Genomic DNA, 57092 nt, shown 5'->3' with positions numbered 1-57092 from the left:
CCCCGGCGCGGGTCGGGGTGGTGCAGCGGCCGTACGGCGCCGTCGTGTTCGACGGCGCGGTCGCCGACGGCACGGACCCAGTGCGGCAGGCCCTGGCGGTAGGCGGCCTCCATGATCGGGTCCTGGGCGATGTCCCGGCGGACGGCCTGCAGGCCGGGGTCGTGGCCGTAGCGCTCCAGAGCGGCGGCGAAGTGCGCCAGCATGGGCAGGCACCAGCTCGACTCGTGCTCGCCGAGGACCGTGGCGGCATCGGGGTGGAAGAGGACGAACCGGAGGAAGTTGTCGTCCGGCATGGCCGTCGGATGCGGTCCCGCGCCCTGGAAGAGTGTCCGGAAGGCGCCGTTGGCCAGCACCACGTCCCAGCGGTGGTCGACGACGAGGGAGGGGAAGGGGACGGCTTCCAGGAGCGCGGTGTAGTCCTGGAGATAGGCCTGGGCCTCGGGGGTCGCGGGGGTGGGCCGCGGCGCCGACCGCTGCCCTCCTGCCTGAAATGCCATCGGGAGGTCACCCCTCTTGCCTATGCGGCCTTCTCGCGGCGTCCCGCATCCTGGCGCCCCGACGCGAGGCGTGTCAACTATCGTGGCATTTCGTGCCTGTTGACGGCTGAAATAGGCCACAGTTGTGGCGATGCCTGGATGTGGGTTCGAGCGGCGGGCTACTCTCCGGGAAGTTCACGGCAACTGCTTGTGAGAAGCCTGTGAGGCCTGTGAGAGACGTAGGAGAGCAGTCGGTGACGGGTGGCTTCGAAGGTCCGGGCACCATGCCGACCACCACGCTGACCGCCGTCGTCGCCCGGGTCGGCGCACTCGCGGACCGGCTGGGCGTGCCGCACGCCGAGGTCTTCGGCGTCGCCCGGCTGTCCGCCGCCTCCGGTGTTCCCGAGTCCGTCGTCGGGGCCCTGCTCGGCGGCCGGCCGGCGGGCGAGCCCGACGTCCGGATCAGGTTCGTGCAGCGCCTGGACCTGCTGCGCCGCACCCGGCTGAAGCCGAACGGCCGCAAGTACACCCAGCAGGAGATAGCCGACGGCGCCGGGATGTCGCGGCAGCAGGCCGGCGCCCTCATCAACGGCGACCGGCGCCCCACCATGGAGCACTGCGACGCCATTCAGCGCTTCTTCCGGGTGCACGCCGGATTCCTCACCGCCGAGGACCCCGAGGCGCTCGCGGGCGCCCTCCAGCGCACCGAGCAGGAACTGCTCCAGCAGCTCGCCGACCGGGAGCGGGAGGCGGCGACCGCCGCGGACGACCCGCTGGAGCGGCTGCTCCAGGACCACGGAGTGCGCGGCATCGCCTGGCGGGCCGCGCAACTGCCCACCGACCAGCACCGCGACAAGGTCGCCGAGTGGCTGGACATGCTCCTGGAGAGCGTCAAGCGGCCCGAGTCCTGAACCCCCGGGCGGGGGACCCCGGTCGGGGCCCGCTCACCCGGCACGACGGGCAACTGCCTGGTCCGATCGGTGCGATGGGGCGGGGCACGGGGCGCGGCCGGACGGGATTGTCAGTGGCGGACGGCAAGCTGGGAGGGTGCCGCCGCCGTGCGGGGGCGCGTGACCGCTGACGTCGTTGTGGGGAGAGCCGACCGATGACCACCGCCGTACTGACCGACCGCGAACGCACCGCCGTCCAGGCGTACCTGCGGCTCCTGCACACCGTGCGCGCCGGCTTCGACACCGGGGCCGGTCCCGGCGACGCTCCCCGGCCGCCCGTCGTCCCGCCCTCCGTGCTGGCCGAGGCGGAGCAGGCCCTGCGGGCCGCGGGACTGACGGGGAACGAGGAGGCGTTCTTCCGGCTGTTGCGGGACTGGTGCCCGCGTCCCTGACGGGGGCGGGCGGCCCGGTCGCCGGTCAGGTGCGGGGGACCGAGATCGCCGTGGCGACCAGGCCGTCCTGGGCGGTCCAGCGGCCGTCGAAGCGGTTCAGGCGCCTGCCCGCCACGGTCGGTCCCGGCACCAGGAGGTCGGCGTGCAGGGTGCCGCGGCGCGGGTCGACCGGGTCCACGACGAGTTCGATGTCCGCCTCCGCGAAGTCCAGCCACTTCCGGGTGAGGGGGAACCACGCCTTGTAGACCGACTCCTTGGCGCTGAACAGCAACCGGTCCCAGTGGACGCCGGGCCGCGCCTCGTCCAGTCGCCGCAGCCGGGCCAGCTCGGTGGGCAGGGCGATGGTGGCGAGGACGCCGTCCGGGAGCGGTCCGTCGGGTTCGGCGTCGATGCCGACGGAGGCCAGGTCGGTCAGGCGGACCAGGGCGGCGGCGCAGTAGCCGTCGCAGTGGGTCATGCTGCCGGCGAGGCCGTCCGGCCAGCGCGGCGCCCCGCGTTCCCCGGACAGCACGGGCTGCGGGGGCACGCCGAGCTTCTCCATGGCCCGGCGGGCGCAGGACCGCACGACGGTGAACTCCCGGCGCCGCTTGGCGACCGCCCGCGCGACCATCGCCTCCTCCTCCGGGTACAGCGGCAGGTGACCGGCGTCGTCGTGGCCGAACGCCTCCACGGTGACGACCGTGTCGGGCAGCAGTTCCTCGATCACCGGGTCACCTCCTGGCGCGACGGCGCCGTGGTCGTCTGCGTCGACGGCAGGATGCGGCGCAGTTGCCCGGGCGGTCCCGGCCGCTTGCGCCACTCGCGGGGATAGCCCACCGACACCTCCTCGAAGCGGACCCCCTCGTGCCAGGTGGTGCGCGGGATGTGCAGGTGCCCGTAGACCATGGTGTCGACCCGGAATCTGCGGTGCCAGTCGGCGGTCAGCGAGGTGCCGCACCACATGGCGAACTCGGGGTACCACAGGACGTCGGTGGGATGCCGGTGCAGCGGATAGTGGTTGACCGGGATCGTCGGCAGGTCCGCGGGGATCTCGGCGAGCCTGCGCTCGGTCTCCTCGACCCGCGCCCGGCACCAGGCCTCACGGCTGGGATAGGGGTCGGGGTGCAGCAGGTACTCGTCGCTGCACACGACGCCGGTGCCCTGCGCGTACTCCAGGCCCTCGGCCTTGGTCGCGCATCCCGCGGGCAGGAACGAGTAGTCGTAGAGCAGGAAGAGCGGGGCGACGACCGCCGGGCCGCCCGCGCCCTCCCACACCGGGTAGGGGTCCTCGGGGGTGGTCACGCCCAGGTCGCGGCACATCTCGACGAGGTGTTCGTAGCGGGCGACGCCGCGCAGGGTGACGGTGTCCTTGGGGTGCGTCCACAGTTCGTGGTTGCCCGGGACCCAGACGACCCGGCGGAAGCGGTCCGCGAGGGTCCCGAGCGCCCAGCGGATGTCGGCGACGGTCTCCGCCACGTCGCCGGCCACCAGGAGCCAGTCCTCGTCGGACTCGGGGTGCGTGCGCTCCACCAGGTCCCGGTTCTCCTGATAACCGATGTGCAGATCGCTGATGGCCCACAACTTCCCCGGAGCACCGGCCCTCGACGTCATCCCCCACCCCTTCCCGACACACGTTCGACGCCACGAGATCACATCCACGCCCCGGTCACAAGGCGGCCCCCGGGCCCGCCGCGCCGGGGCCGGGGGCCGCCCGGACGGCCGCTCCCGCGCATCCGTGTGAGGCTCGTTGCGCCCGGGGCCGCGCGTACCCCTATGATCGCCCCAACACCACCGCCACGACTCTCCTTTCGCGCAGAGCGGCTCGGTGTCCCTCCCAACCCCTGGCCGGGCACGGCCCGCTTCGCCCTGCCCGCGAACCCCGGAAGGCGGCTTGCATGGCTTCTCCCGTACGCGTCTGGCTCAACCGCACGTACGCGGAGAACGTCTTCTTCATGGATCAGCTGCGGAGAAATCCCGCCGACCGGGCCGTCGAGATCCATGCCACGCACGGCGACCCGGACTCCCCCGTGCTGGCCGCCGCGGACACCGCCGACCTGGAACCCGAAGGGCTCTCCCCCGCCGGTTACGTCGAGTACGCCCTGGCGCAGTGCGCGCGGCGCGGCATCGACGTGTTCGTGCCCCGGCTGCACCAGTCGGCGATCGTGGCGCACCGCGCCGAGTTCGAGGCGGCCGGTACGGCGCTGCTCGCGCCGCCGCCGGAGGCGGTGGCCCTGTTCGGTGACAAGGTGATCGCCTACGAGGCGGTCCGGGCGGTCGGCGTGCCGGTGCCGCCGTGGTGGCGGGTGCGCACGGCCGAGGAACTCGTCCTCGCGGTGGAGGAACTGGAGGCGGGCGGCCACCGGGCGTGCTTCAAGCCGGCCTCCGGTGCGGGCGGTGTGGGCTTCCGCATGGTCACCCGGGACCCCTTCTCGCTCGCGCACCTGAACGGCTTCCCGAGCCCGTCCGTGCCGCTGCCGCTGGTCGTCGAGGCGCTGCGGGCGGCCGAGGAGCCGGTGGACTGGCTGGTGATGCCGCGTCTGGAGCAGCCGGAGGTCTCGGTGGACCTCCTGACGGGGCCCGACAACCGGGTCCGGCTGGCGGTGGGCCGCACCAAGAACGGCCGCCGCCGGGGGTTCACCCTGCACGAGCGGTGGCTGGCACCGGCGCGGCGGATCGCCGAGGCGTTCGGGCTGCACCACCTGTCCAACGTGCAGTTCCGGATGTACGGCGACCATCCCGTCCTGATGGACGTCAACACCCGCCCGGCCGGCGGGCTGCACCAGCTGGCGCTGTGCGGGATCAACGTGCCGTGGGCGGCGGTCCGGCTGGCCCTCGGGGACGACCCCGGTGAGCTGGAGCCGCCGTTCCTGGGCCAGGACTACGCGGTGGTCTCCGGACCCCGCCCGCTGCGCCCGGTGTCCCTGCCGCAGCAGCGCCCGGACCTCGCCGCCGTGGCGACGCCCGTACCGTCGCCGGAACCGCAACCGGAGCCGGACCCGGCACGGACGGCGGCCGCCGCACCGGCACCGGCGACGTCCGCGCCGGTGGGCCTCACCTGAGGTACGCCAGCCCCGGGTGCACCGCCCGGTAGCCGTCGACGAGGCGGTGGGCGACGTCGACCGAGTCGACGAGGGGGTGCAGGGCGAAGGCGCGTACCGCGGCGGCGCGGGAGCCGGTCTCGGCCGCGGTCAGGACGTCGCGCTCGACGGCCTTGACCGCGCAGACCAGGCCGGTGGCGTGGTCCGGCAGCGGGTCGACCGCCAGCGGGTGGGCGCCGTTCGCGTCGACCAGGCAGGGGACCTCGATCACCGCGTCCCGGTCCAGGACGGACAGTGTGCCGCGGTTGCGGACGTTGAGGATCAGGGTGGCGCGCCGGTCCCGGGCGACGGCCCGCATCAGCGCCAGCGCCACCTTCTCGTAGCCGCCGGACAGGTCCTCGGCCTCGCGTTCGCCCGCGCCCGCCGTCTCGCGGTTCTCGGCCATGTAGGTGGCCTCGCGTTCGGCGCGGGTGCGGTCCCAGGTGGCCAGGGCCGGGGCGTCGGGGCGGCGCATCTCGTCGTAGAAGCGGGCCTGCTGGTCGCGCAGGAACGCGCCGCGGGTGCGGTCGGCCTCCCGGTAGGCGCGGACGGTCTCCCGGTTGAAGTAGTAGTAGTGCAGGTACTCGTTGGGGACCGCGCCGAGGGAGCGCAGCCACTCGGGGCCGAAGAGCCGGCCCTCCTCGAAGGAGCCGAGCAGCGCCGGGTCGGCGAGCAGCCGCGGCAGTTCGTCGCGTCCGCCGACGCGCAGGCCGCGCAGCCAGCCGAGGTGGTTGAGGCCGACGTAGTCGACGAAGGCGCGGTCCGGGTCGGCGCCCAGAACCCGGGCGACGCGGCGGCCGAGCCCGACCGGCGAGTCGCAGATGCCGATGACGCGGTCGCCGAGGTGCCGGGACATGGCCTCGGTGACGAGTCCCGCCGGGTTGGTGAAGTTGATGACCCAGGCGTCCGGCGCCAGCCGGGCCACCCGGCGGGCGATGTCGACGGCGACCGGGACGGTCCGCAGCCCGTACGCGATGCCGCCCGCGCCGACCGTCTCCTGGCCGAGGACGCCCTCGGCGAGCGCCACCCGTTCGTCGTCGGCGCGTCCCTGGAGGCCGCCGACGCGGATCGCGGAGAAGACGAAGTCGGCGCCGCGCAGCGCCTCGTCGAGGTCGGTGGTGGCGGTGACCGCCGGCGCGTCGGGCACCCCGGCCGCCTGTTCGGCCAGCACCCGGGTCACCGCCGTCAGCCTGGCCGGGTCCAGGTCGTGCAGGACGACGTCGGTCACGCGCCCCTCACCGCGGTCCCCGAGGAGCGCCCCGTACACGAGCGGCACCCGGAATCCGCCGCCGCCCAGCATCGTCAGCCTCACGTCCGCATCCTTCCGTCGCCCGCGGCCGCACTTCCGTCCGGCGCCGATCATGGCACGGCCGGGTGTCCCCGCGCGTGCACCCGACCTGCCCTCTGTCCAGCGGCCGGGCCGGCACCTACCCTCGGCCCGGTGACCGCCCCCGCCACCACCGCCCCCGACCGGCTGCTGTCCGTGCTCGCCGCGTTCGACCACGCGCACCCGTCCCTGTCCCTGACGGACATCAGCCGCCGGGCCGGGCTGAGCCTGACCACCGCGCACCGTCTGGTGGGCGCGCTGACCCGATGGGGTGCGCTGGAGCGGGACGAGTCGGGCGTCTACCACGTCGGCCTGCGGCTGTGGGAGCTGGCCGCGCTCGCCCCGCGCGGTCTCGCGCTGCGGCAGGTCGCGTGGCCGTACCTGGAGGACCTGTACGAGGCGACCCACGAGAACGTGCAGCTGGCGGTGCGGGACGGCGGCGAGGTCGTGTACATCGAGTGGCTGGCGGCGCGGTCGTCGGTCGGCGTGCACATCCGGGTCGGGGCCCGCTGGCCGCTGCACGCCACCGGGGTCGGGCTGGCCCTGCTCGCGCACGGCGAACCGGAGTTCCAGGAGGCGTACCGCACCGGTCCGCTCGCCTCCTTCACCCCGTACACGATCACCGACCCGGCACGGCTGCGCCGGGTGCTGGCCGAGGTGCGGCGCACCGGGGCGGCGGTGAGCGACCGTCAGGTCACCGACGACGCCCTCTCGGTGGCCGCACCGGTGCACGGCCCGGACGGCACCGTGACGGCGGCCGTGTCGGTCGTCGTGCCGTACGCCGACGCGCGGGTGCCGACGCTGGTCCCGGCGGTCCGGCTGGCGGCCCGCGGCATCTCCCGGGCCCTGGGCTGGCGTCCGAGCGCCCCTCTCACCACCGGTGAGAACGGGCGCCCGTACACCCACTGACACACCGGACCCTTCTCGCACGGGCCAGGGGAGAGCGGCCTTGCCGATCGACACCACTTTCGTGACGTTCACGACGTTCAGGCGCTGAACTCCCCTGCTCCGCAGGGACTTTCTCGGCTTCACCTCTTGACGGCGACGGCGGCCCGGAGCACATTGGCCGCACTCTGAGAGCGCTCTCATTCGTCTCCCCGCGGAGCGCGCTCGGGGCGTACCGCTTCCCACTCCCCCGCACCGAGAGGCGACCCCCACATGAGTCAGACATCCGGCAACCCGCCCAGACGCCGGACCCTGCGCCGGGCGCTGGTGGCCGTCGTCGGCACGCTCGGCCTCGCCGCGGCGGCCACGACCGTCACCAGCCCGTCGGCGGGCGCGGCCGTCCCGCCGCCCCCGTCCGGCTGGACGCAGGTCTTCGCCGACGACTTCGACGGCGCGGCCGGTTCCGGCGTGAACACCGCGAACTGGCAGTACGACACCGGCACCTCGTACCCGGGCGGCCCGGCCAACTGGGGCACCGGCGAGATCGAGACGATGACCTCGTCCCCGGACAACGTCTCGCTGGACGGCGGCGGGAACCTGCGCATCACCCCGCGGCGCGACGGCGCCGGCAACTGGACCTCGGGCCGCATCGAGACCAAGCGCGCCGACTTCCAGCCCCCGGCCGGGGGCAAGCTGCGCGTGGAGGCCCGCATCCAGGTCCCGAACGTCACCGGGGCCGCGGCCAAGGGCTACTGGCCGGCGTTCTGGATGCTCGGCTCGCCCTACCGGGGCAACTACTGGAACTGGCCCGGTGTCGGTGAGATCGACATCATGGAGAACACCCAGGGCCTCAACACGGTGTGGTCCACGCTGCACTGCGGCACCTCGCCCGGCGGCCCCTGCAACGAGACCAGCGGCATCGGCGGCAACACCCCGTGTCCCGGCACCACCTGCCAGGCGGGCTTCCACACCTACCGGGTGGAGTGGGACCGCTCGACGAGCGTCGAGGAGATCCGCTTCTCCGTGGACGGCAGCACCTTCCACACCGTCCGCGCCAACCAGGTCGACGCGACCACGTGGGCGAACGCCACGAACCACGGCTACTTCATCATCCTCAACGTCGCGATGGGCGGCGGCTTCCCGGACGCGTTCGGCGGCGGTCCGGACGGCGGCACCCAGCCCGGCCACTCCATGCTCGTGGACTACGTCCAGGTGCTGTCGGCCGGTGGGAGCGGTACCACGCCCCCGCCGACCGGTGGTGACCGCGACGCGTACGGCACCATCGAGGCCGAGTCGTACGACGCCCAGTCCGGCACGATGACCGAGGGCAGCTCGGACTCGGGCGGCGGGAGCAACCTCGGTGCCCTCGCGAACGGCGACTGGGCGCAGTACAAGGGCGTGAAGTTCGGTTCGAGCGCGGCGACGCAGTTCAAGGCGCGGGTGGCGAGCGGTGCGGCCGCCGGGGTCAGCGGTCTGGTCGAGGTGCGCCTGGACAGCCGTACCGCCACGCCGATCGGCAGTTTCGCCGTGGGCAACACGGGCGGCTGGCAGTCGTGGCGCACGATCCCGGCGAACATCGCCTCGGTGACGGGCACCCACGACGTGTACCTGACCTTCACCAGCGGGCAGAGCGCCGACTTCGTCAACGTGAACTGGTTCAGCTTCGGCCGCTGAGCGGCGACCGGCCCCCCGCGGGAGGGCGAAGGGGCTCCACGCGCCGTGGAGCCCCTTCGCCGTGCCGGGCGGTGTGCCTCAGCGCAGTTCCGCCCGGAAGGCCGCCGGTGTCTGGTCGGTGTGCTGCTGGAAGAACTTGGAGAAGTTCGCCGCGTCCGGGAAGCCGACCGCCGCGCCGACCCGGCCGATCGGCATGTCGGTGTGGGCCAGGAGCCGCTTGGCCTCCAGGACGACGCGTTTGTCGATGAATCCCTTGGGCGTCTCGCCGGTGGCGGCCCGCACCGCGCGGACCAGGGTGCGGCGGGAGTAACCGAGCGCGTCGGCGTAGGCGCTGACGCTGTGGTTGGTGGCGAAGCCCCGCTCGACCGCGTCCCGGAAGAGGGTGAAGGTGCTGTCCCCCGGCGGCTCCGCCCGCCCTTCCCGCGCCGCGTGGCCGGAACTCGCCGCCAGATGCGCCAGGCGCAGCAGGAACGCGGACAGCGTGTGGCGCAGTACGGCGGTGTGCAGGCTCAGTGGGAGTGTGGTCGCGTCCTCGTACTCGCGCCGCAACTGGTCGAGCGAGGCCGTCAGTCCGGCGAGCCGCGCCGCGTCGGGGTGGAGCAGCGGCGGCAGGTCGTAGCGGTAGAGGCCGGTCGCCTCCACGGTGGCGCGGGGCAGGAAGCCGGGCTGCATGGTGAGCACCGTTCCGCGGTACTCGGTCCCGGGCGCGAAGCGGTGGACCTGGCCGGGACGGATCCACAGCAGATCGCCGGCCGACGCCTCGTACTCCGCGAAGTCGATCATGTGACGGACCGGTCCGCCGGTGAAGAGCATGACGACGTGGAAGTCGATGCGGTGCACGCGGTGCAACGGGGCATGCGCGTGCCAGGTGCGGCCGGCGCCCATGGGACCGACCTGCATGCCGACTCCGAGGAGGCTGAGATCGACCGGGAAGGGGAACGTTCTGATCCCGTCGCCGCCGCCTTGATGTCTTTCGTCCGCCATGTCCGCCTCGTGCCGTCCCGCCCGTGCGCCCCGCGGCCGGGGCGTGTCCCAGTTTCACCACAGGCTGGCACACCACGACCTTCACTCCCAAAAGTCAGACTTTTAAGTTTGAACGCGTCAGACCAGGTACTCCGCTCCGATCGAGGACTTCTTGAAGATGAGCACGCAGCCGAGCAAGCAGACAGTGGACAGCGCGGACCGCTTCGCATGGACCGAACTCGACCGGCGTGCCGTCGACACCGCCCGGGTTCTGGCGGCCGACGCCGTGCAGAAGGTGGGCAACGGCCACCCGGGCACGGCGATGGCCCTGGCCCCGGCCGCGTACACGATCTTTCAGAAGATGATGCGGCATGACCCCGCCGACCCCGAGTGGACCGGCCGTGACCGCTTCGTCCTCTCCCCCGGCCACACCTCGCTGACCCTCTACACCCAGCTCTTCCTCGCCGGGTACGAGGTCGAGCTGGACGACCTCAAGGCCTTCCGCACGCACGGCTCCAAGACGCCGGGCCACCCCGAGTACGGGCACACGGCGGGCGTGGAGACCACGACCGGTCCGCTGGGCCAGGGCGTGGCCAACGCGGTGGGCATGGCGATGGCCGCCCGCTACGAGCGCGGCCTGTTCGACCCCGAGGCCCCCGAGGGCGAGTCCCCCTTCGACCACACGATCTGGGCGATCGTCAGCGACGGCGACCTCCAGGAGGGCGTCTCCGCCGAGGCGTCGTCGATGGCCGGCCACCAGCGGCTCGGCAATCTGGTCTTCCTTTACGACGACAACCACATCTCCATCGAGGGCGACACCGCGACCGCGTTCTCCGAGGACGTGCTGAAGCGCTACGAGGCGTACGGCTGGCACACGCAGCGCGTCGCGCCCGCCGAGAACGGCGACGTCGACGTGCACGCCCTGCACGCGGCGCTGACGGCGGCGAAGGCCGAGACCGGGCGCCCGTCCATCATCGCGATGCGCACGATCATCGCCTGGCCCGCACCGAACGCGCGGAACACCGAGGCCAGCCACGGCTCCGCGCTCGGCGCGGAGGAGGTCGCCGCCACCAAGCGCGTCCTCGGCTTCGACCCGGAGAAGTCCTTCGACGTGGACGGCGAGGTGCTCGCCCACACCCGCCGGGCCCTGGACCGGGGCGCCGAGGCGCACGCCGCCTGGGACAAGCGGATCGCCGCCTGGCGCGACGCCGCCCCCGAGCGCGCGGCCCTCTTCGACCGCGTGGTCGCCGGCCGGCTGCCCGAGGGCTGGGAGGACGCCCTGCCGGTGTTCGAGACCGGCACGTCGGTCGCCACCCGGGCCGCCTCCGGCAAGGTCCTCCAGGCGCTCGGCCCGGTGCTGCCCGAGCTGTGGGGCGGCTCGGCCGACCTGGCCGGCTCCAACAACACCACCATCGACAAGGCCAGCTCCTTCCTGCCCGCGGGCAACCCCCTTCCCGGGGCCGACCCGTACGGCCGCACCGTGCACTTCGGCATCCGCGAGTTCTCCATGGCCGCGGAGATGAACGGCATCGCCCTGCACGGCAACACCCGGATCTACGGCGGCACCTTCCTGGTCTTCTCCGACTACATGCGCAACGCGGTGCGCATGTCCGCGCTGATGCAGCTGCCGGTGACGTACGTGTGGACGCACGACTCCGTCGGCCTCGGCGAGGACGGCCCGACCCACCAGCCGGTGGAGCACCTGGCCTCGCTGCGCGCCATCCCCGGCCTCAACGTCGTCCGCCCCGCCGACGCCAACGAGACCGCGACCGTGTGGGCCGAGATCCTCCGGCGGCACTCCACCCACCCGGCACCGCACGGCCTCGCCCTCACCCGGCAGGGCGTGCCGACCTACGCGCCGAACCCGGACGCGGCGCGCGGCGGCTACGTCCTCGCCGACGCCTCCTCCGGTACCCCGGAGGTCGTCCTGATCGCCACCGGCTCCGAGGTCCAGCTCGCGATGGCCGCGCGGGAGGAGCTGGAGGCCGAGGGCACCGCCACGCGGGTGGTGTCGATGCCGTCCGTGGAGTGGTTCGAGGAGCAGCCCCGCGCCTACCGCGAGAGCGTGCTGCCGCCGTCCGTGCGGGCCCGGGTGGCCGTGGAGGCCGGGATCGGCCTGACCTGGCACCGGTACGTCGGGGACGCGGGCCGCATCGTCTCCCTGGAGCACTTCGGCGCCTCCGCCGACGCCGGAACCCTGTTCACCGAGTTCGGTTTCACCGCCGGGCACGTGGCCGCCGCCGCCCGGGAATCCCTGGCCGCCACCCGCGCCTGACCCCACCGGATCCCACCCCGATCCGATCGCAGAAAGAGATGATGATCACTGTGACCGAAGCAACCGCGCCCGCGGGAGCACTGCAACGCCTGGCCGACCAGGGCGTGTCCGTCTGGCTCGACGACCTGTCGCGGCGGCGGATCGAGTCCGGCAACCTCGCCGAGCTGATCCGGACGAAGAACGTCGTCGGCGTCACCACCAACCCGTCGATCTTCCAGGCGGCCATCGGCTCCGGCGAGGGCTACGAGGAGCAGCTCGCCGACCTGGCGACCCGGGGCGTCACGGTCGACGAGGCGGTCCGCATGATGACCACCGCCGACGTCCGCGCCGCCGCCGACGTGCTGCGCGAGGTGTACGACGCCACCGGCGGGCGCGACGGCCGGGTCTCCATCGAGGTCGACCCCCGGCTCGCCCACGACACGCGGGCCACCGTCGCCGAGGCGCGTCAGCTGGCGTGGCTGGTCGACCGGCCCAACGTGATGATCAAGATCCCGGCGACGAAGGCCGGTCTCCCGGCGATCACCGAGGTCATCGGCGCCGGGATCAGCGTCAACGTCACGCTGATCTTCTCCCTGGAGCGCTACCGCGAGGTCATGGACGCCTACCTCGCCGGTCTGGAGAAGGCGCGGGCGGCCGGGACCGACCTGGCCGGCATCCACTCGGTCGCGTCCTTCTTCGTCTCCCGCGTGGACAGCGAGATCGACAAGCGCCTCTCCCTGCTGGGCACCGACGAGGCGCTGGCGCTGCGCGGAAAGGCCGCGCTGGCCAACGCGCGACTGGCCTACGAGGCGTACGAGAACGTCTTCGCGGGCGACCGCTTCACCGCCCTCGCCGGGGCCCGCGCCAACCCCCAGCGCCCCCTGTGGGCGTCCACCGGTGTGAAGGACCCGGCATTCCGGGACACCCTGTACGTGGAGGAGCTGGTCGCTCCCGGCACCGTGAACACGATGCCGGAGGCCACCCTGGAGGCCGCCGCCGATCACGGCGACGTCCGGGGCGACACGGTCACCGGCGGGTACGCCCAGGCCCGGGCCGACCTGGCGGCGGTGGAGCGGCTCGGCGTGTCGTACGACGAGGTGGTGGAGCAGTTGGAGCAGGAGGGCGTGGCGAAGTTCGAGGCGGCCTGGCAGGACCTGCTCGTCGCCGTGACGAAGTCCCTCGACAGCAAGGGAGTTGACGGGGAATGAGCGAGGAGCTTCCCGCTACGACGGCCCGGGAGACCAAGGCCGCGAAGGCGGCCGAGGAGGCCCGGACGTCGCAGGACGCGGCCGGACCGCCGCACGCCCGGGCGGCGCAGGAGGCCGACGCCGCCGGGGCGGCGAAGGCGACCGGACGCTCCGGGTCCGCCCGGGGCGCGAAGAAGACCGGGACGGCCCGCGCCGCGAAGGGGGCGAAGGGCAAGGGCGCGGGCAAGGAGGCCGTCGAGCCGGTGGCACCGCTCGACTGGAGCAACCCGCTGCGCGATCCCCAGGACCGCCGTCTGCCCCGTATCGCGGGCCCGTCGGGGCTGGTCATCTTCGGCGTCACCGGCGACCTGTCCCGCCGCAAGCTGATGCCCGCCGTGTACGACCTGGCCAACCGCGGCCTGCTGCCGCCGGGCTTCTCGCTGGTCGGCTTCGCCCGCCGGGACTGGGAGGACCAGGACTTCGCCCAGGTCGTGCACGACGCGGTCAAGGAGCACGCGCGCACGCCGTTCCGCGAGGAGGTCTGGCAGCAGCTCTCCGAGGGCATGCGCTTCATCCCGGGCGACTTCGACGACGACCAGGCGTTCGAACAGCTGCGCGAGTCGGTCGAGGAGCTGGACGCCTCCCGCGGCACCAGCGGCAACTACGCCTTCTACCTGTCCGTGCCGCCGAAGTTCTTCCCGAAGGTCGTCCAGCAGCTCAAGAAGCACGGGCTGACCGACGGGCCGGACGGCTCCTGGCGGCGTGCGGTGATCGAGAAGCCGTTCGGGCACGACCTGGACAGCGCCCGCGAGCTGAACGCGCTGGTGCACGAGGTCTTCGACCCGGAGCAGGTCTTCCGCATCGACCACTACCTGGGCAAGGAGACCGTCCAGAACATCCTGGCGCTGCGCTTCGCCAACCAGATGTACGAGCCGATCTGGAACCGGTCCTACGTCGACCACGTGCAGATCACCATGGCCGAGGACATCGGCATCGGCGGCCGGGCCGGCTACTACGACGGCATCGGCGCGGCCCGCGACGTCATCCAGAACCACCTGCTCCAGCTGATGGCGCTGACCGCCATGGAGGAGCCGGCCGCCTTCGACGCGCGGTCGCTGCTCACCGAGAAGCTGAAGGTGCTGCGGGCCGTGCGGCTGCCGGACGACCTGGGCGGGCACACGGTGCGCGGGCAGTACGCGGGCGGCTGGCAGGGCGGCGCGCGGGTGCCCGGCTACCTGGAGGAGGAGGGCATCGACCCGGCCTCCACCACCGACACCTACGCGGCGATCAAGCTGGGCATCGACAACCGCCGCTGGGCGGGCGTGCCCTTCTACCTGCGCACCGGCAAGCGCCTGGGCCGCCGGGTCACGGAGATCGCGGTGGTCTTCCAGCGGGCCCCGCACTCCCCCTTCGACTCCACCGCCACGGAGGAGCTGGGCGAGAACGCGATCGTCATCCGCGTCCAGCCGGACGAGGGCATGACGGTGCGCTTCGGCTCGAAGGTGCCGGGCACGTCGATGGAGATCCGGGACGTGTCCATGGACTTCGCCTACGGCGAGTCGTTCACGGAGTCCAGCCCGGAGGCGTACGAACGGCTGATCCTGGACGTCCTTCTGGGCGACGCCAACCTGTTCCCGCGCCACCAGGAGGTGGAAGAGTCCTGGCGGATCCTCGACCCGATCGAGGAGTACTGGGCCTCGCACGACAAGCCCGCGCAGTACGCGTCGGGCGGCTGGGGACCGCGGGAAGCCGACGAGATGCTCGCACGAGACGGACGGAGCTGGCGCAGGCCATGAGGATCGACCTGACCGACACCACGGCAAGCAAGATCAACAAGGCGCTGGTGCAGGGGCGGCGGGCCATCGGCACCCCGGCCGTGGGCATGGTGCTCACCCTGGTCATCGTCACGGACGAGGAGAACGCCTACGACGCGATCAAGGCGGCCGAGGAGGCCTCGCACGAGCACCCCTCGCGCACCCTGGTCGTCATCAAGCGCCACCCGCGCAACCTGCGCGACCGCACCCGCTCGCACCTCGACGCCGAGGTCCGGGTCGGTTCCGAGGCGGGGACCGGCGAGACCGTCGTGCTGCGCATGTACGGGGAGGTGTCCGAGCACGCCGACTCGGTGGTGCTGCCGCTGCTGCTGCCGGACGCGCCGGTCGTCGTCTGGTGGCCGGTCCAGGCGCCGGACAACCCCGCGAAGGACCCGCTGGGCGCGCTCGCCCAGCGCCGGATCACCGACCTCTACACGGTCGAGCGGCCGATGGAGGTCCTGGAGCGCCGGGTGCGCGCCTACGCCCCCGGCGACACCGACCTGGCCTGGACCCGGCTGACGCTGTGGCGCTCGATGCTGGCCGCGGCCCTGGACCAGGCCCGGGTGCCGGTGACCTCTGCGGTCGTGGAGGCCGAGGCGGACAACCCGGCCGCCGAGCTGCTGGCCCGCTGGCTTGAGGCCCGCCTGGGCGTCCGCGTGGAGCGCGTGGTCACCGACGGGCCGGTCGTCACGGCCGTCCGGCTCGGCACCGCGGGCGGCGAGATCGTCGTCGACCGGCCAGAGGGGCCGCTCGCCACCATGACCCTGCCCGGTCAGCCCCCGCGCTCCGTCGCCCTGAAGGTGCGCCCCACCTCCGAACTCATCGCCGAGGAGCTCAGGCGCCTCGACGCCGACGAGATGTACGCCGTCGCCCTGCGCGGCGAGGCCGGCAAGGAGACCCCTGTTCATGTCTGACACCACCAAGCTCGACCAGCGTCCGCAGTGGACCGCGCTCGCCGACCACGCCAAGGGCACGCTGCCCCACCCCGACCTGCGCGAGCTGTTCGCCCAGGACCCCGGGCGGGCGGAGCGGTACGTCGTGCGCGTCGGCGATCTGCGGATCGACTACTCGAAGAACCTCGTCACCGACGAGACGCTGGCCCTGCTCCAGGAACTGGCCGCCGCCACCGACGTGTTCGGGCTGCGCGACGCGATGTTCCGCGGTGAGCGCATCAACATCACCGAGGACCGGGCCGTGCTGCACACCGCGCTGCGCGCCCCGCGGGACGCGGTGATCGAGGTCGACGGCGAGAACGTCGTCCCCCAGGTGCACGCCGTGCTCGACAAGATGGCCGGCTTCGCCGACCGGGTCCGGGGCGGCGAGTGGACCGGTCACACCGGCAAGCGCATCAGGAACGTCGTCAACATCGGCATCGGCGGCTCCGACCTGGGCCCCGCGATGGCGTACGAGGCGCTGCGGGCCTTCACCGACCGCTCGCTCACCTTCCGCTTCGTGTCCAACGTGGACGGCGCCGACCTGCACGAGGCGCTTCGGGACCTGGACCCGGCCGAGACGCTGTTCATCATCGCGTCCAAGACGTTCACCACCATCGAGACGATCACCAACGCCACCTCGGCGCGGTCCTGGCTGCTGGCCGCGTTCGACGGTGACGAGAAGGCGGTCGCCAAGCACTTCGTGGCGCTGTCGACCAACGTCGAGAAGGTCGCCGGGTTCGGCATCGACACGGCCAACATGTTCGAGTTCTGGGACTGGGTCGGCGGCCGGTACTCCTTCGACTCGGCGATCGGCCTCTCCCTGATGATCGCCATCGGCCCGGACCGCTTCCGGGAGATGCTCGACGGCTTCCGCATCGTCGACGAGCACTTCCGCAACGCCGAGGCCCCGGCCAACGCGCCGCTGATCCTCGGTCTGCTGGGCGTCTGGTACGGCGACTTCCTGGGCGCGCAGTCCCACGCGGTCCTGCCGTACAGCCACTATCTGTCGAAGTTCACCGCGTATCTCCAGCAGTTGGACATGGAGTCCAACGGCAAGTCCGTCGACCGGGACGGGAATCCGGTGGAGTGGCAGACCGGGCCGGTGGTGTGGGGCACGCCGGGCACCAATGGGCAGCACGCGTACTACCAGCTGATCCACCAGGGCACCAAGCTGATCCCGGCGGACTTCATCGGCTTCGCGCGGCCGGTGGGCGAGTTGAGCGACGGGCTGAAGGCCCAGCACGACCTGCTGATGGCCAACTTCTTCGCGCAGACCCAGGCGCTCGCCTTCGGCAAGACCCCGGACGAGGTGCGTGCCGAGGGGGTGCCCGAGGAACTGGTCCCGCACAAGACCTTCCGCGGCAACCACCCCACCACGACCGTCCTGGCCGCCGAGCTGACCCCCTCCGTCCTCGGCCAGCTCATCGCGCTGTACGAGCACAAGGTGTTCGTGCAGGGCGCGATCTGGAACATCGACTCCTTCGACCAGTGGGGCGTCGAACTCGGCAAGGTGCTCGCCAAGCGCGTCGAACCCGCCCTCACCAAGGGGGCGGACGTGCCCGGCCTCGATCCGTCCACGGCCGCGCTGGTGGCCGCCTACCGTGAACTGAAGGAAGTGCACTGACATGCAGATCGGTCTTGTTGGTCTCGGCAAGATGGGCGGCAACATGCGCGAGCGGCTGCGCAACGCCGGCCACACCGTCGTCGGATACGACACCAACCCCGAGCGGGCCGACGTCGACAGCCTGGTCGAGCTGGTCGACCAGCTGGAGCGGCCGCGCGCGGTCTGGGTGATGGTGCCGGCCGGCGGCGCCACGCAGCACGTCATCGACCAGCTGGCGACGCTGCTCAAGCCCGGCGACACCGTCATCGACGGCGGCAACTCCCGCTGGACGGACGACGAGAAGCACGCCGAGGAGCTGGGCAAGCGCGGCATCAACTTCGTCGACGCGGGCGTCTCGGGCGGCGTGTGGGGCCTGAAGAACGGCTACGCCCTGATGGTCGGCGGCGACAAGGAGACCGTCGAGGACCTCAAGCCGGTCTTCGACGCGCTCAAGCCGGACGGCCCCTACGGCTACGTGCACGCGGGCCGGGTCGGTGCCGGGCACTTCGCCAAGATGGTCCACAACGGCATCGAGTACGCCATGATGCAGGCCTACGCCGAGGGCTGGGAGCTGCTGGAGAAGGTCGACTCCGTGGACAACGTCCGCGAGGTCTTCCGCTCCTGGCAGGAGGGCACCGTCATCCGCTCCTGGCTCCTGGACCTGGCCGTCAACGCCCTCGACGAGGACCACCACCTGGAGAAGCTGCGCGGGTACGCGGAGGACTCCGGCGAGGGCCGCTGGACCGTGGAGGCGGCCATCGACAACGCCGTGCCGCTGCCCGCGATCACGGCCTCCCTCTTCACGCGGTTCGCGTCCCGGCAGGACGACTCGCCGCAGATGAAGATGATCGCCGCGCTGCGCAACCAGTTCGGCGGGCACGCGGTGGAGTCCGCCAAGAAGTAGGCGGCGCACGAAGCACGTTGACGTGACCGGCCGGTTCGGGTCAGAGTCCCTCCCTGATGGAGATCAACGACCTGACACCGGCCGAGTCGCGTCTGTGGCGCGCGTTCGCCTCGGGCACCGACGTGGACTTTCGCACCGCTGACTCCTCCGCCGCGGACCTCGACGACCCCGCCGGGGGCGGTACCTGGGGGCCGGAACGGTCCGTGCGCGCGAGCGTGCTGCGTTCCCTGCTCCTGGACGGCCCCCGGGAGGAGGGCCGGGTCGCGGCGCTCAGCCTGGCCGGCGCCCGGGTCACCGGACGGCTGGATCTTCAGTACGCGACGGTCGACCATCCCGTGCGGCTGCGGCACTGCCACTTCGACGAGGCACCGAGGTTCTACGGGGCCCGGCTGCGCGAGCTGAACCTGAGCGAGTCCGTGCTGCCCGGGCTGATCTCGCACGCGGTCCGGGTGGAGGGCGTGCTGCGGCTGACCCGGGCCCGGTTCGGCGGAATGGTGCGGCTCGCGGGTGCGGAGGTTACCGGCAGCCTGTACCTGGAGAGCACCCGCATCGAGGCGCCGGACACCGAGGGGCCGGTGCTCCAGCTGAACCAGGCGGTACTCGGCGCCGACCTGTGGGCGCCGGGGCTGCGCGCGGGCGGCGAGGTCCGGCTCACCGGCGCCCGGGTGACCGGCACGGTCAATCTCAACGACGCGGTGCTGACCCGGCCGGGCGGCACCGCCGTCCACGCCGAGACGCTCGCGGCCGAGGCCGACGTGCTGATGCGGCGCGCGGACGTCCGGGGCCGCCTGGAGCTGCGCGGCGCCCGGATACCCGGCCGGCTGGACCTGTCGCACGCCCGGCTGGACAACGCCGGGGACACCGCGCTGCGCGCGAGCAGTTGCGTGATCGGCGAACTCTGGCTGCGGGAGGGCCCGGTGGTGCGGGGCGCGCTGAATCTGCGCCGCGCCCAGGTGGACGTGCTGTTCCTGCAACCGGAGGTGGTGCCGGACTGGGTCCAGCTCAACGACCTCACCTACACCTCGCTCATCCCGCACGAGCCCGCCGAGCGGCGGCTGCCGATGCTGGAGAAGGGCGACAGCTATCTCCCCTTCACCTATGAGCAGTTGACCGCCGCCTACCGGCGGATCGGCGACGACGACGCGGCCCGCCTCGTGCAGCTCGCCAAGCAGCGGCGGCGCCGGCGCACCCTGCCCTGGTACGGGCGCCTGTGGGGGCACCTCCAGGACATCGCGGTCGGGTACGGCTTCCGTCCGCTGCGCGCGGGCGGCTGGCTGCTGTCGCTGCTGGCGGTCGGCTCGGTCGCGTACGGGCTGCATCATCCGCCGCCGCTCAAGCCGGCGGAGGCGCCCGGCTTCAACCCGGTCTTCTACACCCTCGACCTGCTGCTGCCGGTGATCTCCTTCGGTCAGGAGAACGCGTTCGCGCCGAAGGGCGGGTACCAGACGCTCTCCTACGTCCTGATCATCACCGGCTGGATCCTGGCCACGACGGTGATCACCGGCCTGACCCGCACGGTCAGCCGCCAGTGAGGATCTTCGTGCCGGGGCCGGGCGTTCCGGGGAGGCGTGAACGGGGTATGCCGGACGCGTCCCGGACGAACGATCAAGGAGAACGATGGCGATGCCAACCCTGCGGCAGGAGGTCGACGCGGGTGCGGCCGGGCTGGACCCCGCGGCACTGGACCGGCTCGACCTGCACTTCGCCCGGCAGGTCGACGAGGGCCGGCTGCCCGGGTTCCTGGTGGCCGTCGCGCGCGGCGGCCGCGTCGCCCATCTGACGGTGCACGGACTGCGGGACGTGGCGGCGGGGCTCCCGGTGACGGCCGACACGCTGTGGCGGATCTACTCCATGACCAAGCCGGTCACGTCCGTGGCCGTGCTGACCCTGGTGGAGGAGGGCCGGCTGGCGCTGGAGGACCCCGTGGACCGGTATCTGCCGGCCTTCGCCGAACCGCGGGTGTACGTCGAGGGGAGCGGGGACGAGGTCGTCACCCGGCCGGCCGCCGGTCCGGTGCGCGTCCGGCACCTGATGACCCACACCGCGGGGCTGACGTTCGGCTTCTACCGCACCCATCCCGTCGACGCGCTGTACCGGGCGGCCGGGGTGGAGTCCTCGGTGCTGCCGGGCTCGGACCTGGCCGAGACGGTCGACCTGTACGCGAGCCTGCCCCTCCAGTTCGAACCGGGCACCGAGTGGAACTACTCGGTGGCCAGCAACGTACTGGGGCGGCTGGTCGAGGTGGTGTCCGGGCAGCCCCTCGACGTGTTCTGCGCCGAGCGGATCTTCGGACCGCTGGGCATGACGGACACCGGCTTCCACGTCACCGACGCGCAGGCGGGCCGCCTGGCCGAGCTGTACGGCGAGACGGAGGACGGCGGCATCACCCCGGTCCCCGGGCTGCCGCTGCGGGGCCGGCCGCGGTTCCTGTCGGGCAGCGGCGGCCTGGTTTCGTCCGCGTACGACGTGCACCGCTTCGCGGAACTGCTGCGCCGCCGCGGGGAACTCGACGGTGTCCGGCTGCTCGCCCCGGCGACGGTGGACCTGATGACCCGCAACCACCTCCCGGGCGGCGCCGACCTGCGTTCCTTCGGCAGCCGCCCGGCGCACGACGAGCCCGGCAACGACGGTGTCGGCTTCGGCCTCGGCGTCTCGGTGGTGACCGACCCGAGCCGCACCCGGTCGCCCTCCGGGCTCGGCACGTACGGCTGGAGCGGGGTGGCCACGACCACCTTCTGGGTCGACCCGGGCCGCGAACTGACGGTGCAGTTCATGACCCAGGTGCGGCCGAGGGCCTCGCACACGGTCTACCCGGACCTGAAGCGGCTGGTGCACGACGCCGTCGCGGACTGATCCCGGACCTGCCCGGCCCGGCGCCTCGCGCTCAGGAGGACACGTGCGCCATGGCGTCCAGGTGGGGCAGGTGGTGGTCGAGCCGTTCCCGCTTGGTGCGCAGATAGCTGATGTTCGACTCGCACGGCGGTATCAGCAGCGGCACCTGCTCGGCGACCTCGATGCCGTGCCGCACCAACGCCTCCCGCTTGCGAGGGTTGTTGGACATCAGCCGCACCGACCGCACGCCGAGGTCGTCGAGGATGCGGGCGGCGACGCCGTAGTCCCGGGCGTCCACCGGCAGGCCGAGGGCGAGGTTCGCCTCGACCGTGTCCAGGCCCTCCGCCTGCAACGCCATCGCGCGCAGCTTGGCGAGCAGACCGATGCCGCGCCCCTCGTGGCCGCGCAGATAGACCACGACCCCGCTGCCCGCGTCGGCCACCTGCCGCAGCGCGGAGGCGAGTTGGGCGCCGCACTCGCAGTGCCGGGAGCCGAAGGCGTCGCCGGTCAGGCACTCCGAGTGGAGCCGGGTGAGCACGCCCTCGGCGCCCGGGTCGCCGTGGACGAGGGCCACTTGCTCGTCGCCGCGTTCGTGGTCGAGATAGCCGTAGGCCCGGAATTTCCCGTAGACGGTGGGCAGCGGTGTCACCACGATCCGCTCCACGTCCGTACGCTGGGATGCTTTCTTGCCGAGTACACCGATTTTTTCTGTCATGATTTTCGCGTTCCTCAACAGATTGCTCAACCGAGATGAAAGGCCGTGCGGAAATGGATGTTTCACTGGTGCCGGCGGACACGAGCGAAGACGTGCGCGCACGCGGCGCCAAGGTCGCGGTGCTGCCGGTCGGGAGTTACGAGCAGCACGGCCCGTACCTTCCGCTGGCGACCGACACCCTCGTCGCGTGCGCCGTCGCCCGCGAGTTGGCCGGCGCGTATCCGGTGCGGCTGCTGCCGCCGGTGACGATCGGCTGCTCGCACGAGCACGCGGACTGGCCCGGGACCGTCAGCGTCTCCGCCGTGACCCTGCACGCGATGGTGCGGGACATAGCGGACTCGCTGCGCCGTTCCGGTGTCGAGGCCCTGGTCGTGGTCAACGGACACGGCGGCAACTACGTCCTGGGCAATCTCGTCCAGGAGTCCTCCGCGCGCGGTGAGCGGACGGCGCTGTTCCCGGCCGCGGAGGACTGGGAGGCGGCGCGGCAGCGGGCGGGGGTGGCCACCTCGCTGCTCACCGACATGCACGCGGGGGAAATCGAGACCTCCATTCTTCTGCACGCGCACCCCGAATTGGTCCGGCCCGGTTACGAGGCCGCCGATTTCGTCGCGGACGACCGGCGCCATCTGCTCTCCCTCGGTATGTCCGCCTATACCGCTTCCGGTGTCATCGGGCGTCCTTCACTGGGCTCGGCGGAAAAGGGGAAGGAACTGCTGGCGGGCCTCGCGGATTCCTTCGCGGAATGCTTCGCGCTGCTGACGGCGGTGAAGGCCACCGTGTCCGAGGGCTCGGGCAGCTCTGGCGGCGCGGGCGGCTCGGGCGGCTCCGCAGTCGAGCGCGGGTAGCGCACGGCGCGTCGGCGGGCGACGAGGACGACGGCACCGGGCAGGCTCGCCACCAGACTGAGCACGCCGTACACCACCGCCGTGCCCATCCCGGTGCCCGCGCCCAGCCCCGCCGCGCCGAACGCCCAGGCGGTGACGCCCTCCCTGGGGCCCCAGCCGCCGACGTTCAGCGGCAGTCCCATGGCGAGCAGCGCCAGCACGGCCAGCGGGGTGAGCGCGGCGACGGAGGCGGCGCTGCCGGCGACCCGGGCGGCGAGCACGAACATCGTGAGGTGCCCGGCGAGCACGACGCCGGAGGAGAGCGCGACCCCCGGCAGGTTCCGCCGGGACAGCAGCCCGGCCCGTGCCGCAGCCAGCGTCGCCCGCAGGGCCCGTCCCCGGCGTGCGGGCGTCGGGCGTGCGGGCGTCCGGTTCATGCGCAGGGCGAGGACGACGGCGAGTGCTCCGGCCAGGGCGAGGGCCGCGGGCGGGGCGACCCGCCGGGCCCCGTCGAGCACCGGGGACGGCATGGTGAGCAGTACGGCGGCCCCGACCCCAATCAACGCCAGCTGCCCCGCGACCCGTTCGAGGACCACGGCCCGCACGCCGCGCCCGAGGTCCCCGGCGCTCCGCCCGTGCCGCACCGCGCGGTGCACGTCACCGAGGACACCGCCAGGCAGGGCGGCGTTGAGGAACAGAGCGCGGTAGTAGTCGGCGACGGCCGCCGCGAACGGCAACCGGATGCGCAGGCCCCGGGCCACCAGGGCCCAGCGCCAGGCGCTGAATACGGTGGTGACCAGCCCGATCCCGAGGGCCGCCAGCACCGTGGACCCGTCGATCCGGCTGAGCCCGTCCAGGAGGGCGCCGGTCCCCAGCCGCCACAGGAGCACGGCGAGGACGGCGGTGCCGGCGAGCGTGCCGAGGTGGGTGCGCAGGGCGCGGCGGCGGGGAGTCCGGGCGCCGACGGGAGGGTCCGGGCGCGGCGGCGTCGGCAGGGCCCGCGCCGGTACGGCCGGTGCCGTCGGCAGTGTCGGTGCGCTCACGGGGCCCCGCCCGTCGGCCGGCACAGCGCCAGCAGGTCGGTGTGGTGGACGACCACGCGCAACTCCCCTGCCGCGCAGGCCGCGAGGCGCTCGTCCAGGTACCGGTCGGCCCGCTCCCGCAGTTCCGGGCGCTGTTCCACGGCCGCACCGACCCAGCCCCGCAGCCACTGGGCGGTGAGCCCGGCCTCGCCGGGACCGAGCCGCCAAGGGCTGGGCTGCGTCCGTACGGTGGCGCCGTGCCCGGCGAAGACCTCGGCCGCCGCCTCGACCGCGTCCGGCCCGAGCATGCCGGTGCGCCGCTGGTGGTCGTTGAACGCCTCGGTGATCTCGGCGTCCAGCGGGTGTGCCGGGGCGAGGTCGACACGTCCGGCGACGGAGAGGGTCAGCAACGCCGGGCAACCGGCGGCGGCACAGGCGGCGGCGAGGGTGCCGACCTCCTCGGCGGTGAGGACGTCGAGCAGCGCGGACGCCGTCACCAGCGCGGCGCCGGCCAGGGCGTCCGGGGTGAGGCGGGCGAGGTCCCCGCGCCGCGTCTCGACGGTGACTGGGCTGCCGTCGGCGGCGGTGCGCGGGGCGGCGGCGGCCGCGAAGTGCAGCAGGTAGGGGTCCCGGTCGTGCAGCACCCAGTGCTGGGCGCCGTCCAGCAGCGGGGCGAGCCAGCGCCCCATCGACCCGGTACCGCAGCCCACGTCGTGCACCACCAGCCCGTCCACCCGCCCCGGCAGTTCGGCGAGCCGGTCCCGCAACGGGCCGAGCAGGCCGTGCGCGCGGGCGGCGGCATCGACGGGCTCCCGCAGCCGCAGCCACTCGGGGGCGTAGCGCGGGGGGTCGTCGGGGTACTCGCGGTCCGGGACTCCGCGCAGGCGGACGGTGGCCCCCTCGGTGCCGGGCCGCCCGTGACCGTCGCGCCGCGCCGCCGTACGACCGTCCGCAAGCGGTCGAACAGTAGACGGCTCGGCCAGGGCCTCCGTCCACAGGGCGGGATCGTCCGCCGGCCGCGCGGCGCGGTGACCGGCGCCGCCCACGGGCCGTTCGGTGCGCCGATCCGCCCGATCCTCACCCGACCCATCGCCGACGCCGGGAGCGGGCCACTCGACAGGGTCTGGGGCGGCACGGCGGGCCGGGCTCGCAGCGGGGACAGCGGTGTCGGGGGCGTCCTGGGGGCCCGGCTGGGCCGGGATGGCGCCCGGTGCGGGGGGCTTCCTCTGGCTCATGCCGTCCTCCCCGGTTCGCCCGGCAGTCGGCGCAGTACGTCGGCCAGGCTCCGGGCCGTGCTCGCCCAGCCGTTCAGGGCGGCACGGCGACCGCGGGCGGCGGCCTTCAGCTGGCGGCGCACCTCCGTCTCGCCGAACCAGCCGCGGAGTTCGGCGGCGAGCGCGAGGGGGTCCTCCGGCGGGACGAGGATGCCGGGTACTCCGCCGTCGGGTGCGCGGCCGACCGCCTCCGGGAGGCCGCCGACGTCCGTCGCCAGCACGGGGATGCCGCGCGCGAGGGCCTCGGTCACCGCCATGCCGTACGTCTCGGCGTAGGAGTTGAGGACCATCAGGTCGGCGGAGGCGTAGGTGGCGTCCAGGTCGGCTCCGGCCCGCGGGCCGGCGAGCACCAGCCGTTCCTCCAGGCCGTGCCGTGCGATCAGCGTCCGCAGGCGGTCGACGTACTCCGGGTCCTGTCCGAGCCCGCCGACGCACACACAGCTCCACGGCAGGTCGGCCACGGCCGCCAGGGCCTCCACCAGCCGGTGCTGGCCCTTGCGGGGCGTGACCGCGGCGACGCACACCAGCCGGGAGACGCCGTCGGTACCGGGTGCGAGGGGCGCGATGTCGGCGCCGGGGGCGGCGACGTGGACCCGGGCCGGATCGAGGCCGTGGTGGGAGACGAGGCGTCGCACCGCCCAGTCGCTGGTGGCGACGACGGCCGGCACGGCACGCAGCACCGTGCGCTCGCGGGCGTCCAGTTCGGCGGCCACCGCGGGGTCGAGGCCGGTCTCGTCGCCGAGCGGGAGGTGGACGAGGACGGCCATGCGCAGCCGTTCGGCCTCCGGGACGACGATCTCCGGCACCCCGCAGGCGACCAGACCGTCGAGGAGGACGACCGCGCCGTCCGGCAACCCCCGCAGTACACAGGCGAGTTCGGCGCGGGCCGCGTCGTCCGGCCGGGGCCAGTCGCCGGGCACGGGCAGCCCCCGTACCCGCCAGCCGAAGCCGGGCAGGTCGAGCCGCACCCGCCGGTCGTAGGCGTTGCCGCCACTCGGCGCGGCCGGGTCGTCGACCCCGCCCGGCATGACGAAGTGCACGGAGCGCAGGGACATGGGGACGATCCCCCCGTTCCTCGGCGGAGCCGGAGCCGGGACCGGGGCCGAAACAGACCCGGTCAGCTGGGCGGGGACGTAGGCCAGCCGCGTCCGACCCGCGGGCGATCCGGTCGCCGCTTCCACGGACGTGCCGGTCACAGCGCACGCTCGTAACTGGCCCAGGCGACATGCGACTCGTGCAGCGTGACGGTGAGCCCGGTCAGGCCTCTGGCCCCCTCGCCGAGCGCCCCCTTGTGCACGCGCTCGGCGAGCCGGTCGGCGATGACCTTGGCCAGGAACTCCGTGGAGGTGTTGAGACCGGCGAAGTCGGGTTCGTTGTCGAGGTTGCGGTAGTTCAGTGCGCCCACGACGGCACCCAGCTCCTGGGTGGCCAGGCCGATGTCGACGACGATGTTGTCCTCGTCCAGCTGCTCGCGCCGGAAGGTGGCGTCCACCAGGAACGTCGCCCCGTGCAGGCGTTGCGCGGGCCCGAAGACGTCGCCGCGGAAGCTGTGGGCGATCATGATGTGATCGCGGACGGTGATGCTGAACAACGGACGACCCTCCAGGTGTGGCGCGTCTGATCCCCCGCCGGTCGCTGCGCGGGGTGCCGTCTATTACGGCTGGATGCCTTCCCCTGTTCAGTGGGCCGTACGTCTTTCCGCAAGGTCAGGCGCCCGGGTCGGTGCCGGTCCCGCTCTCCTCCCGGTCGTAACGGATCCGGTGGCACAGTGCGGGGATCTCACCGGAGGCCAACCGCGGCATCACGTCCGGCAGTTCGGCGAACGCGGACTCGCCGGTGACGAGCGCGTCCAGCGCCGGGTCGGCGAGCAGTTCGAGGGCGAGGGCGAGCCGGTCGGCGTAGCCGCGGGTGGCCGCGCGGGCCGGGGAGACGGTGCCGACCTGGCTGCCGCGCAGGGTCAGCCGCCGGGAGTGGAAGGCCTCGCCGAGCGGCAGGGCGACGCGCCGGTCGCCGTACCAGCTCAGTTCGACGACGGTGCCCTCGGGGCGCAGCAGCTCCAGTGAGCGGGCGAGTCCGGCTTCCGTCGCACTGGCGTGCACGACGAGATCGCGGTCGCCGACGGCGTCGCCCGGGGTGGCGAAGCCGACGCCAAGCGCCTCGGCGACCTTCGCCCGGGCCGGGTCGGCGTCGACCAACTCCACGCGGACGCCCGGGAAACGGGCCAGCAGGGCGGCGACCGAGCAGCCGACCATGCCACCGCCGACCACGGTGACCCGGTCGCCGACCAGCGGCGCCGCGTCCCACAGGGCGTTGACGGCGGTCTCGACGGTGCCGGCGAGCACGGCCCGCCCGGCGGGGACCTCCGCGGGCACGGGGGTGACGGCGGCGGCCGGGACGACGTACCGCGTCTGGTGCGGGTGGAGACAGAACACGGTGCGCCCGACGAGACGCCCGGGCCCCTCCTCCACCACACCGACGCTGAGGTAGCCGTACTTCACCGGCCCGGGGAAGTCGCCCTCCTGGAACGGCGCGCGCATGACCGTGTACTGGTTCCCGGGCACCCGGCCGTCGAAGACGAGGGTCTCGGTGCCGCGGCTGACGCCGCTGAAGAGCGTGCGCACCAGCACCTCGTCGGCGCCCGGTGCCGGCAGCTCCACCTCGCGGATCGCGCCCCGGCCCGGCGCTTCGAGCCAGAACGCACGTGCCCTGCGTGTCATCTCACGTCCTCCTGAACGATCGGGAAGCCACTCACGTACCGAGGGATGCACGAGCCGCGCACAAGGTAGCGGCGTTGATCGACTCTGTCACACGGCCGGAGGACGTTCGGTGGCCCTGAACAACACGTACGACGGGTGCGAGGCGTATGACGTCGGTGCCGCGAGGTCCGTACAGCAGGAGACGGCGGTGGGGGCCGGCGCGCAGGTCCTGCTGCTGGCGCTGCTCGGTACCGCGATCGGCATGGACACGGCGGGCTGGCTGACCGGCCTGGTGTTCGCGTTCGCGAGCTGGGCGGTGCTCTCCCGGGCCCTGCACCGCTCCCGGCTGCCGGCGTTCGGCCCGGCCAACCGGGTCACCCTCGGCCGGGCCACCCTGGTCGGCGGGGTCACCGCCCTGGTCGCCGACTCCTTCCGCAGCGCGCCGCCGGTCTCCCTCCTCGTCGGGCTGACGGCCGTGGCCCTGGTCCTGGACGGCGTGGACGGCAAGGTCGCCCGCCGCACCGGCACGTCCAGCCCGCTGGGTGCGCGCTTCGACATGGAGGTCGACGCGTTCCTGATCCTGGTGCTCAGCGTGTACGTCGCGATGGACCTGGGCCCGTGGGTGCTGCTGATCGGCGGCATGCGGTACGTGTTCGTGGCGGCGGCCCGGGTGTGGCCGTGGCTGACCGCCGCGCTGCCGCCGAGCACGGCCCGCAAGACGGTGGCCGCGTTGCAGGGCGTCCTGCTGCTCCTGGCGGGCGCGGAGCTGCTGCCGCGCGCGGTGAACGCCGGGGTGGTGGCGGTGGCGCTGGGCCTGCTGGTGTGGTCGTTCGGGCGGGACGTGCGGTGGCTGTGGCGCCGGTCGCGGGTTCCCGCGGCACGGGTCGCGGCGCCGCGGGAGCTCGTGGCCCGGTGAGGTCCGGCGGCGGCCAGGGCTCCCCCGTGCCGCTGCCCGTACGCGTCAGCCGCGCCGGGGCAGCAGCCACACCGCGCCCAGCGGTACGGCGGCCAGCACCAGCCACGGCACCGCGACCGGCAGCCCGGTGTCCATCAGCAGGCCGGTCGCGGAGCTGCCGGCCAGCACGACGAGCCCGGAGACCGAGGACAGCGCCCCGGTGTACAGCCCGAGCCGCCCGTCCTCGGCGAGGTCCGGCACCCAGGCGCGGGCGACGGGTGCGACGAGCATCTGCCCGAGGGTGAGCAGGACGACGAACCCGGCGGCGGGCACCAGCCCACCCGTCCCCGTCCACCCCGCGGGCCGCGCGAGGCCGACCACGGCGAACCCGACGGCGATGAGCACCAGCCCCGCCACCATCGACCGGCGCGGCGCCAGCCGCTCCCCCGCCCACCGGGTCACCGGCAACTGCGCGGTCACCACCAGCAGCGACGACAGCGCGAACAGCCAGGCCAGCGGCGCCTGCGAACCGGCGACCCGCTCCACCTCGGCGGGCAGGGCCAGGTAGAGCTGGTTGTAGGCGAGCAGGTAGGCGCCGTAGGCGCAACACAGGGCGAGGAAGCGCCGGTTGCGCAGCACGAGCCGCGCCCCGCCCTTCATCCGGACCCGGTCCCGCCCGGGTACACGCTGCGGCAGCAGCCACGCGTGCCCGCCGAGGACCAGTACGAAGACCCCGGCCCCGGCGAGGCAGGCGGTACGGAAGTCGACGGCGAGCAGCAGCGCCCCCAGCAGCGGCCCGACGAAGGCACCGGCCTGCCCGGCGACGGTGAACAGCGCGAGCACCCGCGTCCGGTCCCCGCCCCCTTCCGCCTCCCGTACGACGGCCTGCCGGGCGACCTCGGACTCGACGGCCGGCGAGAAGAGCGCGGCGGCGAACCCGATCAGCAGTACGGCACCGACGACGGCCCAGGTCCGCTCGGCGAACCCGAGCCAGACGAACCCGGCGATCCGCAGCACGCACCCGGCGAGCACGACGGGCCGGATGCCGTAGCGGTCGGTGAGCGCCCCGCCGACCACGAACAGCCCCTGCTGGCTGAAGGTCCGCAGCCCGAGCACGAACCCGACCAGCCACCCCGCCATGCCGACGGACTGCCCCAGGTGCTCGGCGAGGAAGGGCAGCACGGCGAAGAAGCCGATGTTGAAGGCGAGTTGGGTGAGGATGAGCAGCCGGAGCAGCGGGGAGAGTGAGGCGAGCGGGGCGGTACGGCGGCCGGACGCCCGCGCGGATCGCCCGGTGGAGGCGGGTGCGGAGGCCATGTCACCGGGCTCCGGCCGGTTCCGTCTCCGCCGCCGGGACGGACCGCCGCTCGGCCTCGTTGCCCTTCTCGGCCCCGCCGACGGTCCGTGCGGGGCGTCGCCGGGCCGGTCGGCGTATGCCGCCCGCGGCGCTGACGGCCAGCGCGCCGAGCAGGGCGAGGACGGCGGCGGGGGCGAGGACGGCCCAGGGGGCGCGCTCGGCGTAGGGCTGGTTCTCGGCGAGGAGCAGGCCCCACTCGGGGGACGGCGGCTGGGCGCCGAGGCCGAGGAAGCCGAGTGAGGCGAGCGCGAGGGCGACGCCGGGCAGTCGCAGCAGGGCGTGCCTCAGGACCGGCGGCACCACGGCGGGCAGCAGTTCGTACCGCAGCAGTTGGACCCGTCCCGCGCCCAGCCCCTTGGTGGCGGTGAGGTGCAGCGTGGCGCGCTCCTGCCGCAGCAGGGAGGAGGTGTGCGCGGCGAGCGGCGCCCAGGCGACGGCGCCCACGGCGAACGCGGGGGTGGCCGCTCCGCTCCCGGCGACGGCGGTGACGAGCAGCGCGACGAGCACCGGCGGTACGGCGTTGACGGTGTCGACGAGCGGCCCGGAGACCCGGGGCACGAGCCCGAGCAGTACGCCCGCGAGCAGGGCGGCGGCGCTGATGACGGCGGCGAGGAGCAGGGTGTCCAGCGCCCCGTGGCCGACGCGGGCGAGCAGGTCGCGCCCGAGGGCGTCGGTGCCGAAGGGGTGGTCGGGGGAGGGTGCCCGCAGCCGCTGCCCCGTGTCGAGGGCGAGCGGGTCACGGGCCAGCCCGCACCCGACGACGGCGAGCAGGAGGGCGCCGTAGAGCAGGGGCAGCAGCCCGCCGGCGGGCACAGTGGGACGGTGCAGCGAGGACAGGGCGCCGTCGCGCAGCGCGGGCCCGGTGAGCAGCCGGGCGGCGACGCGGGTGGCGCCGGTCGCGAGCGCGGCGAGCAGGAGCAGGGCGAGGGTGCCGGCCTGGAGGACGGGGAGGTCCTGCGCGAGGGCGGCCTGAAGGGTGGTGCGTCCGAGCCCTGGGATGTCGAAGACCTGCTCGACGGCGACGGCCCCGCCGGTCAGCCCGACGACGAACAGGCCGAGGTTGGGCAGCAGCGCGGGCACGCACCGCCGTACGGCCTGGCGGGCGATGGACCGGCCGGTCAGCCCGCGGGCCGCGGCGGCCAGCGCCCAGGGCTCGCCGAAGGCGCCGGGCAGCAGATCGTCGAGCAGCCGCCCGAGCACGGCCCCCGCGGGCAGCCCGAGGGCGAGCGCGGGCAGCACGGTCCACTGCGGCCCGTACCAGCCCAGCGCGGGCAGCCATCCCAGCTGCACCCCGACGACGGTGGCGAGCACGGAGGCGACGAGGAACTCGGGCAGCGAGGCGAGGACGGCGGACCCGCTCCCGCCCGCGCGCCGCCCACCGAGCCGCCGCCGGGCGCCCAGCCGCAGGGTGCGCGCGCAGATCGCCCCGGCGGTGAGGACGGCGACGAGCAGCGCGACACCCATGAGCAGCAGCGAGGCACCGAGCGCGCGGAGCACGTCGGGCAGTACGTCGGTCCCGGAGATCCACGACCGCCCGGCGTCCCCGCGCACGAGTCCGCCCAGCCAGCCGGTGAGCACGTGCGCGGGCCCGCCGTCGATCCCGAGCTGCCGCCGGATGGCGGCGAGCACTTCGGGCGTGGGCTCGCGCTCGGCGGACCGTGCCTTGAGGACGGTGTACGCGGGGTCGGTGCGGGTGAGCCAGGGCAGCAGCCCGATCCCGCACACGAGCCCGGCCGCGAGCAGGACCCGCCACACCAGGGTGGCCACGCGCTGCCGCACGGTTCAGCGCCGGGTGCCGGTGCCGACGAGGGTGCGCTCGTACGGGTCGAGGATCACGCCCCGCACGGAGTCGGCGACGCCGGTGATGATGCGCTGGTGCACGAGCGGTACGACGGCGTCGCTGCCGAGGATGCGGGCCTCGGCGGCCATGGCGGCGTCCTGTCGCTTCGCGGTGTCGGCGATCTTCTCGGCGTCGGCGACGGCGCGGTCGACGCCCTTGTCGCAGAGCTGGGCGATGTTGAAGCCGCCGTCGCAGGTGTAGTCGCCGGCGAGGACGGCGACCGGGTCACCGGTGTCGAGGAGCGTGTTCCGGGCGAGCACGAAGGCGTCGAACTTCCCGTCGAGGGCGTCGCCTTCGAGCCGCGAGTACTCCCGCACGGTGAGCTTGACCGTGAACCCGGCCTTCTCCAGCTGCTGCTTGACCACCTGGGCGACCTCGGGCAGCTCGGGCCGGTTGTCGTAGGTGGCGAGGGTGAGGGTGGCGCCGTCGGCCTTCTTGGCCGCCGCCCGCCCGACCGGCTCGCTCCGCTTCCCTTCCGCCCAGGTGACGGCGGGCCCGTAGACACCGGCACCGGGGTCGGCGTACCCCTCGTACACGTCCTTGGCGAACACGGAGGTGTCGAGGGCCTCCCGGGCGGCGGCCCGCAGCCCGGGGTCCTCGAAGGGACCGGAGGAGGCGTTGAGGAGCAGGCTGGTGGTCCGGGTGGTGGCGGTGTCGCGCCGCGTGTCCTTGTCGAGCGACGCCGCCTGGGCGACCGGAACGGCCTCGGCGATGTCGAGTTCCCCGGTCCGCAGGGCGTTGGCACGGGCGGTGCCGTCGGCGATGAAGCGCGCGTCGATACCGGCGGCCTGCGCGCGACCGCCCCAGTAGTCGTCGAACCGGTCGAGGGAGGCGGAGGTGGCGCCGTTGACCTTGGTCAGCTCGAAGGGCCCGGTGGCGTGGCCGACGGGGTCGACGCGGTCGCTCGTGCCGTAGGCGTCCTTGGACAGGATGGCGAGGCTGGGGCTGGAGAGCCGCAGCGGCAGCACGGGGTCGGGCTCGGTCGTGGTGATCCGGACGACCCGCTCACCGCTCGCCTCGGCGCTGAGGTCGACACCGGCGAGGGCGGCGGGGGCGGGCTCGGCGTCGGTGGCGTGCGTGAGGGAGTCGGCGACGGAGGCAGGGGTCACCTCGCTGCCGTCCTGGAAGGTCGCGTCGCGGAGGGTGAACTCCCAGACCTTCTCCCCGTCCCTGCGCCAGGACGCGGCGAGCGCGGGGGCGGCGGAGCCGTTGGCGTCGAGGGCGGTGAGTCCCTCCGTGACCCCGAGGCGGCTCAGCAGGGTGGCGTCGGCGCCGTACGGGGACAGGTTCTCGGCGGGCGGGAAGGCGAGGGCGACGCGGAGCCGGGCACCGTCACCGCCCTTGCCGCCACCGGCTCCGGAGTCGTCACCGCCTCCGGAGGCGAAGCAGCTCGTGACGAGCGGGATCAACAGGAGCGGGGCGAGCAGCCGGGGGCGGCGGTGGGAGCGCATGGTCCTCGGATCGATCAGGTGCGGGGCGGGCGGGCGAGAGCGAACTGGAGACTACATGAAAACGATTTCCATGCCTACCTCACCCCAGGGGGACGTCGAAGTGCACGATCCCCTGCCCACCACCCGCGTCCTCCCGCTCGTCGTGCACCACCTTGGCCAACGACCGCCAGAAGGGCTCCGCCCCGGTGACGGCGGGGTCGGTGTGCAGGTAGACGGCCCGGTATCCCCCGTCGGCGACGGCGAACGCCAGCAACTCGTCGACAAGTCGACGCGCGAGCCCCCGCCGCCGATGCCCGGGCCGCACATACACCCGCCGCAACTGCGCGGTCACACCGGAGGGGTACCGCTCGGCGACATGCGCGGGGTTCGGCGGATGCGCGGGCCCCCGCGAGTCGAGCGCACCGGTGGCGACGACCTCCCCCTCCGCGTCCACCGCGACGAGGAGGGTGTGCCGGGCGGGGGTCAGATAGGCCCCGGCCAGATCGATGACATCGGCGTGCCAGCGCGGGACGTACCCGGTACCGAAGTCCCGGTAGACGGTGTCGAGCATGACGGCCCGGGCGGAGGGCAGGTCGGCGGGGGTCGCCGTCCGGATGGTGTAGTCACTGGTGCGCACTTGCACATCGTACGCATTAAGGGAATGTACTGCTCCACGCCCCCCGGCGGCCGCCGGCCTCATCCCGCATCCGTGCTCAGCCGCGTGGTTTCCGGATGCTGTCGATGATGCGGGTCCAGTTGTCGCTGCCGTGGCCGTGCTCGATGGCTTGCCGGTAGTGGGTCTGGACGGCTGTCGGGAGGGCGAGGTCGAGGCCGAGTGACGTGCTGGTGTCGACGATGTGGTCGGCCGTCGCGCCCATCATGGTGACCGTGCTGAGGTGGCCGGGGTGTTCGCCGGCGTCGAGCGCGGCGCCGGGGTGTTCCTCGCCCGCCCTCAGGATGGCGCCGATCGAGTCGGTGAAGGTGAGGAGCCGGGGCAGCGCCTCCGCGGCCTTCATGCCCGCGGTGCCCAGCATCGCGGTGGCGTGCATCAGGCCGGACAGGGTGGTGAGGAACACCGCGAGCTGGGCCTGGTACATCAGCTGGGCGAGGCCCGGGTCCCCGCCCAGGTGTTCGGGAGTGCCCAGCAGTTCCAGGGTGTCCCGGTGTCTTCGCAACAGGGCCTCGGGGCCGCTGTAGTAGATGTGGGCCGCGTCCGTGCCGACCATGGGCGCGGGGACCATGATGCCTCCGGTGAGGAACGCGGCGCCGTGGCGGGTGGCCCACGCCGCCGCCTCGCGGGTGCGGTCGGGGGTGTCGGAGCTGAGGTTGACCAGGGTGCGCCCGGCGAGCGCTTCGGTGGCGTCGTCGAGGATGTCGTACATCGCCTGGTAGTCGGTCAGGCTGAGCAGCACCAGTTCGCTCGCCTCGACGGCCTCGCGGGGTGTCTTCGCGTGCGTCGCTCCCGCGTCGACGACGCCGTCGGCGCGGCTCGCGGTGCGGTTCCAGACGGTGACCGGGTGGCCCGCGGCGAGGAGGGTGCGTACGACGGCCTGGCCCATCGGGCCCAGCCCGATGACGGAAACAGGGGTGTTGCGGCTGGTGGTGCGGTCCTTGTGTGCGTTCACCCCTTCATCCTCGGAGGGCGCCGGTAGTCTCGGAAGTACCCACTAATTACTGCGGTACTTACCATTTCGTAAGGGGCTGAGCGATGGCCAAGGCGGCGAGGTCCGGGCCGTACATCTGTGGCATCGACGCTGCGCTCGATGTCGTGAGCGGCAAGTGGAAGGGACTAATCCTCTGGGAGCTCGACGCCCATGGCGTACGCCGCTTCGCCGAGCTGCGGCGTGGACTGCCGGGCGTGAGCGAGAAGATGCTCACCCAGCATCTGCGGGAAATGGAGGCGGACGGGCTGGTGCACCGGGAGGTGTATGCCGAGGTGCCGCCGCGGGTGGAGTACTCCCTGACCGAGCACGGCCGCACACTCAATCAAGCCCTCGGACCGCTCGGTGTGTGGGGCACCGAGCGGATACGGCGCGAAGGGTGCGAGGCGGTCCAGGCAGCCGGGACCGCCCCAGGGTGAACGTGCGGCACGTGCATCTCAAGAGCGCAGCCAGGCCAGCCTCTCCTCGGCGGCCCGCAGACCGGGGTGTCCGGGGCCGTGCAGACGGCGGTAGTCGCGTACGCAGCGGTCGAGCAGTTCGGCGGCCTCCGCGTGGTGGCCGACGTCGATCAGGACGTTGGCGAGGTTGTCGCGGGTGGCGACCGTGACCGGGTGGTCGTCTCCGCGGAGTGCGACGTGTCTGCTCAGGATCGCGCGCAGGATGGGCACGGCTTCCTCGTAGCGCTCCTGGGCGTGCAGGACGGCCGCGAGATTGTTGCGCGCGGTGAAGGTGGTCTCGTGGTCCGGCCCCAACGTCGCTTCCGTCGCCCGTACGACGGCGCGGATGTGCTCTTCCGCCTCGGCATGGCGGTCCAGGCGGACCAGGACGGCGCCCAGGTTGCTGCGGGCCGCGATCGTGTGCTCGTCGTCGGGCCCGTAGCGGTCCTCCAGTCGGGACACGAGGGCGCGCAGGGCGCGCTCGGCCTCCTCGTGACGGCCGCACTTGAGCAGGGAGGCGGCGTGCTCGTTGGTGGCGGAGAGGACATCGGGGTGCTCGGGGCCGAGCTGCCGGATGCGGCGTTCCAGGACGTCCCTCACCAGCGGCTCCGCTTCGGGGGCCCGGCCGAGGTCCTCCAGGACCGCCGCGAGCCGGGTGGCGCTGCGCAGCGCGTCGGGGTGGTCGCGGCCGAGTGTCTCCGCCTGGGCGCGGAAGGTGTCGCGCCACGCCGTCTCGGCGAGGCTCAGCTGCCCGGTGGTGTGGAGCGCCTCGGCCAACTCGGCGGAGGCGCGCAGGGTTTCCTCGTGACGGTCGCCGAGCGTGGTCCACTGGGTGCGGGCCACATGCTGGTAGAGCTCGACGGCTTCTTCGCCCCGTCCGGGGATGGTCACCAGGACCTGGGCGAGTTCGCGTATGGCGGTGAGGGCGTCCGGGTGCTCGGAGCCCAGGGTGTTGATGGCGGACCGGGCCCGCATGGTGTGGAGCTCCTCCGCGGAGATCCTCACACGGGCGATCTCCTGCTCCGGCTGGCCCTCCGTGACCTCCGTGAAGGTGATGTGTCCCCCGGCCGGCCGCCGCGCGTTCCCGGGGCCGCCCGCGGGCGGCTGTGCGTTCGGGTCCGGCGGCGGCTGCGCGCCGACGCCCTCGCCGTCTTCCGCGGCTCGTCGCCGCCACCATCGGGCCATCGTGAACCGCCTCCTCGTAGCTGCCGGTGTTTCCTCGTAGCTGCCGGTGTCTCAGGCGCCCGCGTGCACGTGTGCCGCCCACAGGCTGGGGCTGGCGGCGAAGGTGGCGCGGCACCGGAGGACCGCCTGGTGCAGGGCGTGGGCCGTCCTCGTGTCGTCCAGTTCCGGACCGCCGCCGGCTCCTTCGGTGCACAGCTCCCGGTAGAGGAGGCGGGTGACGCGGACGGCCACCGCGTCGTGCACCGGCCAGAGTGTGCCGACGGCGTTGGCGTACCCCGCGAGCTGGAAGGCGGAGGTGATGTGGATGGACTCGTCGGCCAGTTCCCCGCCGCCCCGCGCCGTCTCGCACGCGGACATGACCGCGAGCCGTGCCGCCGGCAGTTCCAGGTGGGAGATCGCGCGGACCGTCAGGGGGCGGGTGGCGTGGTCGTGCACCAGGAGCCGGCCGTTGGAGGGGTCGGCGGGCTCGCTGACGCCGTGGCAGGCGAAGTGCACGCACGGATGACGGGGCAGGGCCTCCATCACTCGTTCGAAGGTGGCGTGCTCCTCGGACAGTACTTCGGTGGGCAGGAGTCCGCGCAGGACCTCCACCTCGCGCCGAGCGCCGCCGAGCGGCCGGGCACCGGGCGTGTCGGGAAGCGCCACGGCGAGCACCGCGCCGTGCGGGCGGGGGGCGGCGGCCCGGGCCCTGGCGTACCGGAGAGCGGTGACGGTCGGCGTGTAGGAGGAGACCACCCGGTCCAGTACCGTCCGTGGTTCCGGTGCGCCCGCCGTCGGGTCGGACGCCGGGTCGGGTTCGGGTCCGCCGTCCGGTACGGCGCCGGGGGCGTCGTCGTGGTGACCCGCCGCGTGCAGGGGCAGCGAGGCCAGTGCGCCGCCCGGTGACCACCACAAGCGCTGCCACTCACCGTCGGGCGTGGGCCCGCGCACCCCGAGTCGGCCGAGCACGGGTCCGGTGACGTGGTCCCACGTCCAGGCCAGCACCTCGCTGACGGTCTGCTGGGCCGCCCGGTCGCGGGCGGGGTCGGCCGCGTCGGCGAGCGCCCGCTCGAGGCGGTCCGCCTGTTCGCCGACGGCCTGCGGGGTGGCGTGCGGCAGGGGGACGAGGAGGACTTCGCCGGCCCGCAGCACCAAGGCGTCGCTGCGGAACTCGCTGACGTAGGCGAGCACCACCGGGCCCTGGTCGGCGCAGTCCAGCACCGCCTCCATGGTCGGTGGGCCGAGGAAGTCGGAGAAGCCGGGCCGGGTGCGGATCTCGGCGACCAGGTGCTCCAGCTCGACCGCGAGGGCGTGCCGCAGATCGGTGGTCCCGGACGTCCGCCCGCTCCGGGCAGCGTCCGCGCCGTCCGCGGCATCCGCAGCGTCCGCGGCCTCCAGCCCATCGAGCGCGTCGAGCCGTGTACGCAGGCGGGAGAAGCGGTCGGCGAGGGCCGGGTGGGCACCGCGCAGTCGTCCGAGCCCGTCGCGGGTGGCCATGGTCCGGCCCAGCAGGACGCCCCGGCCCTGTTCCAGCAGCAGCACCGCGTGCTCCGGCCGGCCGGCGTTGACGGCGCAGGCGGCGGCTTCGGCGGCCAGGCCCCGCACCCGGGACAGACCGCGTTCCTGGTCACCCCGGACCAGTCGGCCAGACGCGGCGAACGGCAGCAGCTCCAGGGCGAGTTCGTAACCCGGCAGGGCCTCCTCCCATCGGTGGCCGTCCCCGGCGGCGGCACCCCATTCCCAGGCCGCGAGGACCCGTTCGTAGGCGGGCAGGGACCTGGTTCCGGCAGCCTGCCGGTAGGCGTCCCCGGCGGCACGGAGTACTCCCGGGTCACCGTCCCGGTGATGCAGGGCGCGCAGTGCGTCGCCGTACGACTTCAGGTAGGTGCCGTGGGTCGCGGTGCCCTCGGCGACGGCCCATACGGCGCGGCCCAGTTCGCTGACGGCTTGTTCCAACTCGCCGGGTTCGCCGGTGGCGTGGTGCTTGGTGAGCCGGGCGGAGCCGAGGTTGGAGAGAAGCAGCGCGAGCAACGGGTCGCCGTAGGGCACCTGCCGGACAGCTTCCTCCAGCAGGCCGACCGCCTCGTCGAGGTCTGCCACGTCAGTGGTGGACGCGAACCGGCCCCGCAGGGCGTTGGCGAGATGGTTCAGCCGGTCGGCGCGCGGCTGACCGGCCGCGGGCACCAGTGCCAGTGCCTGGCGGGCGACCTCGATCGCCTCGTCGGCGGCCGTGGTGTCGCCGGTCGCGCCGTGCCAGCTTTGCAGGACCACCCCCAGATTGCCGAGTCGTCCGGCCTGGAGAACCTGGGGGTTCCGGGAGGCGTGGAGCGCTTCCCTGGCCAGCCGGGCGGCTTCCCGCAGGGAGGACAGATCGTCGGTCTGGAGGGCGCGCTCGCGCAGGGTGACGGCGAGGTTGGCCAGGGTCCCGGCGTACCCGTCCGTGCCGGGCTCCTCCTCGTCGAGGGCGGTGCGCAGGGTGGCGACGGCTTCGTCCAGCAGCGCCGCGTCACCGGTCCGCTGAGCCAGCCTGTGCAGGGTGTTCCCGAGGCTGTTCAGCCTCCTGGCGCGTTGCGGGGTGCCCGGACTGTAGTAGGGCAGCGCCTCGCGCAGCAACGCCGCGGACTCCTCAAGCAACGCCTGCTCGTCGGTGTCCTCGGCGGCCATGCGCAGGGCGACGCCGAGGCCGGCGAGCAGGTCGGCGCGCTCCGGGTGGCCTGGCGGGCATTCGGCCAGGGCCATGCGGTGGACCCGCAGCATCTCCTGCCGGTGGGCCTCCTCGGGAGAGTGCTCGTGCCGCTCGCGCAGGGCCTGGGTGAGGTTGCGCAGGACGAGCGGGCGGACCGGCCCACCCCGGGGAGCGGCTTCCAGCGCGGTGCTCCACAGGTCGAGGGCCTCCCCCAGGGCGCTGAGGTCTCCCTCGGACAGATACGCGTCGTGACGCATCGCCGCCAGGTTGCTCAGGTAACCGGGTCGGTCGTCCGACTCGGCCGGCAGCACGTGGACCGCGCGGCGTTGGGCGTCCGTCGCGCGCAGGAGATCCGTGAGTGCGGGGGCGGCGGAGTCCGGGGACTGGGGTTGTGGGGCGTGGGGTTCCTCCGGGGCCGTGGCGCGGTCGACGGTGATTTTGTGCCGCATGTGCAGCACCTCCGCGAGGGCGCCGAGTGACTGCGCCGCGGTCTCGGCCTCCTGAGGGAGGCGGGCGGCCCGGTCGAACGTGTCCACCGCTCGGTCGAGGTCGTCGGGCCGCCCGTACAGCTCGAACCTCTGTTGGTACGCGAGGCCCAGCAGCCGTACGTCCTGCGGGTGAACCGGTTCGCACGCCGCCCGTTCACGGCCCAGCTCGACCAGTGCCTCCACGTCGTCCGGGCGCCCCAGCAGTTGGTAACGAGTCTGGAAAGCGGCCATCAGGTTGGCGGCGGCCCGGGCGAGACCCCGTCCGGGCTCCGGCGCCGCCGTGGTGAGCAACTGCTGGTAGAGCGCGATCGCCTGGTCGAGGGCCTGCCGGTCACCCGTCCTGAGGTGGTGGGACAGCAGTCGGCCGGCGAGCGCTTCCTCGTCCCGTCCGTCCCCCGCCCGAGCCCGGCCCGCGTCGAACACGCCCACCCCCGGTGTCACACCGCCGGGCCGAGTTCTCTCGGCACTGCGCGGCCCATGCTCACGATAGCGAACGCGCCGCGGCTGCAACGGCGTACGGCGAACCGCCGTACGGGCGGCTGCCGACGGCCGACGTACAATCGCGGCCGACCGGCATCGGCGTCCGAGGGGGAACCGTGGAGATCGAGGCTGACGGCGGAAGCGGGCCGCGAGGCGGTCACGCCCGGTTGGAGCAGCTCTGCCTGCGGTTGACGGACGCGCCGGGATCGCTGGTGCTCGGAGAGCGGGGGCTGAGGCTCATCGAGTCCATCACCTCCGCACTGCGGGCGGGCCGGGCCCTCGAAGAACTCGACGACGCCTTCGACGAGTTGGAGGAGGAGTTGCTCGCGGCCGGGCACAGCGCCGGCCTGGGCTCCTATCGCACCACACCAACGCCGCTCACGCCCGGCTTCCAGCGGCTCCCGGTCGCCGGGCGGGCCCATTCGGCGCTGCACGTGCTCGCTTGCCCGCGGGGGCGCTGCGAGCGGGTGGAGGCACCGGACGACGACGGCCCGCATCCCGTCTGCCGGATCTTCGACCAGCCGCTGCGCACGGTGCCCCTCCGGTGACCAGCGGCTTCCTCAGCGCGTTGGGCGGCCGGCTCGCCGAACGGTGGCTGGCCGCGCTGGCCCTGCCCGGGCTGCTCTTCCTCTCCGCCGTCACCACGGCCATGGTGCTCGGTCACGGGCACTGGTCCGACCTCGATCGGCTGCGGGCCTGGCTCGACACGACGGCCGACTCCCCCGCGTCCCACAGCGCCGGGACCGTCGTCCTGGTGGCGGCGGGCGTGCTGGCCGGTGCCGCGGTGGCCGGGGCGGCCGCCCAGTCCCTGGGCACGGGCGTGGAGTTGCTCTGGTGCGCGGAGCCGCACGGGCCTGTGCTGCGGTACCTCGCCGACCGCCGGTCGCGCCGCTGGCGCGCGGCCGACGCGAGCTTCCGCTCGGCGCTGGTGGCGGCGGGCCGGGCGCGCATCGCGGGAGCGGACGACGCCGACCGGCTCGCCGACCTCGCGGAACGTCGGCACGCCGACCGCGACCGCATCGGCGCGGCACCGCCCCGTCACCCGTTCGGGACGGGCGACCGCTTGGCCGCACCGGCGCAACGGCTGTGGCGCGCCCACCGGTTGGATCTGGCGGCCGCCTGGCCTCACCTGTGGCTCCTGGCCTCCGACGGCACGCGTGCCGAACTGCAGGCCGCCCGAGCCAGGTTGACGGCGTCGGCGCGTCTGTGCGCCTGGGGGGTGGGGTATCTGGTGCTGGCCCTGTGGTGGTGGCCCGCGGCGCTGGCCGGGGTCGTCGCCGTCGCCGCGGGCGTGCGGCGCGGCCGCGCGGCCGCGGAGGCCTTCGCCGAACTCACCGAAGCCCTGGCCGACCTCCATGTACGCGACTTGGCGACCGCGCTGGGCATCGCGCACGAGGGGGTCGACGACCGGGTGCTCGGCGAACACCTCACGCGACTGCTGCGCAAGGAGACGCGAGCAGCGTAGGGCGGTCCTGGCGCCGTGGGCCTGCCGCCCGCGGTCGCCATCCCGGCCGGATCACGCGGGGCGCTTGTCGGTGTCCGCGGCCGCTCCCGAGGTACGGCCGGAGGAGGCGTCCTCCGCGCTGCGCTGCTGGGCGCGGTCCACCTCGGCCATGTGCTCCTCCGCCCACTCGCGGAGTGCGGCCAGCGGTTCCTCCAGGGAGAGGCCGAGCGGGGTGAGCCGGTAGTACACGCGCGGCGGGACGGTCGCCTCCACCCGGCGGCCGACCAAGCCGTCGTGGGCCAGTCCCTGGAGCGTGACCGACAGCATCTTCTGCGAGATGCCGGGCATCCTGCGCTGCAATTCCGCGAACCGCACCTCCTCCGGGGACGCCTCCGCCAGCACCTTGACGGCCATGGACGTCCACTTGGTCCCGATCCGGTCGAGCAGGCGGCGGGTGGGGCACTGCGGGTCGAACAGGTCTCCCCGGGCGCTGTCCGGGGATCGCGACGCTCTCGGCGTCGAGGGGGAGGTCACCTGTAGCTCACCACCTGTGGCAGAAGTGCGGTCTTGGCTCCCCCAGCCTAGTTACCTACCGTTTGGTTGTCACCATTGGTAACCGCATACGCGTACGCGTACGCTCCGAGTCAAGGGATTCCTGTGCCTGTACCTGCACCTGTACCTGCGCCAGCCACCTCGTATCGCTCCTCCGATCCCCGCCCCTCAGACGTCGAGCTTCGGCGCGTCGCGGTCAACGGCATCGAACTCAACGTGGCCCTGCACGGCGAGGGCCCCGCCGTGCTGCTGCTGCACGGCTTCCCGCACACCTGGCAGCTGTGGACCCGTGTCATGGGCCCCCTCGCCGAACACCACCGGGTGATCGCACCGGACATGCGAGGAGCGGGGGCCAGCACGCGTGCGGCGGACGGCTACGACGCCGGCACCCTCGCGACGGACGCCGAGGCCCTGCTGGACGTCCTCGGAGTGGGCTCGGCGGCCGTCGTGGGCATCGACGCCGGAACGCCCCCGGCGTTTCTGCTCGCCATGCGTCGGCCCGACCTCGTCCGGCGACTCGTGGTCATGGAGTCACTGCTGGGCGGGCTGCCGGGGGCCGAGGAGTTCCTGGCGCACGGGGCGCCCTGGTGGTTCGGTTTCCACGCGGTGCCCGGTCTCGCGGAGACGGTGCTGACCGGGCACGAGGACCGGTACGTCGACTGGTTCCTCGCCAACGGTTCGCTCGGGGAGGGCATCGATACCGCCGTCCGGGACGCCTTCGTCCGGGCCCACACCGGAACCGACGCCTTGCGCTGCGCCTTCTCCTCCTACCGCGCACTGCCCACGAGCAGCGAGCAGATCGGGGAGGCCGTCGCCGGCGGGCGGTTGACCGTCCCCACGATGGCCGTCGGCGCGCATCCGGTGGGCCGGGCCCTCGAACGGCAGCTGCGACCGGTCACCGATCACCTCGTCGGCCACGTGATCGAGGACTGCGGGCACATCATCCCGCTGCACCGTCCCGACGAGCTGCTCCGCCTCCTCGAACCGTTCCTCACCGCTCACCGGACCGGCTGACGGGGGTACTCCCCTCGGGCGTACCGATGATTTCCGGGCCGGCCGGTGGTCGTTACTGGCAAGACAGCAAGGAGATCCGCCATGTCCACGCAACGACCTGCCGCACCGCAGCCCACGACCGAGCTCGACCCCCGCTACAGCTCCGCACTCAATCCCCGTCCCGGCGCCGCGGACGTCACCGCCACCGAGTGGGCCGAGGCGCAGCGGCGTCTGGAGGCCGCCGAGATCTTCTGGGTGGCCACGGTGCGGCCCGGTGGCGGGCCGCACATCACGCCGGTGATCGCGGTGTGGCACGACGGTGTGCTGTATTTCTCCACCGGACCGGGCGAGCAGAAGGCCCGCAACCTCGCGCGGGATGCGCACTGCGCACTGATCACGGGCGGGAACTCGCTCACCGAGGGGTACGACCTCGTCGTCGAGGGCGTCGCGGAACCGGTCGGCGATCCGGCGGTGCTGGAGGAGGTGATCGCGGCCTTCGAGGCGAAGTACGGGGCACACATCACGTCGGCCGAGGGCACCTTCCACGGCATCGGGGACGCGATGCGGCGCGGCGACGACGTGCTGTTCGCGGTGGCCCCCGTCACCGCGTACGGGTTCGGCCGGGACGACGGGGTCTACAGCCACACGCGCTGGGGGTTCTGAACCGCCGCTCGGGCAGCGCGGGACGGTGCGGCCGCGCGGTCTACCCCCAGGTCCGATGGCAGAGTTCCGCGGTCTCCGAGGATGTGACCCTGTCCGCCCGGGCACACAGGTCCCGCATCTGCTCGGGCCCAGGCTGCGGCCGGGCCCGAGGTGCCTGCGGAGCGGGTCGCTGTGTCTTCGGGCGGGGCCGCACGCGAGGCTGCGCGGAACGCTGGGGAACAGCTGGGGCCGCACGGGGGGCGAGGCGGTCCGGCGGCGCTGCGGGGCGTGGCCGGCGCACAGGCGCCTGCGTGGGTGGCTCGGGCATCCGGTCGCTCTGGGGCGTGTGTCGCGGCCGATCGGGCTGGATCCGGACCAGGGTGGAACGTCCAGAGGGCGGCACCACCGGCACGGTGGGCGACGGCGAGGCCGGGCGGCGCGGGACAGGGGGAACGCGCACGCCCTGCGAGCGGCCGTCGGCCGGGAGCGAGGCGGGCGTCACCGTGGCGCAGCCCATGACGCTCAGCAGGATCACGACCAGGAACAGGAAAGTCTGCGGGCGAAGTGGCACCGGCCCACTGTGCGCCCACGCGGGCGTCGGTGGGCCACACCACGCGTCCGGTCACCACAAGGAGGGACCGGGCCCGAGCCGTGCTGACGGCCCCGGGCTGCGTCGACACCGACCCCTGGGCCGCTGACGTCGACGGAGGCGATCCCGGTCAGCGGTCCGTTGCCAGCACCCCCAGCAGCATCGGCAGGGACGCGTGCAGTTCCCGTTCCCAGTACGCCCAGCCGTGGGTTCCCGGGCCGTAGAAGTTGGTCGTGACGTGCCTCGCGCCGACGCGTTTCAGTTCCGCCGCGAGCGCGTGGTTCTGGCGGTTGAAGTCGGCCTCCAGGGCGCTCGTGGCGCCCGGTGGGTCGAGGGGGCCGGTGGTGCCGTCGCCGCAGGACAGGTAGACCGGGATCGACCTGAGTCGCTTGGCGAGGTGGAAGGGGTCGTGGGCCTGCCAGATCCGGCGTTGGGCGACCGGGTCGCCCCAGACGCGGAGCGGGTCGTTGTTCTGGCCGGCGAAGAAGCCCATGATGCGGTCGACCGACTCGTCGTTCAGGAGGGGGTGGGCGGAGCCGGAGAACGCCGCCGTCGCCTTGAACATCCCGGGGTGCCGGGCGGCGTACAGCAGGGCGCCCTGGCCGCCCATCGACAGGCCGGCGACGACGCGGTCGGAGCCCGCGCCCCAGTCGCGTTCCAGGAGGTGGCGCAGTTCCTTGGTGTGGAAGGTCTCCCATGCCGGGTCGCCGCCGTCGCCGTGGTTCCACCAGTCGCTGTACCAGCCGTTCCAGCCCGCCTCGGGCATCACGACCAGGACGTCGCGCAGGCTGTCCGTCTCCGCCACGTCCGTCCTGCTCGTCCACGACGTGTAGTCGCCGCAGCAGCCGTGCAGGAGCCAGAGGGTGGGCCAGTGCTGCCGGTGGCGCCGGTCGTGCGGGTTCCAGCCGTCGGGGGTGAGCAGGCGGACGTCGACCGTGCGGCCGCCCAGGGCGGTGGACCGTACCGACAGGTCGACCTGGCGGTCCGCGACCTGGGTGACGGCGACGACCTCCGCGCCGGGGCGGGTGGTCTCGCCCTGTCCGGCGGCCAGCGCCGGGGCGGTCGGTGTGAGGGTGGCCAGCAGTACGGCGAGGACGAGGAGGAGTCTCCCCCGCAGCGGGCTCAGGACGGTGGGCACGTTCGCGAACACGGCGGCTCCCTGGTTGGGTTGCTGTTCGTCGCGCGGTGGTGCGGTGGTCGTACGGCGGTCGGTGAGGGGTGCCCGGTCAGGTGCCGTTGCGGGGCGGCAGGACCAACAGGGCGTCGCCGACGGGGCGTTCGCCCGTGGCATCGGACGGGGAGTTGAGTACGGCGCCCTCGGCCACCATGGTCGTCGAGCCTCCGCCGTCCAGGTTGACCGCGTCGCGCAGGCCGAGTGATCTCGCGACCTCGGCGCTCTCGCCGATGCTGAGGCCGAGGGAGGCGGTGCTGCGTCCGTCGGCGGTGACGAGGACGGTGCGGCCCGCGGCGTCCACCCCGGCCAGGGTGCGCGGGTTGCGCTTGTGGACCCAGCCGTAGTACCAGCTCGGGTCGTCGGGGTGCACCATGCCGTCGGTGGCGGGGGTGACGTGGATGCGGCCGTCGCGGACCAGTTCCGGCCCGGCGTTGACGATGTCGGTGCGGGGGGACGGGGAGATCCGGCGACCGCGGGCGTCCAGCAGGGTCGCGTCGACGCGCAGGCGGGCGCCCACGCGGGCCAGGGCGGTCAGGTCGGCGACGCGTTCGCCCGTCGCCTGGACGGAGCCGCCGCCCGGCGGAATCGTTCCGCCGCGCGGTGAGCGCAGCCCCACGACCCGGTCGTGGGCGTCCAGGACCGCTTCCACGCCCTCTCCCCCGGGTGTGCGGCCGCCGTAGTCCGGGGTGAAGGCGACCAGTTCGTCGGGGTTGGTGCAGGTGACGTCGTGCAGCGGGCGCGAGGTCGGGGTGTCGCCCTCGGTGCCGCCGCAGTTCCTGATCAGGCCGGGGACGCGGTTGATGCCGTTGAGGGGGAGGGAGGAGGCGCGGCTGGTGATCCGGCCCTGCCAGGTGAGGCGGGTGATCTCCGTGCGGCGGCCGTCGTCGTGGAGGACGAGGCCGGGGCGCCCGGCGACCGGTTCGCTCAGCAGGCGTCCGTCGTAGACGCTCACTCCGGCGGGGTCGCCCGGTGCGCCCGCCTTGGGGTCGAGGACGAAGAATCCGGCGTTGACCGCGGCGGTCGCGGCGGCCGACGCCGAGAGCGCGCTGGTCGTCTCGCGTCTCTCCAGGTCCGGGCCGTACGACGCGTCCAGGGTGCCGCGGAACGTGCGCGGGTCGATGGTGAGTACGTCGACGTGCCACGGGCCGCGGTCCGTCGTCTCGCCGTCCCAGCCGGTGTAGACGGCCGATCCGGTGCGGCCGGCCGCTCTCAGGCGGGTGCGTTCGGCGGTCGCGGCGGTCTGCGAGGCGAAGTGTCCGACACGGACCCGCCAGCCGAGGGTGCCGCCCGGGTAGTCGGCCGTTGCGGGGGTCCTCACCTTCTCCACCCGGGCCTCGAAGCCGTCCTGCCGCAGTCCGGCGGCGAGTTCGTCGGCGCTCGCCCGGTCCTTGAGGGCCGTCGGCGGGGCGTCGGGGTCCGGGGAGCCGTCGCCGCCGGGGATGGACACCTCGACGGTCCAGTGGAGCGCCGGGGCGTCCGCATGGCCGCGCACGATGCGGGTGAGGGTGACGCCCGGCTGGAGGGTGGTCGTGGTGCGCGTCTCGGGGAGGTCGGCGGGCCCCAGGGGGAGCACCTGCCGGGTCGGCGAGGGGTGGGCGCCCGGGTGCGGGGACGCCGCCGCGGCCGGTGGAAGCGCGGCCGACGTCGTGAGGATGCCGAGGACGGCACCCGTGGCACACAGTCTCTTCTTCATCCGTCGTCCCGCCTCACGCCGCCCACGGACACCGACCGACCCGTGCTGCGCACCAGTATCGGCCGGTTCCGGCTCGCGTCAAGGCGGCCTCGGGAGGCGGCCGTTCCTCCGCCGCGTGCATGCCGGGTCCGGCTCAGGGGACCCGTGCCACGCCCACGTAGAAGCCGCTGCGTTCCCGCGCCGGTGCCGGTTCCTCCCGGTGCCACTCGGTGGCGAACACCAGGCCGGGTGCGACGAGTTCCAGTCCGGCGAAGAAGGGCTCGACCTCGCTCCGGGTGCGCATCCGCAGCGGGATGGCGCCCTTCTTGTACGCGGCCTCGGTCTCCTGCTTCAGCTCGGGGTGCTGGTCGGCGGTGCCGTGCGAGAGGAGCAGGTAACTGCCGGAGGCGAGTGCGTCCACGAGGGTGCGCACGAGACGGTACGGGTCCTCGTCGTCCGGCAGGAAGTGCAGGAGCGCGATCAGGGAGAGGGCGACCGGGCGGTCGAAGTCCAGTACCTCGCGGGCCCGTTCGAGGATCGTCTCGGGCTGTCGTACGTCCGCGTGGAGGAAGTCCGTGGCACCTTCCGGGGTGCTGGTCAGGAGGGCTTCCGCGTGCCGGAGGACGATCGGGTCGCTGTCCGCGTAGACGATCCGGGCTCTCGGGCTGATCGCCTGCACGATCTGGTGCAGGTTGGGTGCGGTGGGGATGCCGGTGCCGATGTCCAGGAACTGGTCGACGCCGTTCTTCGCCAGCCAGGCCGCCGCGCGGTGCATGAACGCCCGGTTGCGGGCCGCGTTGCCCCGGGCCTCCTCGGGGAGGGTCTCGCCGACCCGCTGGTCGACGGGGTAGTTGTCCTTGCCGCCCAGCAGCCAGTCGTAGACGCGGGCGGGGTGCGGCTTGCTCGTGTCGATGCGGGGTCTGGGTGTACCGGCGGTCACAGGACACTCCTCCGTACGCGGAACGGCACCGTCAGGGCGCCAGCCTATCGGGATTCGGCGCAGGTCACCGGGCGTTGTCAGTGGTCGCCGATAGATTCGATCTCGTTCCGCCGAGGTGGCGAGAACGCCCCCCTTTCGCATGCATGGGAGATGGTGCGTTGTCCGTCTGGGAGAAGTCGAGCACGGTGCGTGTGGTGCCGTCCGCGCGGCCGCGCAAGCTCGCCAAGGTGCCGTTCGTGGAGCTGGCCGACGGCCGGTTGCAGGGTGTGGTGTCCAGTGGGTCGGACATCGGGCGGGTGTACGTGTCCTCGGTCGCGGCGTCGTCCTACGCCTTCTCGTGCAGTACCAACAACAACCGTCCCTGCGGCGGCGCGCGCGGCTCGTTCTGCAACCACGTCCGCGCCCTCGTCGGTGAGGCCGTGCTCCAGTACGGCGCCGAGCGCGTGGCCCGGTACCTGAAGGTCGAGCCGGGGGATGCCGCCGACGCGCAGTCCCTCACCTCCGCCATGGTGGCGGCGCGGCCCGGGCCGGGGGACACCTCGGCCGCGGCCCAGGTGTTCAGCCGCTTCCTGCGGCAGCTCGCCTATCTCGAACTCGCCCCCAGTACCGCTCCGTTGCCCGAGATGCACTGGTTCCCGACGACCGGGGCGGTGGCCGCCTGATGCGCGCCGACCTGCTGTTCGATGACGTCGAGGGGCTCGACGAGGCCCTCGCGGCCGTGGACGGGTTCGACGCGGTGCTCGTCGGAGGTCTGCTCCGTCCGCACCCCGCCCAGGCGGGTGGGCTGTCGGGGCTCGCCGACGCCGTCGCGGGGACGCCGCTGGCCTCGCGGGTGGCCGAGGCCGCCGAGAAGACGTCCGCCGGGGGCGGTGAGGAGGGGCACTTCGTCGCGCTCGCCGCCGCGCGTACCGCCCTGCTGGGGTCCGTTCACGACGCCCTGGTGGCGCGGGTGGACGAGGTCACCGGCCGCCCCGTCGCCGATCCGGCGGCCACCGCTCCGGGGTCCGGCGAAGACCGGCCGGGGAACCTGCTCGTCGCCGCCCGCGGTTGGCTGTGCGATCTGGCCCGGACCGGCTGGCAGGGCATCGACCACGAACTCGTGGGCGGGGCCGCGCCCGTCGTCTCCGCGATGCTGCCCGACCCGGCGCTGCGCCGGCTCGCGACGCTGCTGGACGGGTTCGCCGCCGAGCTGGCCGCCTGCTGTCCCGGAGCCACCTTGGAGCGGGTGCCGGTGCGCCGCTGGGCCGATCTGTGGGCGCGTGCCCTGGTGCTGACCCTGCCGGGGGCGGCGTCCACGCCCGCCGTGGACGCGGTCAGCGGGCGGCTGCTGCCGCTCGGCGTCGACGTCCAGGAGCACCCCACCGCCGTACAGGCGCAGGTGCACGCGGTGTTCGAGCCCGCGGACGGGGGCGCGTCCCGGCTGGTGCGGGCCTCGGTGTCCGCGCCGAAGCCGGACACGGTCGTCGGGGCCGGGCTGTGGCAGTTGCTGCGGCCGCACATGTCGCTGCTGGCGGCGGTGGGCGAGGGCCGCGCCGTCGAGCTCGACGCGATGCCACTCACCGCCGAGGGCGACCTGCTGTGGGACGACACCCGGGCCCGCGCGGGTGAGCCCGCCGACGCGTTCACCACCGCCCGGGTGGCCCTGCCCGCCGCCGCGTACGCCGTGTCGCCGCTGGACCGGCATCCGGCCCGGATCGCGGTGCCGGTCCTGGTGGAGGGGTACGGCGTGGCGGGCGCAGAGGATGCGCGGGACGCGGCGGGCGAGGTCGTTCTCGACATCGCCGGGTGCCGGCTGCGGGTCGACACGGACCGGATACCGGCCGCCGGGCCGCTCACCCCCGAGGCTGTGGCGTCGTCCGGCGCCTGCCTGGGACTGCTGCGCTGGGACGCCGGGGCGTTCCTGCTCCAGCCGCTGGCCGTCGAGCGGACGGTGCGCAAGAAGCCCGTCGCCGTGCATGCGGGGGCCTGGGCCGGGGGGACCACGGACAAGGCCGGGGTGCGAGCGGAGAAGGCCGCCACCGACGCCGTCACCGTGCTGCGCGAGCGCGCCGGAAAGCTGCTGCGGACATGACCCACCGACCCCACGCCGAAGAACAGGGCGCCGATCCCCGGAGCGATGCCCACGACAACCGCCGTCAGGTCCTTTACTGGCGCCTGCTGGCCCGGCTCTTCGACCCCGAGGAGCAGGCCGCGCTGGAGTCTGCGAGCCTCGCCGTCGTCGAGGACATCGGCCTGCCTTCCGCGCTGCTCGACCCCGGCGCCTCCGTCGACTCCGTCGTCCAGCGGCATCCGGAACTGGCCGCCGACTTCGAGGGGCTGATGGTGCCCGAGCCGGAGGCGGACGACGCGCGGGACCGGGCCGCCGAGGTGCGGCGTGCCGCGCTCGTGTCCAAGGTGCTGTTGAACGTCTTCACGACCGGCTCCGGCAACGTGACCGCGGAGCGGCTGGCCCGCTGGCAGTCCGACGCGGACTGGCTGGAGCGCGCCCTCGGCTGCCGGCCGGGTGAGCTGCGGGGCGGGCGGGGACCCGCGGGCGGGCCGGGCCGCTCCGGCGGCGGGGTCGGTCCCACGGGCAGCGGCGTCGGCGGTCCCGCTCCGGACCTCAGTCGTCTCGTGCCCGCGATCGGTCCCGAACTCGGCTCCATCGAGGCCGACCTCGTCCGGCGCATGCGCCTGCGCGAGGTGCTGGCCGACCCGGCGCTGGCCGCGCGGCTGACACCGAGCATGTCGCTGATGGAGCAGTTGCTGCGCGACAAGGACAACCTGTCCGGTGTCGCGCTGGCCAACGCCAAGGCCCTCATCCGCCGTTACGTCGACGAGGTCACCGAGGTGCTGCGCACCCAGGTGGAGAAGTCCACCGTCGGCGAGCTCGACCGGTCCGTGCCGCCCAAGCGCGTCTTCCGCAACCTCGACATCGACCGCACCATCTGGAAGAACCTCACCAACTGGAGCCCGGAGGAGGAGCGGCTCTACGTCGACCGGCTCTACTACCGGCACACCAGCCGCAAGACGACGCCCCAGCGGCTCGTCGTGGTCGTGGACCAGTCGGGTTCCATGGTCGACTCGATGGTCAACTGCACCATCCTCGCGTCCATCTTCGCCGGGCTGCCCAAGGTGGACGTCCACCTCATCGCCTACGACACCCAGGCGCTGGACCTGACTCCCTGGGCGCACGACCCGTTCGAGACGCTGCTGCGCACCAAGCTCGGCGGTGGTACCGACGGCACGGTCGCCATGGCACTCGCCCAGCCGAAGATCGCCGAACCGCGCAACACCGTGGTGGTGTGGATCTCCGACTTCTACGAGTGGCGGCACCAGGAGCTGTTCGACTCCATGGCCGCCGTCCACCGCTCGGGCGCGAAGTTCATCCCGGTCGGGTCGGTGACCAGCTCCGGACGCGGCAGCGTCAACCCGTGGTTCCGGGAGCGGTTCAAGGACCTCGGCACGCCGGTGATCTCCGGCCACATCAAGAAGCTCGTGCACGAACTCAAGACGTTCCTCACCTGATCACCGAAAGGTCTCCCCTCATGTCCGAACTGCTGCGCGCCCCCGCCGAGATCAAGTACGCCGAGGAGCTGGACTGGCTGGAGTCGGTCGACGACGGGCCCAAGCCGTTCTCGTGGCGTCTGTCGCCGAAGATGGTCCGTCTGTTCATCCTGGGTTCCGAGCGTTCCGACGGACTGGACCGGGAGGTGTCGCAGAAGTGGTTCGGTGACCGGAGCTTCGTCGAGCGGTCCATCGTCACCCTCGCCTCCGACCGCGGGCTGCTGCTCATCGGCGACCCGGGTACCGGCAAGAGCTGGCTGGCCGAGCTGCTGTCCGCCGCGATCAGCCGCAACTCCACGCTGGTGGTGCAGGGCACGGCCGGCACCACCGAGGACCACATCAAGTACTCGTGGAACGTCTCCATGGTCATCGCCAAGGGGCAGTCCAGGGAGTCGATGATCCCCTCGCCGATCATGACCGCGATGGAGACCGGTTCCATCGGCCGCTTCGAGGAGCTGACCAGGTCCACGAGTGATGTGCAGGACGCGCTAATCTCGATCCTGTCCGAGAAGTACATCTCCGTTCCCGAACTGGAGAGCGGGGGCGGCGACGACAACATCGTCTTCGCCAAGCCGGGTTTCTCGGTCATCGCCACGGCCAACAGCCGCGACCGGGGTGTCAACGACCTGTCCTCCGCCCTCAAGCGGCGCTTCAACTTCGTACGGATCCCGGTGGTGACGAACAAGAAGAGCGAGGCGGAGATCGTCCGCTTCCGCACCGAGGAGCTGCTGCGCCGGCACGCGATCGACCTGGAGGTGCCGCCGACCCTGCTCGACGTGCTGTTGCAGAGCTTCGCCGACCTGCGCCAGTCGGCCGCCGCGGCCGGCAGCGACGACGAGCGGCTGGAGTCGGCCCTGTCGACGGCCGAGCAGATCGGTGTGCTGGAGGACGCCGTGCTGCACAGCAACTTCTTCGGCGAGCGCGCCCTGACCGCCCGCACCCTCGCCTCCTCGCTCGTCGGCTCCCTCACCCGGCGCGAGCCCGAGGACCTCGCCATCTTCAACAAGTACCTGCACGGTGTGGTCGAGCCGCGCAGCAAGGAGCAGGGCGGCTCCTGGCCCGAGTTCCTGGAGGGCGGCCGCGACGCGATCGCCACGCTGTCATGAGCGGGGACCGGGAGAGCACCTCGTTCGCCGCGCTCCGCGGGCAGCTCCAGGAGGCCGCCGCCGCGTTCGCGGGCGGACCCGACGCCCTGGAGGGCATACTCCTCGGCCTGGTCGACGACGTCGACCGGGCGGTGCGCGAGCCGCTGGAGATCTTCCCCGTCTGCCACCACTCCCCCGCCTCGGCCACCGCCATGGCCCGCCGGCTGCGCGCGAAGCAGCCCAAGGTCGTGTATCTGGAGCTGTGCGAGGACATGGCACCGCTCCTGGCCGAGCTGCGCAACTGCCGGCTGCCGGTGGCGGTGCAGGCGTTCGCCGGTGACGTGGACGGCTTCCCGCAGGAGTGGGCGCCGCTGTCGGTGGTCGCGCCGATCACCGAGGCGTCCGCCGAGTACCAGGCCATCGCCTACGCGCTGGACACACCGGGGGTGGAGCTGGTCCTCGTCGACCGGTCCGCGGACCACGTGTTCCAGTGGGACGGACGGCACGAACAGGCGCCGGACGAGAGCGCGACCGCTCAGGACTCCCGGGTGCCCGAGGCCGGTCTGCACGGTGAGGCGGTCGGCGTCGAGATCGGTGACCTGCGGCCGCGCTTCGCCGAGCTGGAGGAGCACCTGCTGCGCCACGGCAAGGTGCGGCACTGGTCGGAGTGGTGGCACCAGTACGTGGAGGTGCCGCTCGGCGGCAGCAGCGGTGACGCCGCCGCCGACCACGACACCTACCGCCAGGTCATGTTCCTCGTCGGCAGTCTGTTCCGGCGGCTCGCGCCCGGCGACGGCGCCCGGCTCCGGGTGGACGAGGACCGCGAGCGGTACATGTGGACCCGGATGCGCGAGCACCTCGACGCGACCGGCACCGATCCGGCGGACTGCCTGTACGTGTGCGGGGCCTTCCACGCGGCCAGCCGGGTCGAGGAGTTCGGCGTGCGGGGCAGGACCGGCACCTTCACCGTCTCCCCGCGCACCGCCACCTCCTGGCAGTACGGGCTGATCCCGTCCAGCCACGCGGCGATCGAGGCGCAGTTCGGCCTGGCCGCGGGTTCGGTGTCGATCGCGTCGACGGAGTGGGCGAAGAGCCTGAAGCGGACCCGGGTCACGCCCTACCGGCTGGCGGGCCAGGCGGGGGCGAAGAAGGCCACGGCCAAGAAGGCGGTGGCGAAGAAGGCCGCCGCCGGTCCGGCGGCGCCGGACGCCGCACCGGCCGCCGCCGACCGGCTCTCCGGCTTCCTGCGCCGGCCGCCCGTGCTGGACGCGCTGGACGAGGCGGAGCTGCTCGGCTGGTCGGTGGACATCGTGCGCGCGGCCCGGCGCGGCGGCTACCTCGCCTCCACCGCCGACGCCGTCGCGGTCTTCGAGACGTCGATCCTGCTGGCCGGCATGCGGGACCGCGCGAAGCCCACGCCGTACGACTTCCAGGACGCGGCGGTCACCTGCATCGAGAAGGACGTCGTGCCGGGGCGGCGGGACGTGCGGCGCCTGGTCGAGATCATGATGGGCGGCGACCGGATCGGCCAGGTCGGGTACGAGGCGCTGCCGCCGCTCGCCCGGGACGTGCACGACCGGCTGGAGCCGCTCGGGCTGCGGCTCCAGCAGCGCGGTGTGCGGCGGGCGCTGCTGGACATGGCGTCCCGGCCGGAGCTGCGGGCCTGCTCCGACGTGCTGTGGATGCTGCGGCGGCTGCTGCCGCACGGCGCGGCCCGGCCCATCATGGGCGAGCGGCGGCTGGGTGAGCGGTCGATCCAGGAGTCGTGGGACCTCGCGCTCGGCACCCACCAGCGGGCACTGATCGAGCTGGGCTACGAGGGTGTCAGCATCGAGCAGGTCCTGGAGCAGCGGCTGCGACGGGACGCCTACGGCCCCGGGGCGACGACGGCGACGGTGCTGGCCGCGGTCGAGGACGCCACCCTGTACCTCGGCAGCCGCCGCCTCGCCGACGAACTCGGCACGCACGCGCTGAAGGTGCTGGCCGCCGAGCGCGGAGTCGACGGCGCCCCGGAGGTGCTGCGCCGGGTGCGCGCGCTGCTCGCGTACTACCGGACGAGCGAGCCGGTGCTGCCGTCGTGGATCGAGTCGTTCGTCAAGTCCGGTTACGCCCACTACTGCACGCTGCTGCCGACGGCGTTCCAGGACGAGGACGCCACGGTCGGACAGGTCGCGGCGATGCTCGGCTTCCTGTTCAGCATGGAGGGTCTGGCGCTGTCGCTGGGCTGCGACCGGACCCAGCTGGAGCTGGCGGTCGGGCAGGCGCACCCCGAGGACCCGTCGAAGACGGCCCTGCTGTGGGCGGCGCAGGTGCAGCTGGGCACCCTGTCGCGGGCCGAACTGCGGGGCCGGTGCGACGCGTTGCTGGCCGACCCGCTGGTGGTGCCCGCCTACCCGCGTTACCTCAGCGGTTTCGTGCACGCGCTGGAGCCCGTGCCGGGGCTGGCGGACGTGGTGGTGGAGGCGGTGTCGAACGCTTTCGGGCGGTTGCCGGACGCGGTGCTGCTGCCCTGGCTGCCGCTGCTCATCACGACGTTGCGCTCGAACGCCGCGGAGCTGGCGCCGCTGCTGATCCGCGAGGCGGGCCGGATCTTCCCGGGGCGGCTCGCCGCGCTGGACGCCTGGGTGCCGCCGTGGCGGACGCCCCCGGTCGCGCCGGGCGCCCGCCGGGCGGACCCCGGTGGCCACGCACCGCGGGCCGCGGCCCTGCTGCCGCTGCATCCCGCGACCTGCGACGCGGTGGCCCAGCTGCTGGGCTGCGCGCCGACGTGGGCGGACCCCGGGGGGTCCGCCGGGGCGTCCGGCGTCGCGTTGCTGACCGCGCACCCGGCGGCCTGCGACGCGGTGGCCGTCCTGCTCGGGTGCGACGACGGGTGGACCACGGACAGCGGCTTCCCGCCGGCTCGGGGCGCCGTACTGACGGGCCGTCATCCCGAGGCGGCACAGGCGTGGGAGGCCGTGCTGGCACACGCCTGACGGCGCACGGCGGGTGCGGGTCCGACCGGGCCCGCCGTGCCCCCGCTTCCGTGCCAAGATGATGTTCCGACGGGCGCTCACCCAGGTGCTCACCACGCAGGTGCCGCGGGTGGCCCACGAGTTGAGGACGGAGTCAGGCCGCATGACCTCCCTGAGCAGTGGCGAGAGCGCCGCCCACCCCGAGCGGATCGACACGAGCAGGCCCCATCCCGCCCGCATGTACGACTACTTCCTCGGCGGGAAGGACAACTACGAAGTCGACCAGCGGGCCGCCGAGCAGTTCATGAAGGCGGCACCCGAGGTGCGCGAGGGGGTCCTGGCCAACCGGCACTTCATGCACCGCGCGGTGCGGTACGCGGTGGGCGAGGGCGGCGTCCGCCAGATACTCGACGTGGGCACGGGCCTGCCCACCGAGCCCAACGTGCACCAGATCGCGCGGTCCCTCGCCCCCGCGGCCCGGGTCGCGTACGTCGACAACGACCCCATCGTCGCCACCCACTCCCGGGCCCTGTCGGACGACCCGGACACCGCCGTCGTCCTGGCCGACCTGCGCGACCCCCGCGCCATCCTCGACCACCCCGAGGTGCGCGCGGTCATCGACTTCGACCGGCCGGTGGCCCTGCTGCTGGTGGCGGTCGTGCACTTCATCGCCGACGCGGAGGACCCGGCGGGCATCGTCGCCACCCTCCGCGACGCGCTACCGGCCGGTTCCTACCTGGTCCTCTCGCACGCGACGGGTGACGTGCACGAGGACCGGCGCGAGGACGCGGCGGCCGTCTACAACAAGGCCACCGCGTCCCTCAACCTGCGGTCGCACGCGGCGGTCCTCGACCTGTTCGGCGACTTCTCGATGGTCGAACCGGGGCTGGTCCGGGTCACCGACTGGCGCCCGGAGGAGGCACGGCGCCCCGACGCCCCGCCGATCGGCATCTACGGCGGAGTGGCCCGCAAGAACGCCTGACGCGCGAGGGACGGGCGGCCGTGGGGGGGGGGGGGCGCCCCCCCCCCCCCCCCCGGGGCGGCGGCCGCCCCCCCCCCCCCCCCCCCCCCCCCCCCCCACCCCCCCACCCCCAACCCCCCCCCCCCCCCCCCAACAACCCCCCCCCCCGCCGCCCCGGCGGGGGGGCCCCCCCCCCCCCCCGGCCCGGGGGGGGGGGGGGGGGGGGGGGGGGGCCCGCCCCCCCCCCCCCACCACGGGGCTCAGGCGGCCCTGCGCTCCCTCCCCCGCGCCCGGCCGATGAGGTCGGCGTAGTGGTGTC

At 73.6% G+C, this 57092-nt stretch carries 47 protein-coding genes and 1 pseudogene (1 of these 48 running past the window's edge); 26 read left to right on the top strand and 22 right to left on the bottom strand.

What is annotated here, in order from left to right:
• Nucleotides 1-497, bottom strand: partial view of a hypothetical protein gene (locus tag ACIRGB_RS12135; protein ID WP_403862260.1) — the 5' portion only. Its footprint begins 163 nt before the window's first position; the window shows 497 of its 660 coding nt (coding positions 1-497); its start codon is at nt 495-497; its stop codon lies off the left edge, out of view.
• Between the two features lie 233 nt (nt 498-730).
• On the opposite strand from ACIRGB_RS12135, the gene ACIRGB_RS12130 reads away from it, so the two are divergent.
• Both ACIRGB_RS12130 and ACIRGB_RS12125 read left to right on the top strand, forming a co-directional pair.
• Entirely contained in the window at nt 731-1387 is a 657-nt protein-coding gene (locus ACIRGB_RS12130; protein ID WP_403862258.1) for a helix-turn-helix domain-containing protein, read from the top strand.
• 194 nt (nt 1388-1581) lie between these two features.
• Nucleotides 1582-1818 carry a hypothetical protein gene (locus ACIRGB_RS12125; RefSeq protein WP_403862255.1) on the top strand — a complete coding sequence of 79 codons (237 nt, stop codon included), beginning with the start codon at nt 1582-1584 and terminating at the stop codon, nt 1816-1818.
• Nucleotides 1819-1843: 25 nt separating this feature from the next.
• Here the strand turns inward: ACIRGB_RS12125 and ACIRGB_RS12120 are convergent, their stop codons facing one another.
• Entirely contained in the window at nt 1844-2524 is a 681-nt protein-coding gene (locus ACIRGB_RS12120; protein ID WP_403862253.1) for a 4'-phosphopantetheinyl transferase, read from the bottom strand.
• Nucleotides 2521-3408 (bottom strand): metallophosphoesterase family protein, encoded by an 888-nt coding sequence (locus ACIRGB_RS12115; protein ID WP_403862250.1) that lies wholly within the window; start codon nt 3406-3408, stop codon nt 2521-2523. The genes ACIRGB_RS12120 and ACIRGB_RS12115 overlap by 4 nt, the downstream gene beginning before the upstream one ends.
• A 284-nt stretch (nt 3409-3692) precedes the next feature.
• Here ACIRGB_RS12115 and ACIRGB_RS12110 point away from each other — a divergent pair, with 284 nt between their 5' ends.
• Complete coding sequence (locus tag ACIRGB_RS12110) at nt 3693-4856, top strand: ATP-grasp domain-containing protein (protein ID WP_403862247.1); 1164 nt, start codon at nt 3693-3695, stop codon at nt 4854-4856.
• Here the strand turns inward: ACIRGB_RS12110 and ACIRGB_RS12105 are convergent.
• Nucleotides 4849-6186 carry a 6-phospho-beta-glucosidase gene (locus ACIRGB_RS12105; protein ID WP_403862244.1) on the bottom strand — a complete coding sequence of 446 codons (1338 nt, stop codon included), beginning with the start codon at nt 6184-6186 and terminating at the stop codon, nt 4849-4851. The genes ACIRGB_RS12110 and ACIRGB_RS12105 overlap by 8 nt on opposite strands.
• A 129-nt stretch (nt 6187-6315) precedes the next feature.
• On the opposite strand from ACIRGB_RS12105, the gene ACIRGB_RS12100 reads away from it, so the two are divergent.
• Together ACIRGB_RS12100 and ACIRGB_RS12095 are read left to right on the top strand one after the other, a co-directional pair.
• Complete coding sequence (locus ACIRGB_RS12100) at nt 6316-7110, top strand: IclR family transcriptional regulator (protein WP_403862241.1); 795 nt, start codon at nt 6316-6318, stop codon at nt 7108-7110.
• Nucleotides 7111-7359: 249 nt separating this feature from the next.
• On the top strand, nt 7360-8760 hold the full coding sequence (locus ACIRGB_RS12095; RefSeq protein WP_403862238.1) for a glycoside hydrolase family 16 protein: 1401 nt from the start codon (nt 7360-7362) through the stop codon (nt 8758-8760).
• Nucleotides 8761-8838: 78 nt separating this feature from the next.
• Here the strand turns inward: ACIRGB_RS12095 and ACIRGB_RS12090 are convergent, their stop codons facing one another.
• Entirely contained in the window at nt 8839-9744 is a 906-nt protein-coding gene (locus ACIRGB_RS12090; protein WP_403862235.1) for an AraC family transcriptional regulator, read from the bottom strand.
• A gap of 157 nt (nt 9745-9901) precedes the next feature.
• Here ACIRGB_RS12090 and tkt point away from each other — a divergent pair, with 157 nt between their 5' ends.
• The 8 genes from tkt to ACIRGB_RS12050 all read left to right on the top strand — a co-directional run bounded on the left by tkt (nt 9902) and on the right by ACIRGB_RS12050 (nt 21273).
• Nucleotides 9902-11998 carry a transketolase gene (gene tkt, locus ACIRGB_RS12085; protein WP_403862231.1) on the top strand — a complete coding sequence of 699 codons (2097 nt, stop codon included), beginning with the start codon at nt 9902-9904 and terminating at the stop codon, nt 11996-11998.
• Between the two features lie 41 nt (nt 11999-12039).
• A complete protein-coding gene (gene tal / locus ACIRGB_RS12080) occupies nt 12040-13185 on the top strand; it encodes a transaldolase (protein ID WP_403862228.1) in 1146 nt (381 codons plus the stop codon).
• The gene (gene zwf / locus ACIRGB_RS12075) at nt 13182-14960 is read left to right on the top strand and encodes a glucose-6-phosphate dehydrogenase (RefSeq protein ID WP_403862225.1); all 1779 of its coding nucleotides are present in this window, start codon (nt 13182-13184) and stop codon (nt 14958-14960) included. Before tal ends, zwf begins: the two co-directional genes overlap by 4 nt.
• Nucleotides 14957-15892: a glucose-6-phosphate dehydrogenase assembly protein OpcA gene (opcA, locus tag ACIRGB_RS12070; RefSeq protein WP_398918211.1), complete on the top strand. Its 936-nt coding sequence runs from the start codon at nt 14957-14959 to the stop codon at nt 15890-15892. The genes zwf and opcA overlap by 4 nt, the downstream gene beginning before the upstream one ends.
• Nucleotides 15885-17537 (top strand): glucose-6-phosphate isomerase, encoded by a 1653-nt coding sequence (pgi, locus tag ACIRGB_RS12065; protein ID WP_403862222.1) that lies wholly within the window; start codon nt 15885-15887, stop codon nt 17535-17537. The genes opcA and pgi overlap by 8 nt, the downstream gene beginning before the upstream one ends.
• Nucleotide 17538: 1 nt before the next feature.
• A complete protein-coding gene (gene gnd / locus ACIRGB_RS12060) occupies nt 17539-18420 on the top strand; it encodes a phosphogluconate dehydrogenase (NAD(+)-dependent, decarboxylating) (protein WP_403862219.1) in 882 nt (293 codons plus the stop codon).
• A gap of 56 nt (nt 18421-18476) precedes the next feature.
• Nucleotides 18477-19952 carry a membrane-associated oxidoreductase gene (locus ACIRGB_RS12055; RefSeq protein WP_403862216.1) on the top strand — a complete coding sequence of 492 codons (1476 nt, stop codon included), beginning with the start codon at nt 18477-18479 and terminating at the stop codon, nt 19950-19952.
• A 91-nt stretch (nt 19953-20043) separates the two neighbouring features.
• Nucleotides 20044-21273 carry a serine hydrolase domain-containing protein gene (locus ACIRGB_RS12050; protein ID WP_403863445.1) on the top strand — a complete coding sequence of 410 codons (1230 nt, stop codon included), beginning with the start codon at nt 20044-20046 and terminating at the stop codon, nt 21271-21273.
• Nucleotides 21274-21304: 31 nt separating this feature from the next.
• On the opposite strand, the gene ribA is transcribed toward ACIRGB_RS12050, so the two are convergent.
• Complete coding sequence (ribA, locus tag ACIRGB_RS12045; RefSeq protein WP_403862213.1) at nt 21305-21967, bottom strand: GTP cyclohydrolase II; 663 nt, start codon at nt 21965-21967, stop codon at nt 21305-21307.
• Nucleotides 21968-22020: 53 nt separating this feature from the next.
• On the opposite strand from ribA, the pseudogene ACIRGB_RS12040 reads away from it, so the two are divergent.
• Nucleotides 22021-22731: pseudogene (locus ACIRGB_RS12040) on the top strand (creatininase family protein); the annotation flags it as partial.
• Here the strand turns inward: ACIRGB_RS12040 and ACIRGB_RS12035 are convergent.
• From ACIRGB_RS12035 to ACIRGB_RS12015, 5 genes are all read right to left on the bottom strand, one after another.
• Nucleotides 22617-23834, bottom strand: a complete 1218-nt coding sequence (locus ACIRGB_RS12035) for a lysylphosphatidylglycerol synthase transmembrane domain-containing protein (protein ID WP_403862210.1) — start codon at nt 23832-23834, stop codon at nt 22617-22619. The pseudogene ACIRGB_RS12040 and the gene ACIRGB_RS12035 sit on opposite strands and share 115 nt — an antisense overlap.
• Nucleotides 23831-25048 (bottom strand): hypothetical protein, encoded by a 1218-nt coding sequence (locus ACIRGB_RS12030; protein WP_403862207.1) that lies wholly within the window; start codon nt 25046-25048, stop codon nt 23831-23833. Before ACIRGB_RS12030 ends, ACIRGB_RS12035 begins: the two co-directional genes overlap by 4 nt.
• Nucleotides 25045-26268 (bottom strand): glycosyltransferase family 4 protein, encoded by a 1224-nt coding sequence (locus tag ACIRGB_RS12025; protein ID WP_403863442.1) that lies wholly within the window; start codon nt 26266-26268, stop codon nt 25045-25047. Before ACIRGB_RS12025 ends, ACIRGB_RS12030 begins: the two co-directional genes overlap by 4 nt.
• Before the next feature lie 11 nt (nt 26269-26279).
• On the bottom strand, nt 26280-26678 hold the full coding sequence (locus ACIRGB_RS12020; protein WP_403862204.1) for a 6-pyruvoyl trahydropterin synthase family protein: 399 nt from the start codon (nt 26676-26678) through the stop codon (nt 26280-26282).
• 115 nt (nt 26679-26793) lie between these two features.
• Nucleotides 26794-27804 carry a zinc-binding alcohol dehydrogenase gene (locus ACIRGB_RS12015; protein ID WP_403862201.1) on the bottom strand — a complete coding sequence of 337 codons (1011 nt, stop codon included), beginning with the start codon at nt 27802-27804 and terminating at the stop codon, nt 26794-26796.
• A gap of 109 nt (nt 27805-27913) precedes the next feature.
• Here ACIRGB_RS12015 and ACIRGB_RS12010 point away from each other — a divergent pair, with 109 nt between their 5' ends.
• Nucleotides 27914-28699, top strand: a complete 786-nt coding sequence (locus tag ACIRGB_RS12010) for a CDP-alcohol phosphatidyltransferase family protein (RefSeq protein WP_403862199.1) — start codon at nt 27914-27916, stop codon at nt 28697-28699.
• Between the two features lie 45 nt (nt 28700-28744).
• On the opposite strand, the gene ACIRGB_RS12005 is transcribed toward ACIRGB_RS12010, so the two are convergent.
• The 5 genes from ACIRGB_RS12005 to ACIRGB_RS11985 form a co-directional block, all read right to left on the bottom strand.
• Nucleotides 28745-29995: an MDR family MFS transporter gene (locus tag ACIRGB_RS12005; RefSeq protein ID WP_403862197.1), complete on the bottom strand. Its 1251-nt coding sequence runs from the start codon at nt 29993-29995 to the stop codon at nt 28745-28747.
• A 1-nt stretch (nt 29996) separates the two neighbouring features.
• A complete protein-coding gene (locus ACIRGB_RS12000; RefSeq protein ID WP_403862195.1) occupies nt 29997-31814 on the bottom strand; it encodes an ABC transporter permease subunit in 1818 nt (605 codons plus the stop codon).
• 3 nt (nt 31815-31817) lie between these two features.
• On the bottom strand, nt 31818-33326 hold the full coding sequence (locus ACIRGB_RS11995; RefSeq protein ID WP_403862193.1) for an ABC transporter substrate-binding protein: 1509 nt from the start codon (nt 33324-33326) through the stop codon (nt 31818-31820).
• Nucleotides 33327-33405: 79 nt separating this feature from the next.
• Nucleotides 33406-33942: a GNAT family N-acetyltransferase gene (locus ACIRGB_RS11990; RefSeq protein ID WP_403862190.1), complete on the bottom strand. Its 537-nt coding sequence runs from the start codon at nt 33940-33942 to the stop codon at nt 33406-33408.
• Between the two features lie 76 nt (nt 33943-34018).
• Nucleotides 34019-34930: an NAD(P)-dependent oxidoreductase gene (locus tag ACIRGB_RS11985; protein ID WP_403862187.1), complete on the bottom strand. Its 912-nt coding sequence runs from the start codon at nt 34928-34930 to the stop codon at nt 34019-34021.
• Nucleotides 34931-35013: 83 nt separating this feature from the next.
• On the opposite strand from ACIRGB_RS11985, the gene ACIRGB_RS11980 reads away from it, so the two are divergent.
• Nucleotides 35014-35385, top strand: coding sequence for a winged helix-turn-helix transcriptional regulator (locus ACIRGB_RS11980; RefSeq protein ID WP_403862184.1), 372 nt, complete (start codon nt 35014-35016; stop codon nt 35383-35385).
• Between the two features lie 18 nt (nt 35386-35403).
• Here ACIRGB_RS11980 and ACIRGB_RS11975 read toward each other — a convergent pair whose 3' ends face one another.
• Together ACIRGB_RS11975 and ACIRGB_RS11970 are read right to left on the bottom strand one after the other, a co-directional pair.
• Nucleotides 35404-36588, bottom strand: a complete 1185-nt coding sequence (locus ACIRGB_RS11975) for a tetratricopeptide repeat protein (RefSeq protein ID WP_403862182.1) — start codon at nt 36586-36588, stop codon at nt 35404-35406.
• A 51-nt stretch (nt 36589-36639) separates the two neighbouring features.
• Nucleotides 36640-40170: a CHAT domain-containing protein gene (locus tag ACIRGB_RS11970; protein ID WP_403862179.1), complete on the bottom strand. Its 3531-nt coding sequence runs from the start codon at nt 40168-40170 to the stop codon at nt 36640-36642.
• Nucleotides 40171-40337: 167 nt separating this feature from the next.
• On the opposite strand from ACIRGB_RS11970, the gene ACIRGB_RS11965 reads away from it, so the two are divergent.
• Together ACIRGB_RS11965 and ACIRGB_RS11960 are read left to right on the top strand one after the other, a co-directional pair.
• A complete protein-coding gene (locus tag ACIRGB_RS11965; protein ID WP_403862177.1) occupies nt 40338-40769 on the top strand; it encodes a hypothetical protein in 432 nt (143 codons plus the stop codon).
• Nucleotides 40766-41686 (top strand): hypothetical protein, encoded by a 921-nt coding sequence (locus ACIRGB_RS11960; RefSeq protein ID WP_403862174.1) that lies wholly within the window; start codon nt 40766-40768, stop codon nt 41684-41686. Before ACIRGB_RS11965 ends, ACIRGB_RS11960 begins: the two co-directional genes overlap by 4 nt.
• Before the next feature lie 51 nt (nt 41687-41737).
• Here the strand turns inward: ACIRGB_RS11960 and ACIRGB_RS11955 are convergent, their stop codons facing one another.
• Nucleotides 41738-42199: a winged helix-turn-helix transcriptional regulator gene (locus ACIRGB_RS11955; protein ID WP_403862171.1), complete on the bottom strand. Its 462-nt coding sequence runs from the start codon at nt 42197-42199 to the stop codon at nt 41738-41740.
• 234 nt (nt 42200-42433) lie between these two features.
• Here ACIRGB_RS11955 and ACIRGB_RS11950 point away from each other — a divergent pair, with 234 nt between their 5' ends.
• Both ACIRGB_RS11950 and ACIRGB_RS11945 read left to right on the top strand, forming a co-directional pair.
• A complete protein-coding gene (locus ACIRGB_RS11950) occupies nt 42434-43231 on the top strand; it encodes an alpha/beta fold hydrolase (protein ID WP_403862168.1) in 798 nt (265 codons plus the stop codon).
• An 81-nt stretch (nt 43232-43312) separates the two neighbouring features.
• Nucleotides 43313-43873, top strand: a complete 561-nt coding sequence (locus ACIRGB_RS11945; protein ID WP_403862165.1) for a pyridoxamine 5'-phosphate oxidase family protein — start codon at nt 43313-43315, stop codon at nt 43871-43873.
• A gap of 698 nt (nt 43874-44571) precedes the next feature.
• Here ACIRGB_RS11945 and ACIRGB_RS11940 read toward each other — a convergent pair.
• The 3 genes from ACIRGB_RS11940 to ACIRGB_RS11930 form a co-directional block, all read right to left on the bottom strand.
• Nucleotides 44572-45591, bottom strand: a complete 1020-nt coding sequence (locus ACIRGB_RS11940; protein WP_403862162.1) for an alpha/beta hydrolase — start codon at nt 45589-45591, stop codon at nt 44572-44574.
• Between the two features lie 76 nt (nt 45592-45667).
• On the bottom strand, nt 45668-47308 hold the full coding sequence (locus ACIRGB_RS11935; RefSeq protein WP_403862159.1) for a phosphodiester glycosidase family protein: 1641 nt from the start codon (nt 47306-47308) through the stop codon (nt 45668-45670).
• A 133-nt stretch (nt 47309-47441) separates the two neighbouring features.
• Entirely contained in the window at nt 47442-48227 is a 786-nt protein-coding gene (locus ACIRGB_RS11930; protein WP_403862156.1) for an SAM-dependent methyltransferase, read from the bottom strand.
• Between the two features lie 143 nt (nt 48228-48370).
• Here ACIRGB_RS11930 and ACIRGB_RS11925 point away from each other — a divergent pair, with 143 nt between their 5' ends.
• The 6 genes from ACIRGB_RS11925 (at nt 48371) to ACIRGB_RS11900 (ending at nt 56794) form a co-directional block, all read left to right on the top strand.
• Nucleotides 48371-48889 (top strand): hypothetical protein, encoded by a 519-nt coding sequence (locus tag ACIRGB_RS11925; RefSeq protein ID WP_403862153.1) that lies wholly within the window; start codon nt 48371-48373, stop codon nt 48887-48889.
• The gene (locus ACIRGB_RS11920) at nt 48889-50298 is read left to right on the top strand and encodes a hypothetical protein (protein WP_403862150.1); all 1410 of its coding nucleotides are present in this window, start codon (nt 48889-48891) and stop codon (nt 50296-50298) included. The genes ACIRGB_RS11925 and ACIRGB_RS11920 overlap by 1 nt, the downstream gene beginning before the upstream one ends.
• Nucleotides 50295-51734 carry a VWA domain-containing protein gene (locus ACIRGB_RS11915; RefSeq protein ID WP_403862147.1) on the top strand — a complete coding sequence of 480 codons (1440 nt, stop codon included), beginning with the start codon at nt 50295-50297 and terminating at the stop codon, nt 51732-51734. Before ACIRGB_RS11920 ends, ACIRGB_RS11915 begins: the two co-directional genes overlap by 4 nt.
• A gap of 20 nt (nt 51735-51754) precedes the next feature.
• The gene (locus tag ACIRGB_RS11910) at nt 51755-52879 is read left to right on the top strand and encodes an AAA family ATPase (RefSeq protein ID WP_403862144.1); all 1125 of its coding nucleotides are present in this window, start codon (nt 51755-51757) and stop codon (nt 52877-52879) included.
• A complete protein-coding gene (locus ACIRGB_RS11905) occupies nt 52876-55833 on the top strand; it encodes a hypothetical protein (protein WP_403862141.1) in 2958 nt (985 codons plus the stop codon). Before ACIRGB_RS11910 ends, ACIRGB_RS11905 begins: the two co-directional genes overlap by 4 nt.
• Before the next feature lie 142 nt (nt 55834-55975).
• Nucleotides 55976-56794, top strand: a complete 819-nt coding sequence (locus ACIRGB_RS11900; RefSeq protein WP_403863439.1) for an SAM-dependent methyltransferase — start codon at nt 55976-55978, stop codon at nt 56792-56794.
• The last annotated feature ends 298 nt before the right edge of the window (nt 56795-57092 follow it).

The sequence above is a fragment of the Streptomyces sp. NPDC102490 genome, assembly GCF_044765285.1.
In the GTDB taxonomy this organism is placed as follows: domain Bacteria; phylum Actinomycetota; class Actinomycetes; order Streptomycetales; family Streptomycetaceae; genus Streptomyces.
This window is presented reverse-complemented; position numbering and strand designations above follow the sequence as displayed.

Bases quoted from the DNA above. Each gene is read 5' to 3' on its own strand.
- ACIRGB_RS12125 (WP_403862255.1), top strand. From the start codon at position 1,582: ATGACCACCGCCGTACTGACCGACCGCGAACGCACCGCCGTCCAGGCG.
- ACIRGB_RS12115 (WP_403862250.1), bottom strand. From the start codon at position 3,408: ATGACGTCGAGGGCCGGTGCTCCGGGGAAGTTGTGGGCCATCAGCGAT.
- ACIRGB_RS12110 (WP_403862247.1), top strand. From the start codon at position 3,693: ATGGCTTCTCCCGTACGCGTCTGGCTCAACCGCACGTACGCGGAGAAC.
- ACIRGB_RS12095 (WP_403862238.1), top strand. From the start codon at position 7,360: ATGAGTCAGACATCCGGCAACCCGCCCAGACGCCGGACCCTGCGCCGG.
- ACIRGB_RS12090 (WP_403862235.1), bottom strand. From the start codon at position 9,744: ATGGCGGACGAAAGACATCAAGGCGGCGGCGACGGGATCAGAACGTTC.
- tkt (WP_403862231.1), top strand. From the start codon at position 9,902: ATGAGCACGCAGCCGAGCAAGCAGACAGTGGACAGCGCGGACCGCTTC.
- tal (WP_403862228.1), top strand. From the start codon at position 12,040: ATGATCACTGTGACCGAAGCAACCGCGCCCGCGGGAGCACTGCAACGC.
- zwf (WP_403862225.1), top strand. From the start codon at position 13,182: ATGAGCGAGGAGCTTCCCGCTACGACGGCCCGGGAGACCAAGGCCGCG.
- opcA (WP_398918211.1), top strand. From the start codon at position 14,957: ATGAGGATCGACCTGACCGACACCACGGCAAGCAAGATCAACAAGGCG.
- pgi (WP_403862222.1), top strand. From the start codon at position 15,885: ATGTCTGACACCACCAAGCTCGACCAGCGTCCGCAGTGGACCGCGCTC.
- gnd (WP_403862219.1), top strand. From the start codon at position 17,539: ATGCAGATCGGTCTTGTTGGTCTCGGCAAGATGGGCGGCAACATGCGC.
- ACIRGB_RS12055 (WP_403862216.1), top strand. From the start codon at position 18,477: ATGGAGATCAACGACCTGACACCGGCCGAGTCGCGTCTGTGGCGCGCG.
- ACIRGB_RS12050 (WP_403863445.1), top strand. From the start codon at position 20,044: ATGCCAACCCTGCGGCAGGAGGTCGACGCGGGTGCGGCCGGGCTGGAC.
- ribA (WP_403862213.1), bottom strand. From the start codon at position 21,967: ATGACAGAAAAAATCGGTGTACTCGGCAAGAAAGCATCCCAGCGTACG.
- ACIRGB_RS12030 (WP_403862207.1), bottom strand. From the start codon at position 25,048: ATGAGCCAGAGGAAGCCCCCCGCACCGGGCGCCATCCCGGCCCAGCCG.
- ACIRGB_RS12015 (WP_403862201.1), bottom strand. From the start codon at position 27,804: ATGACACGCAGGGCACGTGCGTTCTGGCTCGAAGCGCCGGGCCGGGGC.
- ACIRGB_RS12005 (WP_403862197.1), bottom strand. From the start codon at position 29,995: ATGGCCTCCGCACCCGCCTCCACCGGGCGATCCGCGCGGGCGTCCGGC.
- ACIRGB_RS11995 (WP_403862193.1), bottom strand. From the start codon at position 33,326: ATGCGCTCCCACCGCCGCCCCCGGCTGCTCGCCCCGCTCCTGTTGATC.
- ACIRGB_RS11980 (WP_403862184.1), top strand. From the start codon at position 35,014: ATGGCCAAGGCGGCGAGGTCCGGGCCGTACATCTGTGGCATCGACGCT.
- ACIRGB_RS11975 (WP_403862182.1), bottom strand. From the start codon at position 36,588: ATGGCCCGATGGTGGCGGCGACGAGCCGCGGAAGACGGCGAGGGCGTC.
- ACIRGB_RS11945 (WP_403862165.1), top strand. From the start codon at position 43,313: ATGTCCACGCAACGACCTGCCGCACCGCAGCCCACGACCGAGCTCGAC.
- ACIRGB_RS11935 (WP_403862159.1), bottom strand. From the start codon at position 47,308: ATGAAGAAGAGACTGTGTGCCACGGGTGCCGTCCTCGGCATCCTCACG.
- ACIRGB_RS11925 (WP_403862153.1), top strand. From the start codon at position 48,371: ATGGGAGATGGTGCGTTGTCCGTCTGGGAGAAGTCGAGCACGGTGCGT.
- ACIRGB_RS11920 (WP_403862150.1), top strand. From the start codon at position 48,889: ATGCGCGCCGACCTGCTGTTCGATGACGTCGAGGGGCTCGACGAGGCC.
- ACIRGB_RS11915 (WP_403862147.1), top strand. From the start codon at position 50,295: ATGACCCACCGACCCCACGCCGAAGAACAGGGCGCCGATCCCCGGAGC.
- ACIRGB_RS11910 (WP_403862144.1), top strand. From the start codon at position 51,755: ATGTCCGAACTGCTGCGCGCCCCCGCCGAGATCAAGTACGCCGAGGAG.
- ACIRGB_RS11905 (WP_403862141.1), top strand. From the start codon at position 52,876: ATGAGCGGGGACCGGGAGAGCACCTCGTTCGCCGCGCTCCGCGGGCAG.
- ACIRGB_RS11900 (WP_403863439.1), top strand. From the start codon at position 55,976: ATGACCTCCCTGAGCAGTGGCGAGAGCGCCGCCCACCCCGAGCGGATC.